Source organism: Pseudomonas sp. Irchel s3h14, assembly GCF_900187425.1.
Lineage (GTDB): Bacteria > Pseudomonadota > Gammaproteobacteria > Pseudomonadales > Pseudomonadaceae > Aquipseudomonas.
The window spans coordinates 1-56,359 of record NZ_FYDJ01000025.1 but is presented as its reverse complement, the minus strand read 5'-3'; the positions used below and the strand labels follow the sequence as shown (position 1 = coordinate 56,359).

The following is a 56,359-nucleotide window of genomic DNA, read 5'->3' as shown; positions in this document are numbered from 1 at the left end:
GGCTTGGGCAGCACCCATCTGACCCTTGGAAATCGACTGGACACCGGCCCGGACGATTTCGCAGAAGTACGCCGCTTCGAACATCATGAACGCCACGATGCAGGAGGCGAACGCGCCGATCGGGGTGTCTTCGCCAGTGATCCAGCGCAGTACGAACGGCACCGCCAGGTAGAACCAGGTGATCACCAGCAGCAGCGGAATCGAGCGGAAGTAGTTAACGTAGGCGCCGGCAATGTTCGACAACAGTTTGCTGTGTGACAGGCGCATCAGCGCCAGGATCGTGCCGAGGATGATCCCGCCGACGACGCCCAGCGCCATCAGTTGCAGGGTCATGACCATGCCGTTCCACAAACCCGGCAGGGACGGGATGATGCCCGAGAAGTCGAATTCCATCATTTACCCCCTACGGAGATCAGGCCCGGTACGGCGACTTTCTTCTCGACCATGCGCATCAGCAGCATCAGGCCCATGTTCAGCGTGAAGTAGATCAGCGTTGCCAGGGTGAAGGCTTCGAACAGGTTGGCGGAGAACTCGGCGGTCTGTTTGGTCTGCGCGAGCAACTCCATCAGGCCGATCAGCGACGCGACCGAAGAGTTCTTGAACACGTTCAGGAATTCCGAGGTGAGCGGCGGAATGATGATCCTGTAAGCCTGGGGCAGCAGCACGTTCCAGTAGATCTGCGGCAGCTTGAAGCCCATGGCGCGAGCGGCGGATTCCTGGCCGCGAGGCAGCGCCTGGATACCGGTACGCACTTGTTCACAAACGCGAGCAGCGGTGAACAGGCCAAGGCAGACGACAACGCTCAGGTACGCCGAGGTGGTCGGGTTCAGGTCCTGCTTGTACCACTCTTGCAGGTCCGCAGGCAGCAGATCGGGCACCAGGAAGTACCAGATGAACAGCTGAACCAGCAGCGGCACGTTACGGAAGAGTTCGACGTAACAGGTCGCGATGCCCGATACGATGCGGTTCGGTACGGTGCGCATGACACCCAGAATCGAGCCCAGCAGCAGGGCAATGATCCAGGCCACGACGGCGATGGCGATGGTCCAGCCCAAACCGGCGACGTACCAGTCGAGATACGTCTCGCTGCCCACGCCGGTGGACTTGAAGAACACGCCCCAGTCCCAGTTGTAATTCATTAGGGTCTCCCCTCAGATCGTTCGATGTACAAGTGCCCGCCTGGGGAAGCTCCGTTCCCGCCTGATCTTGACGATCAGGCACACACGAGCGGCTCGACAGCCACCGGTTCGAGTGTTTCCAAAAATGCCAGCAGGGAGTGACTATCCCCTGAAAGGGCCGTGGCCCTCTCAGGGGATAAGGTTAGTCAGAAATCAGGATTTCTTTTCGTCAGCCGCTTTATCGGTCGGATTGGCGATCAGGGCCTTGAGCTCGTCGCTCATCGGGAACATCAGGTTCAGGCCTTTTGGCGGGATTGGCGTCATGAACCATTTTTCGTAGATCTTGTTGATCTCGCCGGACTTGTAGGTCGCAACGATCGCGTCATCCACAGCCTTCTTGAACGGAGCGTCGCCCTTGCGGACCATGCAGCCGTAGATTTCGTAGGACTGTGCAGTACCGGTCACGGACCAATCGGTTGGCTTCTTGGCCTTGGCCATTTCACCGGCCAGCAAGGCGTCGTCCATCATGAAAGCCACGGCGCGGCCGCTTTCCAGCATGTTGAAGGACTCGCCGTGGTCTTTGGCGGAGATGACGTTCATGCCCATCTGCTTGTCGGCGTTCATCGACTTGAGGATGCGCTCGGACGTGGTGCCGGCGGTGGTCACGACGTTCTTGCCTTTCAGGTCCGGGAAGTCTTTGTATGGCGAATCTTTCTTGGCCAGCAGCTTGGTGCCGATTTCGAAGATGCCGACGGAGAAGTCAACTTGCTGCTGACGCTCGACGTTGTTGGTGGTGGAGCCGCACTCGACGTCCACGGTGCCGTTCTGCACCAGCGGGATACGGGTTTGCGAGGTCACCAGGTTGTATTTGACCTGGAGGTTCGGCATGTCCAGGTCTTTCTTGATGGCTTCAACGATTTTCAGCTGGATATCGTGGGAGTAGCCAACCGGTTTGCCGGAAGCGTCCGCGATATAGGAAAACGGAATGGAAGCGTCACGATGCCCGAGGGTGATAACGCCGGACTCTTTGATCTTCTTCAGGGTGCCGGTGAGTTCGGCGGCGAAAACTGGAGTGCTGATCAGAGCGGCAGCAATGGCTGCGCCCAGGAGATGGGGAACGATGCGCATCAAATTTTCCTCGACATTGTTTTTATATGGAGCCAGTTCATCGGCCCTTTTTGTGCTTTGAATGCTTGCCGGCTCCTGAAGGGTTGGCTCAGCGGACATTCGTCCAAGAGTGTAGAGCATGACTCGTGCCAGGCCAGGCTGAATAGATCAACTTATTGATTTATAAGGGGATTAAATATTTATGGCGAGGTTTTTGATGTTAGGGAAATCCGGTTAACCGAATCGACCGGCAGGTCGCGTTCGGAAAACCGAATGGTGTTTGCGGCCGCTAACGCCCTATTGGCCAGATAAGAGCCAGTAATCGTGCCGTTCATACGAGAATCAGCTTTCCTGGCTGAGCGGCGTCTCATGCAGGTAGGTCCATTGGGCGTTGTGGTGATGCATGCCAATGATCGCCACCGAAACCCGTGAGCTTTCGCGCTGGCCGAGGCGATGGGTTTCCTTGTAGCGAATCGCCACGCTGTTGCCTTCCTGCCATACCGTCTGCAGGTCGCTGATGACGATCTCCAGGCCTGGCTTGGCGCCGACTGCACCTTTGAACATCTGTTCGACCATCGCCCGGCTGACGATGGCGGCCGAAGTGGTAACCATGGTGAAGTGCTCGGCGAACTCAGACATCAGCGGCTCGAGAGCGGGCTGCCCCTTACCGTTTGCGTCGGTGAACAGGGTGTGGATCAACGCGTGCACGTGATGAATGCTGTGGTGCGCCTGTTCAACTATTTTGTTGTGCATGACAGTCCTTTTGAGTGTTCAACTGACTCAGTTGAAAGAGTGGGAACAGGCCCACCAGCGCGGCGATGGCAAAGGTCACGTGGTAGGCCTGGGTGGTATCGAAATGCTTCAAGAGCAGGTTGAAAACCATCAGGAAGAGGGCAGCGTCGATGCTGAATGACATCTGTCGGTTGATGTTCCAGATGACACTGGCCTTGTGGGTGTCATTGCCCTCGAAGTCCATCAGCGACGTGGTTTGTGCTGTGTTGGCACCGATGCCGCCGCCGATCCCCATCAAGCTGTAGGCGATGACAATCACCAGAAAGTCTGAGGGATCGTTCACCAGTACCAGGGTGGCGATGCCGGCGCTGTGCAAGAGCATGCCGAGGGCAAACAGCCGCTTCGCGCCCATCCGGTTATAGACCCGGCCACAGATCAGCATCGCGATGAACGCGCCGATGGCGTAGAGGATCATGAACATTCCTGTCAGTCGGGCGCTGAAGTGCAGGGTGTTTTGCAGGAAGAAGATGCTCATCAAGTTGACCCCCGTGAATACACCGGGAATCGCGTAATAGATAAAGATGGAGGTGCTGAGTTTTTTGCTTTTGAGCAGGCTCAGTTCAATGATCGGTTTTTTGCATGTGCGGTAGTGCAGCCCGTACAGCACGACGAAAGCGACGCCGGCCATGACGAAGAGGGCGGCCACCCATGCCGGAGCGTCGCCGCCATACAACGACATGCCCATCAGCAGGCTGCCGAGTGCCGCGCTGACCAGCAGCAAGCCCTTGATGTCGGGCCGGGGCAAACTCGTCGGCCGCGCTTCGTTGATCCAGAACCAGGACAGCAATGCCGCGATCAGCGAGAACGGGATGTTGCTGTAGAACACCCAGCGCCAGGAGCTGCTGTCGACGATGACACCGCCTATGGTTGGTGAAATGGCGGGCGCTATCAGGGCAACGGCCATGACCAATGTGGATATTTTCGCCCGCTGCTCGCCCTTGAACAGGTTGAACGTCAGCGCCTGGCCGACTGGAATCAAAAGGCCGCCGCCAATCCCCTGGACGAAGCGCCAGATCACCAGCTCGTTGAAACTGTTGGCCAGCCCGCACATCCACACGGAAGCGGTGAATACGATCATCGAGGCGGTGAGGATTTCCCGGCTGCCAAAACGACCGGCCAGCCAGGTGCTGACCGGGATGATCAGTGTCAGCCCCAGAATATAAGCGTTAGCCACCCAGGCAACGTCTGAAGTACTAACGTGCAGCGCCGTCGATATACTCGGTAATGCGACCGCCGACATAAAGATGTTAATGCAGTCTATAAAAAAGCCGATCAGGAATATTAGTGCAACTTTGTAGCGATAGGTCATGTTGTTTCCCCTTTGCCGCAAAGCATAGGGGCGGTGGACTTGAACTGTCGATACGACTATCCTTGAAACAATGTTTGACGGGATTTAACAGTGAGCCATATTGCTATGCACACTCATCTTAATCGGGTCCAGACATTCCTGGCCGTGGTCGATTTTGGTTCTTACACCAAGGCTGCCAATTACCTGAGTATCAGCAAAGCCATGGCCAGCCTGCATGTCAAGGCGCTGGAGGACGTGCTGTCAGCGACGTTGTTGATTCGGAATACCCGAAATATATCCCTCACCGAAATCGGTCAGGACTTTTATGAAGAATTCAAAGGTATTGTCGCGGATATCGATAACGCCTTCGATAATGTATTAAAAGGGCATAATCGGGTGTCCGGCAAGTTACGCTTCAGTTCCACCAGTGAATACGGCGAGGCCTATATTCTTCCGTTGATACCGCAATTTATAGAGCGCTATCCGGAAGTAAAAATCTGTTATAACTTCAACTCGTCACTCAATGATCTGGTGGCGGAAAAGTTAGACCTGGTCATCCGTTTAGGCAACTTGGCGGACTCGGCTTTCAAGAGTCGTAAACTGGCGGATTATGAAATTGTCCTGGTGGCTACCGAGACGTTTCTTGCACGTCACCCGGTGCAGAGTCCTCAGGACCTGAATTCGGTGCCATGGATCGCCAACAGCAACCTGCAGGCACCGACCCAGTGGGCGTTGCGCCATCCGCAATTGGGGGCTGTCGAGATCAACGGGATCAATCAGTTTGAATCCAATTCTTCCACGGCCATCCGCTCCATGACGTTGTCGTCGCTAGGCGTCTCGGTGCTGCCCGCGTGGGTGGTCAAGGACGACATCGCCAGCGAGCGGCTGATCCGGTTGTTGCCCGACTATTCGCTGCCCTCGCAGTCCGTCAACGTGGTGTTTCCCAACAGCCCGCATTTGCCCCACAAATCGAGGGTGTTCATTGATTTCCTGTTGCTGCATCTGGGGCAGTAAGCACCTACAAAAAAGCCCCTGAATCGTGAGATTCAGGGGCTTTACTTTAACCAGATTGCCGATCAGGCCGCTTCGATCTTGCTGCGGTTCTGCTCGACCTTGTTCAGGTAATCCTTGAGCTTGTCCTGTTCCGCCGGGGTGGTGAACAGCCCCAGCTTGCTGCGGCGCCACAGGATGTCGTGCGCGGTGGTCGCCCACTCTTCGCTGCACAGGTAATCGACTTCGCGGGTGTAGAGCCCGCCGCCGATGTGTTCGCCCATATCGCCGAGATTCTGTACGCCTTCCAGCATGCGCCAGGTGCGGCTGCCGTAGGTGGTGGCCCAGCGGCGGGCAATTTCGGTCGGCACCCAGTCGAATTTGTCACGGATCAAGGCGCACAAGGCTTGCGGGGTGGTCATGTCTTCACCGCCCGGCAGGGTGGCGCTGGCGGTCCAGCTTGGCTTGATGTCCTTGAAGTACGGAGCCAGTTGCGCCAGCGCCGACTCGGCCAGTTTGCGGTAGGTGGTCAGCTTGCCGCCGAACACCGATAACAGCGGCGCTTCTTCACCGGTGCCCGACAGCGCCAGGGTGTAGTCGCGGGTAACGGCCGACGGGTTGTCGGACTCGTCGTTGCACAGCGGACGAACGCCGGAATAGCTGTGCAGGATATCGTCGCGGCTGATGCGTTTCTTGAAATGGGAGTTGACCACTTTCAACAGGTAGTCGGTTTCGCCTTCAGTGATCGCAACTGCAGCCGGATCGCCGGTGTACTCGCGGTCGGTGGTGCCGATCAGGGTGAAGTGGTTCAGGTACGGAATGGTGAAAACGATGCGCTGATCTTCGTTTTGCAGAATGTGTGCGTGTTCGCCTTCGTACAGTTTCGGCACGATCAGGTGGCTGCCCTGGATCAGACGGATGCCGTACGGCGATTCCATCTTCAGGTCGTCACGAATGAACTTGGCGACCCAAGGGCCGGCGGCGTTTACCAGTGCCTTGGCGCGGATCGAAAACAGACTGCCATCGGCGCGTTCCAGATGCAGGTGCCACATTCCCTTGGTGCGGCGGGCGCTGACGCAACGGGTTTGGGTGTGAACGTGGGCGCCTTTTTCGCGGGCGGCCATGGCGTTCAGTACGACAAGACGGGCGTCATCGACCCAGCAATCGGAGTATTCGAAGCCTTTGGTGATTTCGCTTTTCAGCGGGCTGTCCGGGCCGAACTTCAGGCTTTTCGAGCCTTCGAGTTTTTCCCGTTTGCCGAGGTTGTCATAAAGGAACAGACCGGCGCGGATCATCCACGCCGGACGCAGGTGTGGGCGGTGCGGCAGCACGAAGCGCATCTGTTTGACGATGTGCGGGGCCTTGGCCAGCAGCACTTCGCGTTCGGCCAGGGCTTCGCGCACCAGACGGAATTCGTAATGTTCAAGGTAGCGCAGGCCACCGTGGATCAGCTTGCTGCTGGCCGACGAGGTGTGGCTGGCCAAGTCGTCCTTTTCGCAAAGAAACACCGAAAGACCGCGACCGGCGGCATCCGCTGCGATCCCCACGCCATTGATCCCGCCACCGATGACGGCGATATCGTAGATCTCAGCGAGAGGGGGCGTAGGCAAGGTAGAAGTGGGCATCGGCTAGCCTCGGGCTTTTATGATTTTCTGTATTGGAATTCGAACATTAATGTTCATTTGCGAAAATGGTAGCCCATAAAGTCGCCCACAGCCAGTTAACTTCGATTGAAAATACTGATCGAAGGGCCGTGAAAGGAAAATTTTCGAACATTGAAAGAATGAAGAGGGGAGATTTGCTGCGGCTTCTGTAGGAGCATGGCTTGCCCGCGATGGCGTACTCGAGGCCGCCATCGCCGGCAAGCCGTGCTCCTACAGGTTGTTTAACCGCTTCCGCGGTTAAACAACCTCCAACCGAATCTTGTGCTGACTCAGCAACTGCGCCAACGCCGGCACCGGCTGCTGATCGGTCACCAGGCAATCAATCAAGCTGATCGGCCCCAGACGAATCATGGCGTTGCGCCCGAATTTGCTGGAATCCGCTGCGAGGATGACCTGTCGGGCATTGGCGATGATCGCCTGGGACACCCGAACTTCCTGATAGTCGAAGTCCAGCAGACTGCCGTCTTCATCGATACCGCTGATGCCGACCAGGGCGAAATCAACTTTGAACTGGTTAATGAAGTCGACACTGGCCTGACCGACCACGCCACCGTCGCGCCGCACGTTGCCACCGGTCAGCAGGACATCGAAGTCGTCCTTGGCGCTGAGCATCGAAGCCACATGCAGGTTGTTGGTGATGATCTTCAGGTGATTGTGATTGAGCAACGCCCGGGCGATGGATTCGGTGGTGGTACCGATATTGATGAACAGCGAGGCGTGATCGGGGATTTGAGCCGCAATGGCTTCACCGATACGCTGCTTTTCATCACGCATCTGATCGGCACGCATGGCGTAGGCGGTGTTTTCGACGCTGGAATCGTAGGCTGCGCCGCCGTGGTAGCGACGCAACAAATTAGCTTCCGCGAGCTGATTGATATCGCGGCGGATGGTTTGCGGTGTAACGACGAACAGCGTAGCCATTTCCTCGATGCTGACATAGCCGCGTTCGCGGACCAGTTCGAGGATTTGCTGCTGACGGGGAGGCAGATTCATGGGGCTTCCTTTGGGCTGCCGTGCAAAATTTGCCCATGATGCCGCAGGAATCTGCTCCCTACCAGTTACATACCGATACGAATACTCAGCTCGGCTTATTCAGCGCCTTCATGCGGTTCCCAATCGCGGGTACGGCTGACGGCTTTTTTCCAGCCGGCGTAGAGTTTTTCTTTCGCGGTTTCATCCAGGGTCGGTTCGAATTCGCGCTCGATCACCGCCTTGCCGCGCAACTCATCCAGGCTGCTCCAGAAGCCACATGCCAGACCGGCCAGGTAAGCCGCGCCCAGTGCGGTGGTTTCGCGCATTTGCGGACGCTCGACCTGAGTGCCGAGGATGTCAGCCTGGAACTGCATCAGGAAGTTGTTCGCCACCGCACCGCCGTCGACACGCAGGGATTTCAAGCGTTCGCCGGAATCCTGTTGCATGGCGTCGAGAACATCGCGGGTCTGGTAGGCAATCGACTCAAGGGCTGCACGAATGATGTGATCCACGCGTACGCCGCGAGTCAGACCGAACAGCGCGCCACGGGCATACGGGTCCCAGTACGGAGCGCCCAGACCGGTGAAGGCGGGTACCAGGTACACGCCGTTGCTGTCCTTGACCTTGTTGGCGAAGTATTCGGTGTCGTGGGCGTCGTTGATGATTTTCAGTTCATCACGCAGCCATTGAACGGTGGAGCCACCGTTGAACACAGCACCTTCCAGTGCGTAAGCCACTTCGCCGCGCGGGCCGCAAGCGATGGTGGTGAGCATGCCGTGCTTGGATTTCACGGCTTTGTCGCCGGTGTTCATCAGCAGGAAGCAGCCGGTGCCGTAGGTGTTTTTCGCCTGGCCTGGCTCGACGCACATCTGGCCGAACAGGGCCGCTTGCTGGTCGCCCGCGATACCGCCGATGGCTATGCCGCTTTTGGTGTGGCCGTAGATTTCCGACGAGGATTTAACTTCTGGCAGCATCTCGCGCGGAATATCCAGCACCTCCAGCATCTTCGCATCCCACTCCAGCGTGTGGATGTTGAAGAGCATGGTGCGCGAGGCGTTGGTGTAGTCGGTGACGTGCACCTTGCCGCCGGTAAATTTCCAGATCAGCCAGCTGTCGATGGTGCCGAACAACAGTTCGCCTTTGCGCGCACGTTCGCGGCTGCCTTCGACGTTGTCGAGGATCCATTTGAGCTTGGTGCCGGAGAAGTACGGGTCGGTAACCAGGCCGGTGGTGTCGCTGATGTATTGCTCGTGACCGTCGCGCTTGAGTTGCTGGCAGATCTCGGTGCTGCGGCGGCACTGCCAGACGATCGCGTTGTAGATCGGGCGGCCGGTGGTCTTGTCCCAGACCACGGTGGTTTCGCGCTGGTTGGTGATGCCGATGGCAGCAACCTGGTCGTGATGCAGGCCAGCTTGAGCCAGGGCCTCGACCATCACGGCGCTTTGGGTGGCGAAGATTTCCATCGGGTCGTGTTCGACCCAACCGGCTTGCGGGTAATGCTGTGCGAATTCGCGCTGGGCGGTGCAGACCACGTTCGCGTCGCGGTCGAAAATGATCGCGCGGGAGCTGGTCGTACCCTGATCGAGGGCAATGATGTAGTTCTTATTCTGAGTGTCGGTCATGTCGATTGCCTTGGACGAAAAAAGGGAGAGAGGTCCGGCGCGTGATCTGATGGGCAGGATCACACGCCAACGGTATCAAGAAGTTCTTGGTTTGCCGTCAATGGCCGGTGCTGCGTCCTTTGTAGCAGGTAGGGCACTGGGCAGATGACGGGCAATCAGCCCGCGATACGCTGCAGCACCGAGGCAGGCACCGACAATCGGTGCAAAAACCGGAATCAGGAAATACGGGATATCGCGCCCACCGGTGAAGGAAATTTCACCCCAGCCAGCGAAGAAAGTCATCAGTTTAGGACCGAAGTCGCGCGCCGGGTTCATCGCAAAACCGGTCAGCGGACCCATCGAACTGCCAATCACGGCAATCAGCAGGCCGATCAGCAGCGGGGCGAGCGGACCCTTTGGCAATCCATTGTTGTCGTCGGTCAGGGACATGATCACGCCCATCAGGATGGCAGTGATGATCACCTCAACCAGGAAGGCTTGTGCCGTGGTCAAGGCCGGGTTGGGGAAGGTGGAGAACACCGACGCCAATTCGAGGCTGGCCTGAGTACCACGAACCATATGGTGAGTTTGTTCGTAATCGAAGAATAAATTGCTGTACAGCGTGTAAACCAACAACGCTCCACAGAAGGCACCAGCGATCTGGGCGAGAATATAGAACGGCAGTTTGCGCTTTTCGAAGTCAGCGAAAATGCTCAAGGCAATGCTGACGGCGGGATTGAGATGAGCCCCGGAAACGCCAGCAGTCAGGTAGATCGCCATGCTCACGCCGACCCCCCAGATGATACTGATTTCCCAGAGGCCGAAGCTGGCACCCCCGACCTTGAGCGCGGCAACGCAGCCTGTACCAAAAAAGATCAGCAGCGCAGTGCCCAGGAATTCGGCCATGCATTGGCTTGAGAGCGACGGTTGTTGTAAAGCAGTTGTCATTGAAAACCTCGTTTTTGTTGTTGTCTGGCGCTTTTTCATCATGGTCAAAGCGCGATTTTCACCGAGGCAGGATCCCCATCCTGTTCTCGGCCTACTGCTGGGTGCTGCGATAGGAGCATTCGTACAGTATTCAGATTCGAAAAAATATAGACAAGAAACGCTGCTGTCAAAGGTCGAAAATGAACCATCGGTCACAATCGAACTATTAGTCACGTGAATGACCGCATCGTTCACGCGGCAGGTCGAAGGTGGACGAACGGCATAAGGCGCCGCCAAGCCTTTGAAATAGTGCCGCAATAGAGCCTTTTACTGATCAATGACCTAGAATCCAGCGCAGTATTTTTCTACTGCCGCCCAGTCTGGAGCTGTCATGACCCCCGCATTGGATTTGTTGAAAAAAGTTCGTGCCGAACATCGCGTGCACAGTTACGAACATGATCCGAAGGCAGCGTCCTACGGGCTGGAGGCCGCGGAAAAGTTGGGATTGGACCCGACGCAGGTGTTCAAGACTTTGCTGGCGGCCAGCGAGAAAGGTGAATTGCTGGTGGCCGTGGTGCCGGTCGTCGGAAGTCTGGACTTGAAAGGCCTGGCTCATGCAGCGGGCGTGAAAAAAGTCGAAATGGCCGATCCTGCCGCTGCGCAACGATCCACCGGTTATCTCTTGGGTGGCATCAGCCCGCTGGGACAGAAAAAGCGCTTGCGCACCTTTATCGATAATTCAGCTCAACCTTTCGCTAGCATTTTTGTCAGCGCGGGGCGACGAGGGCTGGAAGTCGAATTGGCACCCGCGGTGCTGGCCGAACATACCCAGGCGACGTTCGCTGATATCGGCCGTGCCTGACGCGGACTATCAGCCCGGCGCTGTATGGTGGAAATTTACGGGCTCTGTCACTGGTGCCGGGTTGTCGGCGGCTTCATGCTCCGTGACCTGACAAAGGGAGAAGGTTATGCAGCTTGAGTTTCATCAGGTCGATGCGTTCAGTGATCGGCCGTTCAGTGGCAACCCGGCGATGGTCTATCGCCTCGATGCCTGGCTTGCCGATGAGTTGATGCAGAAGATCGCCGCCGAGCACAACCTCGCCGAAACCGCTTTCGTGGTGCGCGAAGGGCAGGGCTGGCACATCCGCTGGTTTACCCCGACCACCGAAGTGCCGTTGTGCGGTCATGCAACCCTGGCCAGTGCTTATGTTCTGTTTGAAATCTACAAAGAGCCGGTCGAGCGACTGGACTTCGTCTGCAAGTCCGGCCCGCTCAGTGTGAGTCGTGAGGGTGAGCGCTTGTGGCTGGATTTCCCGGCGCTCATTCCGTCGGAAGTGGGCGTGACCCTGGATGTCGAGCGCGCGCTCGGTGTGGAAGCGGTTGATGTGCTGGGGTCGAACGAGTTGTTCGTGGTGCTGGAATCCGAGCAGGCGGTACTCGAATGTCAGCCGGACATGGCGGCGCTGGCGAAGCTGCCCTGGCCGGGGGCAATTGTCACGGCCAGGGGCAGTAAGCATGATTTTGTTTCCCGCTACTTCGCGCCGGCGATCGGTATCAACGAAGACCCGGTGACCGGTTCCACCCATTGCAGCCTGATCCCGTACTGGTCGAAACGTTTGGGCAAGTCGAGCCTGACGGCTTGTCAGCGTTCGGCTCGAGGCGGGGAGTTGTTCTGTCGGTTGGAAGGGGATCGGGTGAAAATCGGCGGGAATGCGACGCTCGTTGCAAGCGGAACGCTGATGCTGGGTTGATGCTGATCTTTGTAGGAGCAAAGCTCGCTCGCGATGAACGATGACGCGCTGCATCAGCTAAATCGCGGCGATGCTATCGCGAGCAAGCTTTGCTCCTACAGATTCAGGTGTCAGTGGGCGCTGCTGTAGCGGCGCACACCGGATTCGACGGCCGGAATCTGCGCCGCCGTACTGCCCGACGCCTGAAACAGCACCAGGTGTTCAGCCGCGACACGAATGCCGACCTCTGAACCCACCTGATGATCGGCATGGCTCGGGAAAATCGACTCCAGCTGCGCGCCGGTCGGTAACTGCAAGCGATACAAGGTGGACGCACCCTGGAAAGACTTGCCGACAATCCGCGCCTTCAGCGTGCTGTCCGGTGCATACACGATATCGTCCGGACGCAGCAACACATCCACCGCACCGCCAACCGGCCAGGTGTAGGCACGATTACCGCGTAACTCACCCAGTTCGGTCTGCACCGACTCGGGGCTGCTCAGCTGACCGCGAATGAAATAACCCTGGCCGATGAAACTGGCCACAAACGGCGTCAGCGGTTCGTGATACAGGTTGTAAGGCGTGTCCCACTGCTCCAGGCGACCTTCTTTGAACACCCCCACATGATCGCTCACTGCGAAGGCCTCTTCCTGGTCGTGGGTCACCAGAATCGCGCTGGTACCACGAGCCTTTAGGATATCGCGCACCTCATGGCTGAGCTTGCGTCGCAGCTCGCCATCAAGGTTGGAAAAGGGTTCGTCGAGCAGCAGCAGTTGCGGTTCCGGCGCCAGGGCGCGGGCCAGTGCGACGCGCTGCTGTTGACCACCGGACAGCTCATGGGGGAAGCGTTTGCCGAGGTTTTTCAGGTTGACCAGTTCCAGCAACTCTTCGGTGACGCGATCCTTTTGCGGGTGCTTGCGGATCCCGAAGGCGATGTTCTCGGCCACGCTCAAATGCGGAAACAGTGCGTAATCCTGGAACACCATGCCGATCCGGCGTTTCTCCGGGGCGAGGGTGAAGCCGGCGCGGGAGATTGTCTCGCCCGCCAACTGGATTTCACCTTCGTGTACCGGTTCGAAACCGGCAATCGCCCGCAGGGTAGTGGTTTTACCGCAACCCGAAGAGCCCAGCAGGCAACCGATGTCGCCGGCATTCAAATGCAGGTTGAGGTTCTGCACGACGCGCTGGTCTTGATAGCCGCAGGCGAGGTTGCGCAGGTTCAGCAGTAATGGATGGCTCATGCGTGGTGATACGCCGGCTCGACGAGAAACTCGAGCAGGGCCTTTTGTGCGTGAAGACGGTTTTCGGCTTGATCCCACGCGACGGAGCGCTGGTCATCGAGCAGGTCGACGCTGATTTCCTCGCCACGGTGGGCCGGCAGGCAGTGCATGAACAGCACGTCCGGTGCGGCCAGGTCGAGCAGGGCGCGGTTGACCTGGAACGGCGCGAACAGCTTCAGGCGCTTGGCGGTTTCCTCTTCCTGGCCCATGGAGGTCCAGACGTCGGTGCTGACCAGGTGGGCGCCGCGTACGGCATCCTTCGGATCGCGGACGATGGTGACCCGATCACCGGCCTTGGCCACGAACTCAGGGTTGGGTTCAAAGCCTTCCGGGCAAGCGACGCGCAACTGGAAGTCGAACTGGATCGCCGCTTCTATATAGCTGTTGCACATATTGTTGCCGTCACCGATCCAGGCCACGGTTTTGCCCTGGATCGAACCGCGGTGTTCGAGGAACGTCTGCATGTCGGCCAGCAGCTGGCACGGATGCAGGTCATCGGACAGGCCGTTGATCACGGGCACGCGGGAGTTGGCGGCGAATTCGGTCAGGGTGCTGTGGGCAAAGGTACGGATCATCACGGCGTCGAGCATGCTCGACATGACGATCGCGCAGTCGCCGATCGGCTCGCCACGACCCAGCTGGGTGTCGCGTGGCGACAGGAAAATCGCCTGGCCACCGAGCTGGATCATGCCGGCTTCGAACGAAATTCGGGTGCGGGTCGAGGATTTCTCGAAAATCATCCCGAGCACGCGGTTTTTCAGAGGCTCGAACAGTACGCCGCGGTTACGCAGGTCTTTGAGCTCAACGCCTCGACGGATCACGCTGACCAGCTCTTCGGGCGTGCAATCCATCAGGGAGAGAAAGTGCCTTGCGCTCATCATTGACTACCTTTTTGCAACAGACCGCAGATACTCAAAGCCTTGTTTAACTGAAAAACGGGCGAGACCTGCGGCGTAAGCCGCACGGGGCGACGAAATAGGGGAAGGCGCGATCTTATAATTAAATGTCGCGTCTTACCAATAGGGCTACGGTTTTTAGGGGATTTCAGAGGGGCTACGGGATGACCGCAGTAGCGCTTTTGAAGCCTGTTTCCTGACAGCAGCCCGTCATTTGTACACCGGGGTCACGGGGCTTTGCAATCAAACGGGGCGGGGAAGGCATAGCAACGGTCGGTTTCTGACCTGTCATTCGAAACATTTGTACTCAGGATTGAGGGATGTGTCTGGTCTGAAACATTTGCTAATGCAAAGTGGCGGGTTATAACTAACGCACGAACGACGCAGGAAGCCTTCGGAATGGAATCGAAAGAACGACAGTTAATGGAATTACTCGGCCTCACGGCTCGCTCGCTGACCCACCTCACCGCGTCCATGACTTCGATGTCCTTCGAGTTGATGCGCAGTGAAGACGAAGTGACCAAGGCTGCCGGCCGACGGATGATCGACCGCATGGCAACCATCAGCACCGGGCTCGACGAGCACTGGCGGCTGATCGGCGAACTCACCGGTGTTCATCTCGCTCAAGAGCAGATCGAAACTGTCCAGGAGATCCAGTTGCAGACGCCGCCGAGGCTGCCGCCGAACTGATCCCCAGCGGTCATCGGCTGGCCTGATGGCCGCCGATTCACAAGACGAACGTCGCTGGCGCAGCAGTGGATCTGGCGCCATAGTTTTGTTCCCGCGGCCGATATTGCCCGCCCAGAACAAGACAGAGACTGGCCATGACCAAGACTCTCCATCACCGTGCGTGCCACTTGTGTGAAGCCATCTGCGGCCTGACCATCGAAACCACCGAGGTCGAAGGCGCGGTGCAGATCACTTCGATCAAGGGTGACGCTCAGGATACATTCAGCCGCGGGCACATCTGCCCCAAGGCCGTCGCCCTGCAAGATATTCAGAACGATCCGGATCGTCTGCGTCAGCCGATGCTGCGTGTCGGCAGTGAATGGCAACCCATTGAGTGGGAAGACGCCTTCAGCCTTGTAGCCGAACGTCTGGCGGCGATTCAGGAGCGTCATGGGCAAAACGCGGTGGCGGTGTATCAAGGCAACCCCAGCGTGCACAACTATGGGTTGATGACTCACAGCAATTACTTTCTCGGCCTGTTGAAAACCCGCAACCGGTTTTCCGCGACCTCAGTCGACCAATTGCCCCATCACCTGACCAGCCATTTGATGTACGGCCACGGTTTGCTGTTGCCGATCCCGGACATCGATCACACCGATTTCATGCTGATCCTCGGCGGCAATCCGATGGCCTCCAACGGCAGCATCATGACCGTGCCGGATGTTGAGAAGCGCTTGAAGGCCATTCAGGCCCGCGGCGGCAAAGTGGTGGTGGTCGATCCGCGCCGCAGCGAAACGGCGGCGATTGCCGACCAGCATCTATTCGTGCGCCCCGGTGGCGATGCGGCGTTGTTGTTCGGACTGCTCAACACGTTGTTCGCTGAAGGCCTGACCCGCGACAGTCATTTGCCGGTGGACGGTCTGGATGAGGTGCGGGAGGCGGTCGCGAATTTCACCGCCGAGGCCATGAGCCCACTGTGCGCGGTGCCCGCCGAACAGATCCGCCAACTGGCGCGGGACTTTGCGGCGGCGCCGACGGCGGTCTGCTACGGCCGCATGGGCGTCTCGACCCAGGCGTTCGGCACCTTGTGTCATTGGGTTGTGCAGTTGATCAATCTGGTCACCGGTAATCTCGATCGCGTAGGAGGTGCGTTGTGCACCGAACCGGCGGTGGATTTGGTGGCGTCCACCTCAGGTGGGCATTTCAATCTGTGGCAGAGCCGGGTTTCCGGGCGTCCTGAATATGGTGGAGAACTGCCGGTGTCGGCGCTGGCCGAAGAGATGCTCACCGAAGGGGAAGGGCAGGTCCGCGCGCTGATTACCGTGGCGGGTAATCCGGTGCTGTCGACGCCCAATGGCCGACAGCTGGAACAGGCGCTGGACGGTTTGGAGTTCATGGTCAGCATCGACCTGTACATCAATGAAACCACGCGTTATGCCGACCTGATTCTGCCGTCCACCTCGGCCCTGGAAAACGATCATTACGACACGACTTTCAATATGTTTGCGGTGCGTAACGTCAGTCGATTCAACCGCGCTATCCTGGCCAAGCCCGAAGGTGCGTTGCATGACTGGGAGATTTTCGTGGGGCTGGCCAAGGCCTTTGCTGCGAAGACTGGCATGGAACTGAAACCGACGGTCCCGCCAGCGCAGATGATCGACCGTGGCTTGCGGATGGGGCTTTATGGCGACGCTTCGGAGCACAAGCTATCGCTGGCGACGTTGTTTGATCACCCTCACGGTGTCGATCTTGGGGCATTGAAATCCAATCTGGCTCCACGTCTGAAAACGGCTAATCAGCGAGTCCAGGCCGCGCCTGCCGCGATCCTTGCGGACCTCGTGCGCTTTGCGGCATTGAAAGCGCCGGCTTTTGATGAGTTGCTGATGATTGGCCGCCGTCATGTGCGCAGCAACAACTCGTGGATGCACAACTATCACCGCCTGGTGAAGGGCAAGCCGCGCCATCAATTGCTGATGCACCCGGATGACCTGGCCAGCCGTGGGCTTAACGACGGGCAGCGAGTGCGGGTCAGTTCGCGGGTCGGTGAGATCGAAGTTGAAGTGCTCGGCAGTCTGGATATGATGAAAGGCGTGGTTAGCCTTCCGCACGGTTGGGGCCATGCGCGGCCGGGTGTGCAGATGACCATTGCCAGCGGTCAGCCGGGCTCCAGCGCCAATGACTTGACCGACGAGTGTCAGCTCGATGAGTTGTCGGGCAATGCGGCGTTGAACGGTGTGCCAGTGACCGTGGCGGCGGCTTGATCAAGTCTGTCGGGGAGACCGAGCAGGGTGCTCGGGTTTCCGTTACAATGCGCCACCGTGCCGACCCCTGAGTCGGAAAGTTCAGCCGAGGTGTTCCATGGATATCATCGAAACGATTAAAGAGCAGATTGCTAACAACACCATTCTGCTTTACATGAAAGGCTCGCCGAATGCCCCGCAGTGTGGCTTCTCCGCGAAAGCCGCGCAGGCCGTGATGGCGTGTGGTGAAAAATTTGCTTACGTGGACATCCTGCAGAACCCGGAAATCCGCGCCAACCTGCCAAAATACGCCAACTGGCCAACCTTCCCGCAACTGTGGGTTGGCGGTGAGCTGGTCGGCGGTAGCGACATCATGACTGAGATGGCTGCAGACGGTTCGCTGCAAACCACCATCAAGGCTGCTGTCGAAGCTGCTGCTGCAAACAAGACCGAAGCCTGATCCGCTCTTTGTAGGAGCCGAGCTTGCTCGCGATGCGGGCGCCGCGGTTTAGCAAGAACACCGCGTCATCGTTCATCGCTGGCAAGCCATGCTCCTACAAGAGCAGGCATAAAAAAGCCCCGCCTCTTTAAAAGAGCGCGGGGCTTTTTATTGTCTCGAGTTTAGCGGGCGCTAACTTACTCTTCGCCCATCTGCGATTGCAGATAGTTCTCAAGACCGACTTTATCGATCAGACCCAGTTGGGTTTCCAGCCAGTCGATATGTTCTTCTTCGGATTCAAGAATATCTTCAAGCAGTTCACGGCTACCAAAGTCGCCAACGGTTTCGCAATGAGCGATAGCCACTTTGAGATCCGCATGACCAGTGCGTTCGATACGCAGGTCGCACTCAAGCATTTCCTTGGTGTGTTCGCCGATCTGCAGCTTGCCCAGGTCCTGGACGTTCGGCAGCCCTTCAAGGAACAGAATGCGCTTGATCAGCTTGTCCGCGTGCTTCATCTCGTCGATGGATTCGTGGTATTCGTGCTTGCCGAGCTTGTTCAGGCCCCAATCTTCGTACATGCGTGCATGCAGGAAGTATTGATTGATCGCGACCAGCTCATTGGCAAGGATTTTGTTGAGATGCTGGATGACTGTAACGTCGCCTTTCATGATGGGGTCCTGCCCTAAGTAGCTGTCTATAAGGCAGAGTTTGAGCCGCGTAATTAAGAGTGTCAAACCTAAGTTATTGAAACTTAAGTGAAAATTAATCGGAATAAGAATGTTTGTGTTCCGCGTCTAGAGCGTAAGCGATTGATTTTCAGACATAAAAAAACCGGACATCAAGTCCGGTTCTTTGAAATACGTTATTTACGCGGCAGTAAATTCTACAGGGTAGGGAATCGCGGCCTGGGCCGATTGCAATTTGGTCAGGGTTTCGCGGACCACTTCCTTGGCAAGGCAGGCACATTTGCCGCATTGGCTAGCTACGCCGGTGGCCTGACGGACTTCCTTATAGCTGCAGCAACCTTCATAGATCGCTTCGCGGATTTGACCGTCGGTGACGCCAGTGCAGAGGCAAACATACATAAGTGAAAACCGTCGCTGGTTGTGACTCAATTGCGATGGATCTTAATGTTAACGAGAATGATTGTCAAAGTGGTTTCTGAAAGCTTTGCTCAGGGCTGACGAACGGTTTCCCCTCAGCGTCGATCACGAGGAAAACCTGTCGATAGCATTTCCCCTGACAAAAAAACCGTTAAGGACAGGGCAAAAACGCAGTGTATGATTGCCGGTCCTTATGAAGCGGGTTCGTGTCACAGGGCTGTCGCCTGAAGGTGGCAGGCTGGCGCAAACCCGGAACTTCACGTTTTTACACCAGGAGATATCCAATGAGCGTACTCGTAGGCAAACAAGCCCCAGACTTCACCGTACCGGCCGTACTCGGCAATGGCGAAATCGTAGACAGCTTCACCCTGTCGTCGGCCATCAAAGGCAAATACGGCCTGGTGTTCTTCTACCCACTGGACTTCACCTTCGTTTGCCCGTCCGAGCTGATCGCTCTGGACAACCGCATGTCTGACTTCAAGGCACGCAACGTTGAAGTGATCGCCGTTTCGATCGACTCGCACTTCACCCACAACGCCTGGCGCAACACCCCGGTCAACAATGGTGGTATCGGCGAAGTTCGCTACACCATGGCTGCCGACCTGAAGCACGAAATCGCCAAGGCCTACGACGTTGAGTCCGAAGGCGGCGTGGCTTTCCGTGGCGCGTTCCTGATCGACGACAAAGGCGTTGTCCGTTCGCAGATCATCAACGACCTGCCGCTGGGCCGTAACATTGAAGAGCTGATCCGTCTGGTCGACGCTCTGCAATTCCACGAAGAGCACGGCGAAGTTTGCCCTGCCAACTGGAAAAAAGGCGACAAAGGCATGACCGCTTCGACCGAAGGCGTCGCGGCTTACCTGACCGAGAACGCTGCCGCGCTGTAAGGCACGTTTGAGGCATAAAAAAACCGGCCGTTGAGGCCGGTTTTTTTATGGGTGGGATAAACCCAACGATCAGTCGTTGTAGTCTTCCCAGCCGCCCATTTGTTTCCAGCGATTGACGATGCCGCAGAACAGCTCGGCCGTCTTCTCGGTGTCGTAGCGAGCCGAGTGGGCCTCACGACCGTCGAAGTCGATGTCGGCTGCCGAACAGGCCTTGGCCAGTACGGTTTGGCCGTAAGCCAGACCGGCCAGGGTCGCGGTATCGAAGCTCGAAAACGGATGAAACGGGTTACGTTTCATGTCCAGGCGTGCAACAGCGGCGTTGAGGAAACCCAGATCGAAGCTGCTGTTGTGCCCGACCAGAATCGCCCGTTTGCAACCGTTGGCTTTCAGAGCCTTGCGGATGCCGCGGAAGATGTCGGTCAGCGCTGCTTCTTCACTCACTGCCATGCGCAGCGGGTGATCGAGTTTGATTCCGGTAAATTCCAGAGCGGCTGCTTCGATGTTCGCGCCTTCAAAAGGCTCTACGCGAAAGAAGTAGGTGTGGTCGGGGTACACAAACCCTTTTTCGTCCATGCCGATGGTGGTTGCGGCAATTTCCAGCAAGGCGTCAGTGGCAGAGTTGAAACCACCGGTTTCAACGTCGACAACGACTGGCAGGTATCCACGGAAGCGCTCAGCCATCGGGTGGCGCGAACCACCTCCGCCGCCTTGACCGTCCTGTTCGTCGTCGAAATGGTCTTCACTCACGCGTGTTCCTCCAGCAGGCGCCAGCGCAGTTTTTCACCGGCGCGCAGCGGGATTACGGTCAGCTCGCCAAATGGCAGGCTGGTTGGGGCGGTCCACTCTTCGCGGACCAGGGTGATGCGATCGGTGTTCACCGGCAGGCCGTAGAAACGAGGGCCGTTCAGGCTGGCGAAGGCTTCGAGCTTGTCCAGCGCGTTGCGCTGTTCGAAGGCTTCGGCATACATCTCGATCGCTGCATAAGCGGTGTAGCAACCGGCACAACCGCAAGCGGCTTCTTTGGCGTGCTGGGCATGGGGCGCCGAGTCGGTGCCGAGGAAGAACTTGTCGCTGCCGCTGGTGGCGGCGTCGAGCAGGGCTTCCTGATGGGTGTTGCGCTTGAGGATCGGCAGGCAATAGAAGTGCGGCCGAATCCCGCCCACCAGCATGTGGTTGCGGTTGTACAGCAGGTGATGCGCGGTGATGGTCGCGCCAACATTGGCCGAAGCCTCGTTGACGAACTGCACGGCGTCGGCGGTAGTGATGTGTTCGAACACCACTTTGAGGCTCGGGAAGCGCTCGACCACACGACGCATGTGCTCATCGATGAAGAATTTTTCGCGATCGAACACGTCGACATCGCCACGGGTGACTTCGCCGTGAACCAGCAAGGGCATTCCGACTTCGGCCATGGCCTCAAGTGCAGGGAAAATCTTGTCGATGCTGGTGACACCGGAGTCCGAGTTGGTGGTCGCGCCGGCCGGGTACAGCTTGGCGGCGTGAATGAAGCCGCTGGCCTTGGCCTCGCGAATTTCTTCAGGCTGGGTGCGATCGGTCAGGTACAGCACCATCAACGGTTCGAAGCGGCTGCCGGCCGGGCGTGCAGCGAGAATCCGCTGGCGATAGCCGTCGGCTTCAGCGGTGTTACGCACCGGAGGTACCAGGTTGGGCATGATGATGGCGCGACCAAAGGTGCGCGCGACATCCGCGACTGTATTGGGCAACACAGCACCATCGCGAAGATGAATATGCCAGTCGTCGGGACGCAGCAGGGTCAGGCGGTCGGACATGAGGGGATTCCAGGCGGGTCAAACTGAGGGGAATGCTACCGGAAAAGACTCTTGCAGGCACTCGCTATCAAGTTTTGCTGGAAGCTTCCGATATCCAACAGGTATGCCGTAAACATCTGTGTGTCGGTCTTTTTGTTGTAGAAGCCAGTGGAGCCTCCCGTGCGCCAGCGTTATTTAGCCTTGCTCAGCGTGTTTGCCAGCCTTCCTGCGATGGCGCTCACTTTCCAGACCCGTCTGGAGAGCATCGAGTGGACGGTGGAAGGAGACAAGTTCGAGTGCCGCCTGACTCAGCCGATCACCGATTTCGGTTCGGGTGAGTTCGTGCGCCGCGCTGGCGAGCAAGCGACGTTTCGACTGAAGGCCTATAACTCGATGATCGGCGGCGGTTCGGCGACCTTGCTGGCGGCCGCAGCGCCTTGGCAGCCGGGGCGTGGCGACATCAACCTCGGTTCTGTGCGAATCGGCAGCGGCAATGTGTTGTTCAACAGTTCGCAAGTTCAGGCCGGCCGCTTGATCAGTGGTCTGATGGATGGTCGCAGTCCGGTCGTTCGGCATTACTCGGGCGATGGCCGGGTGTCGGAAGTGCGTCTGTTACCAGTCAAGTTCAGCAAGGCGTTTAACGATTATCAGGGCTGTGTGGCGAAGCTGCTGCCGAAGAATTTCGAGCAGGTTAAACAATCGAAGATCGGCTTCCCCGGCGAGGGCATCGATCTCGACGCGCAGGCCAAGGCTCAATTGCAAGTGATGCTGGAGTTCATGAAGGCCGACCCGACGGTCAACCACATCGAACTCGATGGCCACTCCGACAACAGCGGCAACCGCCTGACCAACCGTGACCTGTCGCGGCGTCGGGCCCTGGCCGTCATGGAGTTCTTCAAGGCCAACGGCGTTCAGGAATCGCAGATCACCGTGCGCTTTCACGGCGAGCGTTATCCATTGGCGCCCAATATCAATTCCGCCAACCGGGCGAAGAACCGTCGGGTCAATGTGCACCTCGCGCGTGTTGCGCCCACCGAAAAGCCGGCCTCTCAGGCCACTGCATCGGCGAGCGCCGCGTCGACCTCCTGAACCCGCTGTAATCGTCGCTCACTCGACATAATCTGTCGCTTCGTCGTCATAAGCTGTCGCGCCTCTGTAAATTATCCTGCATGAGCGGTAGACTTGACGGCTTTCCGTAGAACCCCGTGGAGTGATGGCATGGCGGACGTAAACAAGGTCGTTCTGGCGTATTCCGGCGGCCTGGACACTTCGGTGATCCTCAAGTGGCTGCAGGATACTTATAACTGTGAAGTCGTGACCTTCACCGCTGACCTGGGTCAGGGCGAAGAGGTCGAACCTGCACGCGCCAAGGCACAGGCCATGGGCGTGAAAGAGATCTACATCGACGACTTGCGCGAAGAATTCGTGCGCGATTTCGTTTTCCCGATGTTCCGCGCCAACACCGTTTACGAAGGCGAGTACCTGCTGGGTACTTCCATCGCTCGTCCGTTGATCGCCAAGCGCTTGATCGAAATCGCCAACGAAACCGGCGCTGACGCCATTTCCCACGGCGCTACCGGCAAGGGCAACGACCAGGTTCGTTTCGAACTGGGCGCCTACGCGTTGAAGCCAGGCGTGAAAGTGATTGCTCCGTGGCGTGAATGGGACCTGCTCTCCCGTGAAAAGCTGATGGATTATGCTGAAAAGCACAACATCCCGATCGAGCGTCACGGCAAGAAAAAATCCCCGTACTCGATGGATGCCAACCTGCTGCACATCTCCTATGAAGGCGGCGTGCTGGAAGACACCTGGACCGAGCACGAAGAAGACATGTGGAAATGGACCGTCTCCCCGGAGAAGGCTCCAGATAAAGCGCAATACCTGGAACTGACCTACCGCAACGGCGACATCGTTGCACTGGACGGCGTCGAAATGACCCCGGCTACCGTGCTGGCGACCCTGAACCGTATCGGTGGCGAACACGGTATCGGCCGTCTCGACATCGTTGAGAACCGTTACGTGGGCATGAAGTCCCGCGGCTGCTACGAAACCCCTGGCGGCACCATCATGCTGCGCGCTCACCGTGCGATCGAATCGATCACCCTGGACCGCGAAGTGGCTCACCTCAAAGACGAGCTGATGCCTAAATACGCCAGCCTGATCTACACCGGTTACTGGTGGAGCCCTGAGCGTCTGATGCTGCAACAGATGATCGATGCGTCCCAGGCCCACGTGAACGGCGTTGTGCGCCTGAAGCTGTACAAGGGCAATGTGATCGTCACCGGTCGCAAGTCCGACGAATCGTTGTTCGATGCCAACATCGCGACCTTCGAAGAAGATGGCGGCGCCTACAACCAGGCCGACGCGGCGGGCTTCATCAAGCTCAACGCCTTGCGCATGCGTATTGCTGCGAACAAAGGCCGGAAGCTTTTCTGAGATCTTTGAAACCGTAGTGGAACGACCGTAGTGGAACGACGTTAATAGAGTTGTGGCCTTGTCGGTGACAAGGCCACAATTTCTGAATAGGGGGGAGTTTTCCTGCCGGACATCGTGTTATCAGCGCTCTTTTTGTATCTGTAATACCTTCCTTCTGTTTCCTCTCTCTGAATGCTCTTCAGGCGTTACCTGCTGCGTGTCAGGTAAAAAGAGTGATCAAGAATCGTCAGACCGCGTGAATTCAAATTGTAAGCAATGCAGAGCGTTGGGTTGTTGCGATTCTTTGCCTGTTTTGATTGCTTGCTTGCACTTTCCTTCAGTAGTGCCTCCGAATCGATACAGGTGAGAAATACAATCACTTGTGCAGGGCTTCCCTGTGGGTGCCGGTTTTTTTCAATCCATGCACCGAATTCCATTTTCTTGTTTAGCCACCGCGCATCGACGATGTGCAGGTTTTTTAGCTGCTCGGCCATGCAAATGTGCTGTAGAGCCGAGAGGCCCGTCTGAATATCGATCCGGGCAGGAGGGTCCTTCAGGTTATCGGGTCGCTGACCGCGTTCAGCGTTGTCCATCACTTTTATAAAATGCTTTCCCTTGCCGTAATCGGATGGCGCGTACAGCGACCGATAGTTGAAGTTGAGTGTGGCGAAGAAAAGAAAAAGCAAATAAAAAGGGAAACTGATCAGGAACCAGATATAGAACTCCCGTTCCTTATTGTCGAGAAAGGGCAGTGATACGGCGGCCGATGTTTCAGAAATAGCGGCAAATATTGCAATAACTGTCATGGGGTTGATGATTTTCTTCTTTGATTTGATCATGTTTTTTGCTCGTTGGAATATTGTTTTTTCTCGGTTGATTAATGGTTTTGGTTTTCGTTTTGCTAACTAGGTGGTCGGTGTTTGTATTTGTAAGGTACTCCTTTTAAGTTTTAGATTTCGAAGGTTTGATAGTAGCGGTGTTGAATGTGCGGCGGGTACCTCTGTTGTTGGGTTTTAGACGTTGTAGGGTTGAGTTTGTTGTTGAAGTGTTGCCTGATGTGATTTTTTATTACATTCTTGATGTGCGGTGTTTGTGGTATGGGGTTTCAAGTGGTAAATATCAGTTACTTTTAAGGGTAGCTCAATAGTCAGTATTTGTTGGATCTCTTGCTGCAAACCCTGTTACTTGGTTTTCTGGTTGTAAACAGAAACAAAAAACTGCGGATAATCGAAATGTTTTCAGGTTGATAAAACGTTTGCCCCCGCAGTATTTTTGGGAATTTTGTAAGATTATTCTTTAATGTCTGTAGGGAATGTCTCTCGGTGTGGGTGGCCGAGGGGGGCGGCATGCCATGGGTGAAACGACTAGGCTATCGTGCGGGCTCTAAAAATTCGAACAGCGAAAATTGGACTTGCCCATGAATAAAGTGCTGATCGTGGATGATCACCCCGTCATTCGTCTTGCGGTACGTATGCTAATGGAACGTCACGGCTACGAAGTTATTGCAGAGACAGATAATGGCGTGGATGCGTTGCAACTTGCCCGTGAGCATATGCCGGATATTGTCATCCTGGATATTGGAATACCGAAACTGGATGGGCTGGAAGTCATTGCGCGTCTGACATCGACAGCGATGCCCATGAAAGTGCTGATATTAACTTCCCAGGCGCCTGGGCATTTTTCCATGCGTTGCATGCAATCCGGTGCCGCAGGGTATGTCTGCAAACAACAGGATCTCACTGAGTTGCTCAGTGCAATAAAGGCAGTATTGTCGGGCTACAGTTACTTTCCGAATCAAGCCTTGCATACCGTACGTTCCAGTTTGGGGAACGCCAGTGAAGCCGATATGGTGGATCGACTGTCGGGACGGGAGATGATGGTCTTGCAACAATTGGCCCGAGGCAAGACCAACAAGGAGATCGCCGATGGAATGTTCCTCAGCAATAAAACCGTTAGTACTTACAAGACTCGTCTGTTGTTGAAGCTCAATGCTCGCTCCTTGGTCGACCTGATCGAATTGGCTCAACGCAACGGTCTGGTGTGACTGTCTCAGCGTTTGACAAGGCGCGATGAGCGGGGGGTATCAGGGGTCGGCACTTAGTAAAAAGCCTCCGTTTCGGGAGGCTTTTAGGTGTCATAGGTCAAAATCGTAATCGGCCAATTGCTTTTGCAGTCGGCGCTCCTCCAGCAGGTTATCGATGGTACGGCGTTTGCTCAGGTTGGTCTTCGCCACTTCAACCACCGGTTCAGCATCATCAGCCTCAACAGGGGTGAAGTCGTCTTCTACGTCCAATTGCTCTTTGCCAGTGCTCATAGTGTTACTCCAGGCTAAGACTGCCTTTGGCGCTCCTTATATCGATAAACTCCCGGCGGGTAAAAAAGATTTTTTCAATCGATAAATCGAAAAACCTAATAGCGCCTCAATCGTCGGATGTCTTGTGCTTGTATTCGCACAAGTCTTCGATCCGGCAACTGCCGCAGCGAGGCTTGCGAGCAAGGCAAACGTAGCGTCCGTGGAGGATCAGCCAGTGATGGGAGTCGAGCAGATATTCTTTCGGCACGAACTTCATGAGTTTTTGCTCAACCTCGACCACATTTTTGCCTGGAGCTATGCCGGTACGATTGCTGACCCGGAAAATATGCGTGTCCACGGCCATGGTCAGCTGACGGAATGCGGTATTGAGCACCACGTTGGCAGTCTTGCGGCCGACGCCGGGTAACGCTTCCAGCTCTTCACGGGTTTGCGGCACTTCGCCTCCATGACGCTCCATCAGCAAGCGACAGGTCTCGATCACGTTTTTCGCTTTGCTGTTGAACAGGCCGATGGTCTTGATGTATTCCGACAAGCCTTCGACACCCAGGGCATAGATCGCCGCCGGTGTATTGGCCACCGGGTAGAGCTTGGCGGTGGCCTTGTTGACGCCGACATCGGTCGACTGCGCCGAGAGAATCACGGATATCAGCAATTCGAACGGCGAGGAGTAGGCCAGTTCGGTCTTCGGTTCCGGGTTGTCTTCGTGAAATCGGCGAAAAATTTCCAGACGTTTTGCGGCATTCATGGGCAGTGCGTTTCCTCGAAGGCGGTCAGTGAGAGGGCGTCGAGCGGGTCCAGGCCTGACGTGCGGCGATCAGCAGTCCCAGCAGAATGAATCCACCAGGGGCCAGGGTGGCCAGGTGCAAACCACCGTCGGCGGTCAGTACCCAGCCTTGCCAGTCCACTTGCGCAGTGCCGGCCAACCATGGCAGATGGCTACCGAATGTTCCGTTGCCGATGAATTCGCGCAGCACGCCAAGGCCCGCCATCAACGCGCCGAACAGGCCACATAGGCGCAGGCGATCACGCCAGGCGCTCTGGAGAAAACCGGTGTGTTCCAGCACAACGCATTGCAAGGCAATCAATCCTGCATAGAACCCTACAAGTTGGTGCCATTGCAGCGACCAGACTTGCGCGGCGAGTTCCGCGCAGCTGGTCAGCGTGGCCGCCAGCATGACGCTGGCAAGCAAACGTGTCTGCGGGACAAGTCGGGATCGCAACGCGCCCATGCTCACTCCAAAGGCACTGATCACCACGATGAACATCAGCCACAAGCCCAGAGCGGACACCAATGAATCCGAGGCACCGATCAGCGGTGCAAGCATCAGTGAATTCTGCAGCGTCGATGACTTATTCATGTGCGCTGCTCCCGATCAACTGTTGCTGATGTTCGTCGAAGTAGCGCAACGCGTCATGGATGGCGTTGATGACCGCTCTCGACGTAATGGTCGCGCCCACCATTTGATCGAATTGTCCCTGATCCTTTTTCAAGGCCCAGCCATTGTCGGCAGGGTCGGTTCGGGACTTTCCGGAAAAAACCTGAAGCCAGGCATTGGGCCAGTCGGCGAGTCGACCGCCCAGCCCCGGAGTTTCCGATTGCTTGAGCGTTTTGACGCCCAGCACCTTGCCGCTTGCGCCGATGGCGATCAGCAATTCGATGGAACCCTCGTAGCCCAGGGTTTGGCTGCGCAGCAACACGGCGCTGGGCTGGCCTGTCTTGGTCGCCAGGTAGCCACCCAGCAGCGTGCTGTTGGCCAACCCAGTGTTTTCCAGGATGAGCGACTGTTCCAGCGGCTGATTGTCGTAGCTTTCAGCAGGGAGCAAGTCCAGCAGGTTACGACTGTCGATCAGGCGCTGTTCGGCCGCAATGCGCGGCGCGCTGGTGTGCTGCACGAGGTAAGTCGCGCCAATCCCCAGGCCTGCCAACAACACCAGGATCACAACGCTCGACGCTCGGCTCATGGCGCACCCCGTTCCAGTCTGGAGGCGGCAAACCGCTCCAGCGCCGGCACACAGAGGTTCATCAACAGCACGGCAAAGGCTACGCCGTCCGGATAACCACCCCAGGTACGAATCAGGTACGTCAGTAGCCCGACGCCCGCGCCGAACAGTAGTCGCGCGCCGGGGCTTTTTGCGCCGGACACCGGTTCCGTGACGATGAAGAATGCACCCAGCATGCTCGCGCCAGTGAGCAGATGAAACAACGGCGAGCCATGGGAGTCGGAGCCCGAGCCGTTCCAGCACAGCAGGCTGATGATGAACAGGCTGGCGAGCATGCCGACTGGCGCATGCCAGCTGAACACCCGTCGTTGCAGCAGAAACGCACCGCCCGCCAGAAAGGTCAGGTTGACCCATTCCATGCCTCGGCCGCCGAAATGACCGAACGCCGGGTTAGCGGCAAATAGTTCATCCATGGTCAGGCTATTGTTGATCCGCAGGCTGTCCAGCGCTGTGGCCTGAACCCACGCATCTGGCGTCTGCCCGAGGCTGAACCCGAACACCTGCTGCAAGCCGCCGATCAGGTCCAGCCCATGGGATGACGGCCAGTGGGTCATCTGTTGGGGAAAGGTCACCAGCACCAGGGCGAAGCCCAGCATTGCCGGGTTGAACGGGTTCTTGCCAACGCCGCCATACAGGTGTTTGCCGAACACCATCGCGAACGCCGCGGCACAGACCGTCAGCCACCACGGGCAGTAAGGCGGCAAGGCCAGAGCCAACAGCGTCGCGCTGACCAGCGCACTGCCGTCGCTCAAGGTCGGCTTGAGCGGTTGCTTGCGCAAGCGCAACACGGTCGCTTCAACGGCCAGTGCGGTAACACCCGTCAGAATCAGGTTGATCAACACGCCCCAGCCATACAGCCAGAAAAACACCAGCATCCCCGGCACGGTGGCCAGCAATACCAGCTTCATGGCCTGCTGAAGGCGCTCGTCGACTGACTCAAGGGGCTGCATAGGCATCTACCTGACGCTCGGCTTCATTCACCGCGAGTTCCAGGGCTTCGATCTGCTCAGCCGACGCTTCGCTGGCTTGGGCTTTCTTGAGTTCGGTGCGGCGCATGGCTAACTGGATCTTTGCCCGATTCAGCTGTGCATTTTTCGCCGGAGCGACAGGCGTCGGGGCTGGCGGTGCGGTACTTTCCAGTTTCGCCAACGCCTGTTCGGCAATCTCGAATTGCTGTTGCAGGACGATCAATTGCGACTGCTGTTCGAAAGTCGGCGGATGCCCGAACGCCTTGAGGGACTTGTTCAGTTGCGCCCGACTCATCGCCAGATCGATCTTGGCCTTTTTCAGCGCGGCATCCGCATTCGCTGCCTTCTGTGCGCGGACTCGCTCAAGAGCGGCCTGAACCGGATCGAGTGTCGCTACTTCGTTGTGCTGGATGGCGCGTTGGGCTCGGGCCTGACGTTCGGCGATTTTCTGTTCTTCTTCACGACGCAGGCGAGCGTTGCGCTGTTCGAATCGGCGCCGCGCGTGATCGCGCTTGGCCTTCCGGGCGCGTTGTTCCTCAAGGCTGAACGCCAGACCGCCGACAATCGGTAGCACCGTGGCCAGCGGCAACGGTCGCATCTCGATGCAGTCCACCGGGCAGGGCGCCACGCACAGGTCGCAACCGGTGCATTCATCGACGATCACCGTGTGCATCAATTTCGCCGCGCCGACAATGGCATCCACCGGGCAGGCCTGGATGCACTTGGTGCAACCAATACACTCCGCCTCACGAATGTAGGCGATCTGCGCAGGGGCCGAACCGCGACTGACGTCCAGTTCCAGCACCGGCACTTTCAACAGCTCGGCCAGGGCGGCGATGGTTTCGCTGCCGCCCGGCGGACATTTGTTGATCGGTTCGCCGCTGGCAATGCCTTCGGCGTACGGCTTGCATCCGGGATGGCCGCACTTGCCGCATTGGGTCTGCGGCAAGAGGGCGTCGATGCGTTGAATCAGACTCATGTTTTGATCAGTCCGCTGAATCCGAGAAAGGCCACTGCAATCAGTCCGGCGCCGATCAGGTCGATCGGCAGGCCGCGAAAGGGCAGGGGGATATCATTTTCGATGGTGCGTTGGCGCAGGTCGCTGAACAGGCTCAGTACCAGCCAGAAGCCCAGGCCGGCACCCAGGCTCAGGGCCATGGCGTGGAAGAAGCCTTTGTCGTCCTGAGCGTTGAGCAGTGTCAGGCCGAGTATGCCGGCGTTGCCCAGCAGCAGGGGCCAGAGGCCATCGAACGCAAGCTTTGGAAGTGGCCGGGAAAGCACTTTCAGCAGCGGGCCAATCAGTAGAACGCTTAATGGCAGGAACACGAAAAGGCGCAGCGACGTCAGCTCCATTGGGACCAGCAACCAACGGTAGGCCGAGTAGGCCACCGTGCCGACGATCAGCATCAAACATGCCGTCGCAAGGCCCAGCGCGTGGACTTGTCGGTGTTCGTTGCCCAGCAGTGGATCGACGCCCAGCGGCCAGTGCAACACGAGGTTGTTGATCAGGGCAGTGCTGATAAGCGTAAGAACAATTTCGGTCATGATCGTGCCGGCAAGAACGGGGCTTTTTAACGGAGCGGTCTAAAAAGCTTAGGCATTATCCGGCAAGGACGGAGGGTGGGCCAGACATGAAAATCCCACAGTCGCGCCAGGCACGACTGTGGGATCGATTTACAGCAGAGCCTTACTTGATGCGCTGACCTGGCTTGGCGCCGCTGTCAGGGCTGAGCAGGTAGATTTCTTCACCGCCAGGGCCGGCCGCCATCACCATGCCTTCGGAGATGCCGAACTTCATTTTCCGTGGCTTGAGGTTGGCGATCATCATGGTCAGACGACCATTGAGCTTGGACGGATCCGGATAAGCGCTCTTGATCCCGGAGAACACGTTGCGTTGCTCGTCACCGATGTCGAGGGTCAGGCGCAGCAGTTTGTCGGCACCTTCCACGTGTTCGGCCTTGAGAATCAGGGCGACGCGCAGGTCGACAGCGGCAAAGGCATCGAACTCGATTTCCGGCGACAGCGGATCCTTGGCCAGTTCGCCATTGCCGGCAGGCGCAGCGTCGCCGGTGTCGGTAGCGCTGGCGGTCAGGTCTTCTTTCGAGGCGTCGCTCATGGCTTGCACTTTTACCGGGTCGATACGGGTCATCAACGGTTTGAACTCGTTCAGCTGATGGTTGCTGAGCAAGGTGGCGTGGTCGTTCCAGGTCAGCGGCGCGACGTTCAGGAACGCCTCGGCATCGGCGGCCAGCAGCGGCAGCACCGGCTTGAGGAAGATCACCAACTGGCGGAACAGGTTGACGCCCAGGGCGCAGATGGCCTGGACTTCGTCTTGCTTGCCTTCCTGTTTGTTCAGCGACCAAGGCGCCTTGTCGGCGATCCAGGCATTGGCACGGTCGGCCAGGCCCATGATTTCGCGCATGGCACGGGCGAAATCGCGAGCCTCGTAGGCTTCGGCGATGCTCGGCGCTGCGGCGAGGAAGGCTTCGGTCAGTTCCGGTGCGGCATTACCCGCCACCAATACACCAGCGTTGCCTTTGTGGATGAAGCCGGCGCAACGGCTGGCAATGTTGACGACTTTGCCGACCAGGTCGGAGTTGACCTTCTGCACGAAGTCTTCGAGGTTCAGGTCCAGGTCGTCGACGCCACGGCTCAGCTTCGCCGCGTAGTAGTAACGCAGGTATTCCGGCGACAGGTGGTCCAGATAGGTCCGGGCCTTGATGAAGGTGCCGCGGGATTTGGACATTTTCTGACCGTTGACGGTCAGGTAACCGTGCACGTTGATGCCGGTCGGTTTACGGAAACCGGCGCCTTCGAGCATGGCTGGCCAGAACAGGGCGTGGAAGTTGACGATGTCCTTGCCGATGAAATGGTATAGCTCGGCGGTGGAATCCTTGCCCCAGAACGCGTCGAAATCAAGAGTAGGCGTGCGGTCGCAGAGGTTCTTGAAGCTGGCCATGTAGCCGATCGGCGCGTCCAGCCAGACGTAGAAGTATTTGCCTGGCTCGTCGGGGATTTCAAAACCGAAGTACGGCGCATCGCGGGAGATGTCCCACTGTTGCAGGCCGGCGTCCAGCCATTCGGCGATCTTGTTCGCCACGGCCTCTTGCAGGGTGCCGCTGCGGGTCCAGGCTTGCAGCATTTCCTGGAAGTCCGGCAGTTTGAAGAAGAAGTGCTGGGAATCCTTGAGCACCGGGGTGGCGCCGGAGATCGCCGACTTCGGATCCTTCAGGTCGGTCGGCGCGTAGGTCGCGCCGCATTTTTCGCAGTTGTCGCCGTACTGGTCTTCGGTGCCGCATTTCGGGCAGGTGCCCTTGATGAAGCGGTCGGCCAGGAACATTTTCTTTTCCGGGTCGAAGTACTGAGTGATTGAACGCGTGGCAATGTGCCCGGCGTCGCGCAGCTTCAGGTAGATCTGGCTCGACAGCTCACGGTTTTCTTCGGCGTGAGTGGAGTGGAAGTTGTCGAAGTCCACCAGGAACTCGGCAAAGTCGGCGCTGTGTTCAGCCTGGACGTTGGCGATCAGTTGTTCCGGGGTGATGCCTTCCTTTTCCGCGCGCAGCATGATGGCCGAACCGTGGGCGTCGTCGGCGCAGACATAAATGCATTGATTGCCGCGGTGCTTCTGGAAGCGCACCCACATATCGGTCTGGATGTATTCCAGCATGTGGCCAAGATGGATCGAACCATTGGCATAGGGCAGGGCGCTGGTGACGAGGATCTTGCGTGGCTCGGACATGGGGCTCGGCTACTTGATGAAACGGAGGTCGGCCACTATAAAGCGCCGGCGCATATTTTTCACCCCCAAGGCCAGCCTCCGCGGACCTTTGTAGCAGCTGGCGAAGCCTGCGTTCGGCGGCGAAGCCGTCGTGAATCCGGGCAACTCGGACTACCTGAAACACCGCGGTGTCTGGTTTTACGACTGCTGCGCAGCCGAACGCAGGCTTCGCCAGCTGCTACAGGTAGCATTCGACCATGGGTTATTTGTCACATCCTGAAAGCATGCCGTCCGGACTATAGAACAGGTACGATACCCGCCTGATTTTCCAGTCTTGCTATCGGAGTTGCCCATGAGCGCCGTCAATCGCGCAGCGGTGGAAGCCGTCCTTCGCCAATACACCGACCCTTATTTGAACCAGGACCCGGTCAGCGCCGGGTGCGTACGCGGCATCGACATTCAGGGTGATCGCGTCAGCGTCCAGCTGGAGCTGGGTTACGCCGCCGGCCTGTTCAAGAGTGGCTGGGCGCAGTTGCTGCAAATGGCCATTGAAGGGCTGGACGGCGTGACCATCGCCCGCGTCGAGATCACCAGTGTCATTGCCGCGCACAAGGCTCAAGCGCAGATCCCGGGGCTGGCCAACGTCAAGAACGTGGTGGCCGTGGCGTCCGGCAAGGGCGGTGTGGGCAAATCAACCACCGCCGCCAACCTGGCCCTGGCCCTGGCCCGCGAAGGCGCCAAGGTCGGGATCCTCGACGCGGACATTTACGGACCGAGCCAGGGCATCATGTTCGGTATCCCCGAAGGCACCCGACCCAAGGTCAAGGATCAGAAGTGGTTTATTCCGATCGAATCCCACGGTGTCGAAGTCATGTCCATGGCATTCCTGACCGACGACAACACGCCGATGGTCTGGCGCGGGCCGATGGTTTCCGGCGCCTTGTTACAACTCGTCACTCAGACCGCCTGGGGCGACCTCGATTACCTGGTCATCGACATGCCGCCAGGCACCGGCGACATCCAGCTGACCCTGGCGCAGAAAGTCCCGGTGGCCGGCGCGGTGATCGTTACCACGCCGCAAGATCTGGCATTGCTGGACGCGCGCAAGGGTGTGGAAATGTTCCGCAAGGTCAACATTCCGGTGCTGGGCGTGGTGGAAAACATGGCCGTGCACATCTGCTCCAACTGCGGGCATGCCGAGCATCTGTTCGGTGAGGGCGGTGGTGTGAAGCTGGCCAACCAGTACGGCGTCGAGCTGCTGGCGTCGTTGCCGCTGGCGATGGCCATCCGCGAACAGGCCGATGGCGGCAAGCCAACGGTGATCGCCGAGCCTGACAGCCCGATTGCGATGGTTTACCAGGAACTGGCCCGCCATGTCGGCGCGCGGATCGTGTTGCAGGAAGCGGCGACACCGGCCATGCCGAACATCACAATCAGCGACGATTGATTCACTGAAGAAATGCGATCCATTGTGGGAGCGGGCTTGCTCGCGAAAGCGGTGTGTCATTCAGCATTAATGTTGACTGATACACCGCTTTCGCGAGCAAGTCGAATCGTCGCACCGCCGCTCCCACATTTGTTTTGTGTTGACCCTAGATCCGCAACCCGCCATCCAGCTCCATAATCCGACCGTTGTAGTAGTCGTTTTCGAAAATGTAGGCCGCTGAATGGGCGATCTCTTCAGGCGTGCCCATGCGCTTGAGTGGAATCACGGACGTTATCTTCTCCAGCGCCTCAGGCTTCATGCTCAGCGTCATTTCGGTTTCGATAAAGCCCGGTGCAATGGCTGCCACACGAACACCGTAGCGTGCCAATTCCTTGGCCCAGGTCACAGTCGCCGCGGCGACACCGGCCTTGGCGGCGGAGTAGTTGGTCTGGCCGGCGTTGCCAGCGCGGGAGATCGACGAGATATTAATGATCGCGCCGCTGTTGTTCAGCTCGATCATTTTGGCCGCGACTTCACGGGTGCACAGGAATACGCCGGTGAGGTTGACGTCGATGACCGACTGCCACTGGGCCAGGCTCATCTTGGTCATCTCGCCGTCCTTGACCTTGATAAGCAAGCCATCGCGCAGGATCCCTGCGTTGTTGATCAGGCCATGGATCGCGCCGAAGTCTTCGGCCACCTGGGCGACCATGTGCGTCACTTGCTCTTCATTGGCGACATTGCACAGGTAAGCGCGAGCCTCGACGCCTTTAGCCGTGCAAGCGGCGACGGCGTCGTCGAGCTTTTCCTGGTTCAGGTCCACCAGCGCCAGCTTCGCCCCTTTACCGGCGAAATACTCGGCCATGGAACGGCCTAAACCCTGGCAACCGCCGGTGATAATGATTACTTTGTCAGTGAGTTTCATTCGCATGCCCCGATAGCAGGTCAGAGGAGTGGTTTCCTTTCAGAGAGTAGCCTCTCGATCTGCACCTGACGGCCTGGCTGCACATGAGAACTGCCCGATGGCGTACTGGAACTTATCCCCAGGCGCCTGTCCGTTTTTTTGACGGATTCTAATAAGGAGTCATAAATTGAGCGTTGAAGCGGCCAAGAATGCCCGAGAATTGCTTCTCAAGGAATACCGTGGAGTGCTCTCGACGCACTCCAAGGCGATGCCCGGTTTCCCGTTTGGTTCCGTGGTTCCGTACTGTCTGGATGAACAGGGCCGGCCGCTGATCCTTATCAGCCGCATCGCCCAGCACACGCATAACCTGCAGAAGGATCCAAAATGCTCACTGTTTGTGGGTGAGCGCGGGGCCGAAGACGTGCAAGCCGTTGGTCGGCTGACCTACCTCGCCGAAGCGGAAAAGCTCGAGGACGAGGCCGCTATCGAAGCGGCAGCTGAGCGTTACTATCGCTATTTCCCGGATTCGCAGAGCTACCACAAGGCCCACGATTTCGATTTCTGGGTGCTCAAACCAGTACGTCACCGTTACATCGGCGGCTTCGGTGCGATTCACTGGGTCGATCAGTTAACGCTGGCCAACCCGTTCGCCGGAAAAGCCGAAGCGAGCATGGTCGAGCACATGAATGCCGATCACGCCAAAGCCATCGCCCACTACGTCGAACTGGCGGGCCTGCCGAAAACCGAACCGGCGCAACTGGCGGGTATCGACACCGAAGGCATGCACCTGCGCATCGGTCAGGGGCTCTACTGGCTGCCGTTTCAAGCGTCGTGTAATACGCCGACACAAGTACGCGAAGCCTTGGTTTTCCTGGCTCACGCCGAACATTGGCCGAAAAATGAAGTGGCCGACGCTTGAATTCACGAAACGGCGACGTCATCTAGGGAAGACTGGCAAGGCATTCTTGCGTTGAGGAACCATTTGATGCGCCCTTTTTTATTGCTCTTTGTACTGTTTCCGGTGTTGGAGCTGTTCGTATTCGTCAAGGTCAGCGGGGCGATCGGGTTTTTCCCGGCCCTGCTGCTGGTCATTCTCGGCTCGATGCTCGGCGTGTTCGTGCTGCGTATCGCTGGTCTGGCAACCGCATTGCGTGCTCGTGAAAGCCTGAACCGCGGCGAGCTGCCGGCCCAGACCATGCTCGAAGGTTTGATGCTGGCACTGGCGGGTGGTCTGTTGATCCTGCCGGGCTTCGTCACTGACGTGCTGGGTCTGATCATGTTGCTGCCGATCTCTCGTCGACTGTTGGCCAATAAAATGCGCCAGCGTGCCGAAGAGGCGGCCATCCGTCAGCGTGCGTTCGCCGACGACCTTCAGCCACGTGGCGGTCCTGCTCCGCAGCAGCCGCTGGGGCGTGAGCCCAATGTGATCGAAGGCGAGTTTGAACACCGCGACTCCAAGTAAATCGTTTCACCTGCACGGCACCTTCGGGTGCCGTGTTCGTTTGCGGGTCATCGATGTAAAAAATTTCGATCCCCGCCCTTGTAATAAGCTTATGCGCCCTTATGTAACGGTCACCGCAAGGTTTCTGGCGATTACGCCAGACAGACTTCCGCGGTTCGCTCGACGAACCGCACCCGGCACCGCCGGATTTGTTAAACCCGCCGGGAATACACCGGCCGATGAAAACCACAATTAGGAGAGATCGACAATGAAGCTTCGTCCTCTGCATGACCGCGTCGTCATCCGTCGCAGCGAAGAAGAAAAGAAAACCGCTGGCGGTATCGTCCTGCCAGGTTCGGCTGCTGAAAAAGCCAACAGCGGCGAGATCCTCGCTGTCGGTACCGGCCGCGTACTGGACAACGGTGAAGTGCGTGCACTGGCCGTTAAAGTGGGTGACAAGGTTGTGTTCGGCCCGTACTCCGGCAGCAACACCGTGAAAGTCGACGGCGAAGACCTGTTGGTAATGGCTGAGAACGAGATTCTCGCTGTTATCGAAGGCTGATTCCCCGCTCATTTTCCCGCTACTACAAAGTATTTAAGGAATATCGATCATGGCTGCTAAAGAAGTTAAATTCGGCGATTCCGCCCGCAAGAAAATGCTCGCCGGTGTCAACGTCCTGGCTGACGCAGTAAAAGCGACCCTGGGCCCTAAAGGCCGTAACGTGATCATCGAGAAGAGCTTCGGCGCTCCGACCATCACCAAGGACGGCGTGTCCGTTGCCAAAGAAATCGAGCTGAAAGATCGCTTCGAAAACATGGGCGCGCAGCTGGTCAAAGACGTTGCCTCCCGTGCCAACGATGACGCAGGCGACGGCACCACCACCGCTACCGTTCTGGCTCAATCGATCGTCAACGAAGGCCTGAAAGCCGTCGCTGCCGGCATGAACCCGATGGACCTGAAGCGCGGTATCGACAAAGCGACCATCGCTATCGTCAAAGAGCTGAAAGCCCTGTCCAAGCCTTGCGCTGACACCAAGGCCATCGCTCAGGTCGGCACCATCTCGGCCAACTCCGACAGCTCCATCGGCGACATCATTGCCGAAGCCATGGAAAAAGTCGGCAAAGAAGGCGTGATCACCGTTGAAGAAGGCTCGGGCCTGGAAAACGAACTGTCGGTTGTTGAAGGCATGCAGTTCGACCGTGGCTACCTGTCCCCGTACTTCGTCAACAAGCCAGAGACCATGACTGCCGAGCTGGACGGTCCGCTGATCCTGCTGGTCGACAAAAAGATCTCGAACATCCGCGAAATGCTGCCAGTACTGGAAGCCGTTGCCAAAGCTGGCCGTCCACTGCTGATCGTGGCCGAAGACGTTGAAGGCGAAGCCCTGGCGACTCTGGTTGTGAACAACATGCGTGGCATCGTTAAAGTCGCAGCCGTCAAGGCTCCAGGCTTCGGCGACCGTCGCAAGGCCATGCTGCAGGACATCGCTGTTCTGACTGGCGGTACCGTTATCTCCGAAGAGATCGGTCTGAGCCTGGAAAGCACTACCCTGGAACACCTGGGTAATGCCAAGCGCGTGATCCTGTCCAAAGAAAACACCACCGTGATCGACGGTGCCGGCGTTGAGGCTGACATCCAGGCTCGCGTTCTGCAGATCCGTCAGCAAGTGGCTGACACTTCGTCCGACTACGACCGTGAAAAACTGCAAGAGCGTCTGGCCAAACTGTCCGGCGGCGTTGCAGTGATCAAGGTTGGCGCTGGTTCCGAAGTTGAAATGAAAGAGAAGAAAGCCCGCGTTGAAGACGCCCTGCACGCTACCCGTGCAGCCGTTGAAGAAGGCGTGGTACCTGGCGGCGGCGTGGCACTGGTTCGCGCTCTGCAGGCAATCTCCGAGCTGAAAGGCGACAACGATGACCAGAACGTTGGCATCCAGTTGCTGCGTCGCGCTGTTGAAGCGCCACTGCGCCAGATCGTTGCCAACTCCGGTGACGAGCCAAGCGTAGTGGTCGACAAGGTCAAGCAGGGTTCGGGTAACTACGGTTACAACGCTGCTACCGGCGAATACGGCGACATGATCGAAATGGGTATCCTGGACCCGGCTAAAGTGACTCGTTCGGCTCTGCAAGCGGCTTCGTCGATTGCCAGCCTGATGATCACCACCGAAGCCATGATCGCTGAGATCAAGGAAGACGGTCCAGCTGGCGGCGGCATGCCAGACATGGGCGGTATGGGCGGTATGGGCGGCATGATGTAAGCCAGCCTTACCCCTATAAAAAAGCCCCGCCTGCGATAAGCAGGCGGGGCTTTTTATTGCCCGGAGTTTTGATAGTCACATCAGTCAAATGTGGGAGCGGGCTTGCTCGCGAAAGCGGTGTTTCATTCAACGCATAAGTTGACTGATCTACCGCCTTCGCGAGCAAGCCCGCTCCCACATTTGAACTGTGTTTCAGGCGCTGACCGGTTCCGCCTTGGTCGCTCGCTCATCCTTCGGCGCCGGCCGATAAAGGATGTAGTAATACGCCCCCAGACAAATCAGCCAGCAGAAAATCGCCGTCCACACATTGTGCGAAAAGAAGTGCGCCCCCTGCATCATCCGGCTGATGGAAAACACCGTGCCCAGCGCGAAAGCGAACACAAACGCCTTGCGCGCCAGACGCGGACGACGGTCGCGCAGGACAAAGAACAGTGCAAACAGTGTGAAACCGGTTGCCGCATGACCGCCGGGCCAGCAACGGCCCGGTTTATCGGTGTGCGGGCGAGGGCTGAGCAGTTCGCTATAGGTTTCGTGACCGCCGAATTGCTCCAGGCTCCACGGGCATTGAACGGCCGTCACCGCTTTGACTGGCGTGACGAAGGAGGTCGCCAGCGCCAGAGACAGCACCAGACAGCCCAGTTCCCGTTTGATCGGTTTGAGCCTGTCCATGAAAAAGGAGGCGATGAAACCGAAGATGGCCAACACCGAGAAGGCGATGACCACCTGCTTGGCGCGGTCATGCAGGATCTCTTCCAGGAAGTAACTGTGCCGCCCGATGAAATCCCCCGCGACCGGGTCATAGAACAGCTTGGCAAGGTCCATGTCCAGGGACGTCAGTTCGAGCAGCACCAGAACGATCGCCGCGATGGCGGGAACGCCCAGGCACACCCAGAAATTCAGCGGGCGGGAGGCGGGGCGGACAGCAGTCGAAACCATGGCAGTTCCTTGGTCGGTGAAATGTTCTGAAAACGCAGCCGCGCGGAGTTTGAGCCTGATTCTGTCGTCGGCGTGTGAATCGATAGTGAAAAAGTCGTTAAAGCCATCCCGGGTTTTTGGGGTGGATTTACAACTGCACGCAGTCCTAGCCCTCAGCCACACTTGGCCTTAAGCTGCGCGGGCCAAGACGGCCGTTACTGTGTACGCAGGAGACACCCATGCGAATTCTATTGGTTGAAGACAACCGCGATATCCTGGCCAATCTGGCCGATTACCTGGGGCTCAAAGGTTATACCGTGGATTGCGCGCAGGACGGCTTGTCAGGCTTGCACCTGGCGGCTACCGAGCATTACGACTTGATCGTACTCGACATCATGTTGCCAGGTATCGACGGTTACACCCTGTGCAAACGCCTGCGCGAAGACGCGCGCCGCGACACGCCGGTGATCATGCTCACCGCTCGCGATCAATTGGATGACCGGCTGCAAGGCTTCAAATCCGGTGCCGATGACTACCTGATCAAACCCTTTGCGCTGTCTGAATTGGCGGCGCGCATCGAGGCGGTCATGCGTCGTGCCCAAGGTGGCGGTCGCCGCACCCTGCAGGTCGGCGATCTGATCTACGACCTCGATACTCTGGAAGTCACCCGCGAAGGGCGACTGCTGAAGCTCAACCCGGTGGGCCTGAAGTTACTGGCCGTGTTGATGCAAAAAAGCCCGCACGTATTGCGCCGCGAAATTCTCGAAGAGGCGCTGTGGGGTGATGACTGCCCGGACAGCGACAGCCTGCGCAGCCACGTCCATCAATTGCGCCAGGTAATCGACAAGCCGTTCGCCAAACCGTTGCTGCAAACCGTGCACGGTGTGGGTTATCGCTTGGCCGAGGGCCGAGATGGAGTTTAAACAGAGCCTTGCTCAACGGATCATCATCGCCTTTGCGCTGATGAGCGCATTGGTGGCAGGGGCCTTCGCCATGGGCATTGTGGCGACCGTGCACCTGGTCGAAGAAAAACTGATTTCGGCAGGTCTGGGCGGTGATTTGCAACGTCTGTTGCTGATGGACAGCGTGTCGGACTGGAGCCACCGTCCCGAGCCGGACCAGCTGTTCTATTTCAGCGGAGGGCCGGGGGATTTCGAGCTGCCCAAGGACCTGCGGCACCTGGCCCCGGGTTTTCACGAAGTGTTTCGCGAACAGCTGTCGTATCACGCGATGGTCGAAGTCGTCGACGGTCGGCATTATGTGCTGTTGCAGGATCAGAGCGATTTCGAAGAGCGTGAACGGGTGCTGTTTGCCGTGGTGCTGGTGGGCTTCGTCCTGAGTCTGGCATTGGCGGTGTTTCTTGGCTGGGTACTGGCGCGCAAAGTGATGGCGCCCGTGGTGCGACTGGCCCGTCAGGTCCGTCACCGTGATCAATTATTAGGTCTTGCGCCACCGCTGGCGCCGGATTACGCCGCTGATGAGGTGGGCGAGTTGGCCGTGGCCTTCGACGCCACTCTCGGTCGCTTGCGCCAGGCGTTGACCCGCGAACGGTTATTCACCAGTGACGTCAGCCACGAGCTGCGCACGCCATTGATGGTGCTCGCCAGTTCCTGCGAGCTGCTGCTGGAAAACCCCGGCATCGATCAGCGTGGACGTGCACAGGTCCAGCGAATCGCCCGTGCTTGTGAGGAGATGCGCGAGCTGGTGCAAACCTTCCTGATGTTGGCCCGCGCACAACGTGAAGACGCCAGCATGTCGCCCCAGCAGACCCTGAGCCAGGTCGCCGATGGACTGCTCAATTTGTGGCGCGAGCCGATCGAGGCCAAGGGGCTGGCGCTGATCTTTGAGCCGGGCAATCCGGCCAACACTTGCTACAACGCAACGCTTCTGCACGCGGTCATGGGCAACCTGCTGCGTAACGCGCTGCATTACACCGAGCGCGGGTTCATCCGCCTGACCCTGACGGCCACGGGTTTCATGGTCGAGGACAGTGGCGTGGGCATTCCCGAGGAAAAACGCGTGGCGATGTTCGAGCCGTTCGTGCGGGGTAACGAGAAACGCGGTGAGGGCTTGGGGCTTGGGCTGTCGCTGGTGCAGCGGATCTGTGAGAACCAGGGTTGGAACGTCAGCCTGACGAACATGGAGCCCAATGGCTGTCGTTTTGAGGTGGAGTTGTGTTCGTCGGATGTGAGCTGATCGGGCGCAACGGCCTAGAGCCATCATTGCCGCCCTGCAAAACCTCGAAATAATTTGGTGTTTTACATGACGTTTTTTTCACAAAGGAATGACCTGTCGCTGACACGGCGCTACCTATCGTAGGTGCCATCAGCAGCTCAGGAGACCTTGGTGATGGCTGGCCCGATCAAACTGGATTTTTCCGAAAAATATGATGATCAGCACGCCCAACGATACCTGCGCAAGCATAAGGATGGCCTTGGCCGCCGCCTGTCTCACTGGCGTGACGAGCAACTGGCACGCAAGGCGCTGGCACTGGTCGGTGAGCCGGGGCTGATCCTCGATTTGCCCTGTGGTGCGGGACGTTTCTGGCCATTGCTGGCGGAAAAAACCAATCGAGTGATCATTGGCGCCGACAACTCCGAATCCATGCTGAAGATTGCCATGCAGGCGCAACCTGCCGAGGTGGTGAAACGGGTACAACCCTTGCACACTTCTGCATTCGACATTGCCTTGCCTGATAACGCCGTCGACAGCATTTTCTGCATGCGTTTGCTCCATCACATCGGTGAAGCCGAGCATCGACTGGCTATTTTGCGTGAATTCGAGCGCGTCACGCGTGATAGCGTGATCCTTTCTCTGTGGGTGGACGGCAATTTCAAGGCGTGGAAACGCAAGCGCCTCGAGAAAACCCGTGAGCAGGAAGGTTACCAAAATCGATTTGTGTTACCGGCTGCTACGGTTGAAAAGGAATTTGAGCAGGCGGGTTTTCGTATACAGGAACAACTGGACTTTTTACCGCTCTATGCCATGTGGCGGGTCTACGTTTTACGCAAGAGGTAACAGAATGGCAGTGCAATATGCAGCAGAAACGGACGTCGCTCCTCAGGACCGCTTCGACTATTTCTGGAATCAGCGCGGTGAATGGGTAGAAGAACCCAACGTTCGTCGCGGTGGAGAAAGCGGTGTGCAGCGCGTAGTGAGCGGCGATGGACAGCTGCTGTACGTTAAACGTCAATCCGGGCATATCCATCGCAGCTTGCTGCACCCGTTCGGTCGACCGACGGTGTTGCGCGAGCGCGATGCGCTCATCGGCCTGAACCTGCTCGACGTTTGCGTTCCGGAAATCGTTTTCTGCGGTGCACAGCGCGATCCGGTGCATAAATGGCGCGCATTGCTGATCACCAAGGCGCTGGACGGCTTCGAGGAAATCGATCACTGGTACGCTGGCGGCGGTCGCGAGCATCACGGTGAGGCTGTGCATGATCGAGTGTTGAAGGAGCTGGCCGAGAACCTGGCCCGGATGCACAAGGGCCGCTGGCAGCACAGCTGCCTTTATGCCAAGCACGTATTCGTGCGCGTCACCGGCGAAGGCGAGGCTGCCAAAGTTGAAGTGGCCTTGATCGATCTGGAGAAATGTCGGCAGCGTTTGACCGCCCGGCAAGCGGCTACTCATGACATGAAGCAACTGCGTCGCCACTCGTCGTTCAGCACGACGGACTGGCAGAAACTCGTCTATTTTTATAGGACGGCGTTTGGCAGCGCTATCAAGGGCTTATAGCAATGAAACTCGAAATTGCACGAGGTGTATTTTTAATAGGAGCCTTGGCAGTTGCTTCACTGGCGGTGGCGGCATGGGAGCAGCCCCGCCCGCAGGTCCTCAGTTCAGTGAGCGGCGACGCGCATTGTCCAATGCCACGAGTTGCGAAGGCATCCGTGGCACCCCGCCCCGATCATGATTTGTTGCTGTTCATGTTCGGACTTTCTCAAGGACTGAGGCCGCAAAGTTGAACAGATTGAAGCCCAAATAAAAGGCCTCGCTAATGCGAGGCCTTTTTTATTCCCGCCTTTCAGCAACGACATCGACCAAATGTGGGAGCGGGCTTGCTCGCGAATGCGGTGTGTCATTCAGCATTGATGTGACAGGTACACCGCATTCGCGAGCAAGCCCGCTCCCACAAGGTTATGTGTGTTCTTTAGACTTATCGGGTTTAGCCAGCAACGTGTACACGCACGGCAGCACAAACAACGTAAACAACGTCCCGATCGACATCCCCGTAGCGATCACCATGCCGATGTCGAACCGGCTGACGGCGCCCGCCCCGGTGGCGATGATCAACGGCACCATGCCGAACACCATCGCCGCCGTGGTCATCAACACCGGACGCAGACGAATGGCCGCCGCTTCCTCCACGGCCTCGCGCGGCGTCAGGCCTTTGTCCTTGCGTAACTGGTTGGCAAATTCAACGATCAGGATTCCGTGTTTGCTGATCAGCCCGATCAACGTCACCAGGCCGACCTGGGTGTAGATGTTCATGCTCGACCAGCCCAGGAACAGCGGGATCAGCGCACCACAGATCGACAAAGGTACGGTCACCAGAATCACCAGCGGATCGCGGAAGCTTTCGAACTGGGCGGCCAGTACCAGGAAAATGATCGCCAGCGCCAGGGCGAAGGTGACCCACAGCGCACTGCCTTCCTGGACGTATTGCCGTGATGCGCCGGCATAATCGAAGGCATAACCCACCGGGGCCTCTTCCCGAGCGATCTGGCGCACGGTGTCGATGGCTTCACCCATGCTGACCAGCGGCACCCCGGACAGGATGGCCGAGTTGAGTTGCTGGAACTGGTTCAACTGCCGTGGACGCGCCCGGTCGGTCACGGTGATCAGGGTCGACAGGGCCAGCAGTTCGCCTTGGGTGTTCTTGACGTAATAATTGTTCAGCCAGTCGGGGTTATCCCGGAAGGGCCGTTCGACCTGCGCGATGACTTTGTAGCTGCGACCTTCAATGGTGAAACGGTTGATCTCCGCCTCACCCAGCAATGTCGCGAGCGTTCCGCCCAGGTCCTGCATGGAAACACCCATCTGCGCGGCCTTGGCGCGATCGATATCCACCACCACTTCAGGTTTGTCGAACGCCAGGTCAACGTCGACGAAGGCGAACTTGCCGGACTCCATTGCCCGCTTTTTCACCCGGTCGGTCACTTGCAGCAGCGACTCGTAATCCTTGGCGGAGTTGATGACGAACTGAAACGGCAGCCCCTCGCCGGTACCGGGCAGGGAAGGCAGGTTGAAGCCGAAGATCTGCAGTCCGGAAATGCTCTCCAGTTTGGCCTGTACCTCGGGCAGGATTTGCATCTGAGTGCGGCTGCGTTCGTTCCACGGTTTGAGCAGGAAGCCACCGATGCCCGATTGCACGCCGTTGAAGCCATTGATCTGGAACGACGAGTAATACTCGGGAAACGTCTTGAAGATCGTGACGAACTCGTCGGTGTAGGTACTCAGGTAGTCGAGGTTGGCCGGTTGCGGGGCGTTGGCCATCATGAAAATGATGCCCTGGTCCTCGTCCGGCGCGAGTTCCGACTTGGTGAACGTGAGCAGTACCGGAATCAGGCACAGCACGATCACCGCGAACACCAGCACCACCGGCCGGGTGTTGAGAGTGCCGTGGAGCATGCTTTGGTAACGGCGCTTGAGGCCTTCGAAAATCAGGTCCAGGCGATGGGCCAGACCGCTGGGATTTTCGTCGTGACGCAGCAGGAAGGCGCACATCATTGGCGACAGGGTCAGGGCGACGATGCCCGAAATCACCACCGCGCCGGCCAAGGTCAGGGCGAACTCCTTGAACAGCGCCCCCGTGAGCCCCGTCAGGAAGCCGATCGGCGCATAGACCGCCGCCAGGGTGATGGTCATCGAGACCACCGGCATGGCGATTTCCCGGGCGCCTTCGATGGCCGCATCCAGCGGCGTCTTGCCTTCTTCGATGTGCCGGTGGATGTTTTCCACCACCACAATGGCGTCGTCCACCACCAGACCGATGGCCAATACCATCGCTAGCAACGTCAGCAGGTTGATCGAGTAGCCCATCATCTGCATGAAGAACATCACGCCGATCATCGACAGCGGGATGGTGACTACGGGGATCACCACCGACCGCAGCGCGCCGAGGAACAGGAACACCACCACGATCACGATCAGCACCGCTTCGAACAGGGTTTTCACCACTTCGTCGATCGAGGCCTGGATGAACAGCGTGGCGTCGTAGGCGATTTCACCTTTGAGGTTCGGCGGCAGCTGGGCTTCCAGGTCCGGCATGATCTTGCGCACTTCCTTGATCACGTCCAGCGGGTTGGCGCCGGGTGTGGCCTTGATGCCGATGTACACCGAGGGGGTGCCGCCGAAGGAGCTGATCGAGTCGTAGTTTTCCGCACCCATTTCAACCCGCGCCACATCGCTGAGCAGCACGCGACTGTCGCCCTCGACCTTGAGCGGAATCGCGGCAAAGGCTTCGGCGGATTTGAGTTCGGTATTGGCGTTGATGCTGGTGACGACATACTCGCCTTTCACTTCGCCGGCGGCGGAGAGGAAGTTGTACTTGCGCACTGCATCGGTCACGTCGCTGGCACTCAGGCCGAAACCGGCGAGCTTGACCGGGTCCAGCCATAGACGCATGGCAAATACCTGGTTGCCGAGAATCTCGGCTTCAGCCATGCCCGGCAGGGTCGCCAGTTTCGGCTGGATGACCCGCGACAGGTAGTCGGTAATCTGCGGGTTGCTCAGTTCCTTGCTGAAGAAGCTGATGTACATCAGTGCCGAGGCGTCGGCGGCTTCCTTGCTCAGTACCGGGTCTTCGGCGTCCTGAGGCAGCTGGTTCTTCACCTCGTTGGCTTTGGCCAGCAGTTCGGTGAACAAGCGGTCGCTGTTGGCGCCGATGCGCGCATAGATCGAGATCACCGAGAAGTTCTGGCGACTGACCGAGGTCATGTAATCGATGCCTTCGGCACTGGCCAGACTTTGTTGCATCGGTTGGGTGATGTAGCCCTGAATGGTTTCGGCGTTGGCCCCGGGATAAGCGGTGGTCACCGTGATCAGGGCGTTTTCCATTTGTGGATATTGGCGCAGCGGCAACTTGCTCCAGGCCTGGAAGCCCAGCAGCACAATCAACAGGCTGACCACGGTGGCGAGCACCGGGCGGCGGATGAACGGGTCGGTAAAAGCCATGGGGATTCCTTGATCAGTCCGCGCGCGGCGGGCTGTTCTTCTCGGCTAAGGTCTTGTCGTCGCTAATCGCAATGTGTGCGCCGTTGTCCAGTTTGATCTGGCCGGCCGTGACCACTTTTTCGCCGTTCTGCACACCTTTGGTGATCATCACTTGCCCATCGCGGCGCTCGCCGGTTTCGATGAAACGCCGTTCGGCGATCAGGATCGGTTGGCCCTTGTCGTCTTTTTCCAGGCTGCCGTCTTCGGCTTTTTTCTGCGCGACGACATAGAGCGAGTTGCCGTACAGCGTGTAGGTGATCGCGCTTTCCGGCACGACGATGCGCGGCTGCGGGTCGGGCAACAACACTTGCAGGCTGGCGAACATCCCCGGCAGCAGTTTGCCGTCGGGATTGGCCAGGGTCGCGCGGACCTGGACGTTGCGCGTGCTGTTTTCGACTTTCGGGTTGATCGCGCTGATGGTGCCGGGGAAGGTTTGTGTCGGGTAGGCCGCGACAACGATCTGTACCGGTTGGCCGAGAGCAATCTTCGGTATCGACTGCTCGGGCACGAAGAAGTCTACATAGAGGCTGCTGAGGTCTTGCAGGGTGGCAATCATGGTGCCACTGGCGAGATAGTCACCGATGTCCACCTGACGAATGCCGATGGTCCCGCTGAACGGTGCGAGCAAGCGTTTTTTAGCCAGTGCCGCGTTGAGCTGATTGACCGTGGCCCGGCTCTTTTTCAGCACTGCAGAGAGCCGGTCGAACTCGCCTTTGGAAATGGCCTGGCTGCCCACCAATTGACTGCCGCGACCGTAATCGAGCTGCGCCAGACCCAGGTCAGCCTGAGCGGTTTCGAGCAGGGCGGTTTCTACCACGCTATCAAGCAGAAGCAGCGGTTGGCCGACCTTGACCTTCTGACCTGACTCGAACTGCAAATCGATGACGGTGCCGTCGGTCTCCAGGCTCAGGTCCACGCCTTGCAGCGCCTTGAGCGTGCCGACGGTGGGCAGGCGGGCTTGCCATGGCCGTTCGGTGGCCGTGGCCACGGCGACACTGATCGCTGGTTTCGGCACAGCAAAGCCCTGAATCATCGTATAGATGGAGAAGGCTTTGTAACCGGCCAGCACCAGCACGATCAGCAAAACAACACCCAACATGATCAGCATGCGGCGACGCAGCATATTTCCACTTCCTTGGAGAAAATCAGGTGAGACAGTCGGGCACATTACTCCGAGTGTGCCGGGGATTCCAACTGCCACTTTTTACAGGCAAGCGCAAAACCTGTAGGAGCCGAGCTTGCTCGCGATAGCGGTGTGTCAGTTACCGCGATGTAGGATGTGCCGCCGCCATCGCGAGCAAGCTCGGCTCCTACAAAGGACCGTGTTTAGATGAGGTGAAGGTGGTTGTCCCAGAGCCCTGCGGGTAGATCGAGGGGTTTTGAAACAAGGCTTGTCTGGCGGCAGTCGTAGAAGCGGCAGCGTCCTTGACCCGAGGTCACGACAAAGCCATCAGCTACCGCGCCGACCCCGGCGCAATCGGGAAGCGGCGCGTCCAGGCGCACTTCACCGCTGTCCAGGTCCCAGATGAAAAAGCGATTGCCCCGGGGCGCGGTCAACGCGACCTGGCGCAGTTCGCTGTGTACCGCGACGCTGGCGGTGTAATGCCCCATGGCCTGCAACTGATGCTCAGGCACCGGGAAGGCCACGAACGGCTGGCCGGGCCGCTTGATCGCCAGCAGCTCCGACGACTCATGGGACGGCCCCATGAACTGCTGACCGGCGACGATGGTGCCGTCGCTGGCAATCCCCAAATGCCGCACGCTGTTCATCTGCTGGGCGAGGGTTTCCTTGCTCAGCAGGGTGCCGTCCCGTTGCATCAGGACCAGGCTCGGTTCCATGGCGTTGAGGTTCATCTCGACGCGGCTTTCGGCCTCGGTGCGAATGCCGCCGTTGGCCACCACCAGGGTTTCGCCATCGGGCATCCACGACACCTGATGCGGACCAACACCGTGGGTGGGGATCTCGCCGCTGTGGATAAGTCGCTCACCTTCAAACTTATACACACCGAGCAAGCCGCGACCCGGATCGGAGGTGTCGTTCTCGGTGGCGTACAGCCAGTCGCCGCTCTTGTGAATCACCGCGTGACCGTAGAAGTGCCGGTTCGGCAGCGAGGTCACGGTTTGCAGCAGCGTGCCGTCGCGCAGGTCGATCAGGTAACTCTCGGTGCCAGGACGACGGGCGACGAACAGCGCAATCGGCAGCGTCGGGTGGTTGATGATGTCGTGGCAACGCTGGCCGACCTGGGTGGCAAACACCCGGGTGCCGTCCAGCCGGTAACCGACGGCGTAGTGCTTGCCGTCGGTATCGTCCCGCGCCGAGAGCAGCAGCGGGCTTTTGTCCTTCTGCTTGAACAGCGTCCAGCCGCCCAGTGTCACCGCACCCAGCAGTAAACTACCTAACGTCAGAGCCTGGCGTCGCAGCATGGAACTTGCCCTCATCAGTCACCGTCGTTGGCGTTGAAGCCCAGTTGGATGCCCAGCGCCTTGGCCAGTTCGCCTTCATGCAGGCGATGGACGACGTTGAGGCTGTCGTAGATGTCGTTGAGTTGCTGGCGACCGGCATCGTCGTTGAGCATTTCAGTCAGCGAACGCTGGTTGCTGGCGAACAGTTTCAGGGACGCGGCGTAAGCGGCGTCGATCTTGTCGGCCAAAGGTTTTTGCTCGCTCGGCAACAGGCCGCGCAGGCCTTTGTTGTCGACGCCTTCCCACACCGTTTTGGCGGCGGCGAGGCTGGCTTCGAGACCGGTCAGGGACGACTGGCTGCGCCATGCATCGGCCTGGAACGGTTGTGGCACACCCTTCGTTTGACGGCCCATCGGCGTGCCGAGTTTTTTCTTCAGGCTGTCGAGGGCGGTGACTTGCACGCGCAACAGATCGGCGATGGCTTCGTGGGAATCGGCGTAGCGCTGGTTCGGGAATTTGCTCATCTGCGCGAGCATGCCGTCGGTGTTGTTCCAGCTTTTCAGAATTTCTTCGGCCAGTTGTTTCTGACGCTCACCAATCGCGATCAGCAGCGGGCAGTACTTGGCTTTCTGTTCAGCGTTGGCCACATCAGGCTTGCTGTCGAACAGGATGTATTCGTAGGCGGAAAGGCCTTGAACCACAACGCTGGACTTGGCCAGGGCAGCGGCATCGATCTGCGGCTGTGCGGTGACCAGTTGCTCGACCTGACGGCCGACGAGGTTTTTCTTGTCCGGCCAGAACTGCACCTGCCAGGCGCGATTGCCCTCGGCCAGCGGCCCGATCAGCAGCGGTTGCAGCTCGGCCCAGGCTTTCTGCGCGTGCAGGAAGTCGGCGCGGGCGGTGTCGAGGTTTTCCTTGCCTTCGCAGTAGGCCAACGCACTGACGGCCAGTTGGCGATCGGCTTCAACCCAGCGCGTGTAGGTCGGCAGGATCACCGATTTGGCGATGGCTGCTGACGTGACGGCCTGCGGATCCTGCGGCGAACAGGCGCCCAAGGCTAGCGCGGCAAGGCTGGTGAACAACAATTTGGGACGGAACATGTCGGGCTCCCGCTATGGAATACGTATTAAAGGGAATTCAAGAACGCCAGCAACGCAGCGCGCTGCTCGGCATTGAAAGACAAAACCTGTTGCTGCGCCGCTGTGGCTTCGCCGCCATGCCAGAGCACGGCTTCGAGCAGATTGCGGGCGCGACCATCGTGCAAAAACTGGGTGTGCCCACTGACCGCCTGCGTCAGGCCGATGCCCCACAACGGCGGGGTGCGCCAGTCGCGGCCACTGGCCTGGAATTCGGTACGGTTGTCGGCCAGACCGTCGCCCATGTCATGCAGCAGCAGATCGCTGTAAGGGCGAATCACTTGATTGGCCAGTTCAGGTTCTGCGGCGTTGGCGGCGGTGGTGTATTTCGGGGTGTGGCAGGACTGGCATCCGGCCTGGAAAAACAGATTCTTGCCGGCCAGCACCTCGGGGGCGCTGACATCGCGGCGGGCCGGTACGGCGAGGTTACGGCTGTAGAACAGCACCAGGCGCAGGATGTTGTCGCTGACTTCCGGCTCGCCATCCGGGCCATTGCCATTCGGTGCCTGTTTGCAGGCGGTTTGCGCGTCGGTGCAGTCGTCGACGGGCCTCAGGCTCGTGGTGAGGCCCATGTCACCGGAAAACGCGTGAACATTCTGTTGATTGAGGTTCGGTTGTCCGGCCTTCCAGCCAAATCGCCCGAGGACGGTTTTTTGCTGCGCGTCATCCCAGACCCGGTTCGGGCGTCCGGCGATACCGTTTTTGTCTTTTGCCTGAGCCTCGGCATTGGCCAGGATCGCCTCGTCGGGGATCGCTTCGAGCAGGCCCAGGCCAATCATTGGCGGTGCAACCCTGGCCGAGAAACGCGTGTCAGGGTGCATCGGGCCGTAGCCCAACTGGGTGATCTGCAACGTCGGCTTGCGCAACTCGACTTCGGTGCCGTCCTTGAAGCGAATCGGAACGGGCGTGTAATCGACGCGCACTTTGCCTTCCGGCACGACACCCGGCACGGACATGTCCTGGAATTGTCCGCCGTAGACCGGCTCCGGGACGACACCGAGTTGCTCGATGACCTTGGCATAGGCCGGCGTATCGGGAATCGACAGGCGCACCAGCATCGACACGGCGTTCTGCGCATCAGGCGTGGGCGGATGACCGCGGCCGTCCTTGATGTGGCAGCCCTGACAGGCGTTGGTATTGAACAACGGGCCGAGACCATCCCTGGCGGTGGTGGTCGACGGAGCGATCACCCAGGGGTTGCGGAAGAAACTGTTGCCAACGCTGAAATCCACCCGCCGTGACGGCGACAGGTTGGCGGACGGCAAAGAAAATGAGTTCTGATCGGTCTTGCGCACGGTCGCGCTGCCACCGGACCGGGCTTCACCGGGTTCGGCCTGGGTAAAACGCGGGGCGTCATCGCAGGCACTCAGGCCCAGGGCCAGCAACAGTGCGGACAAGCGAAGAGGCAGCGAGGGCATCAGACATCCTGCTAGACGAGCAAAACAAGGGGCGCAAAGTCTAACAGGGCATGGGAGATTGAATAAGAGGAATTATCGTTTGGTTGATGTAGCGCAACTGATCGTCACTGATCGTTCCCACGCTCTGCGTGGGAATGCAGCCCGTGACGCTCCGCGTCACATCCAGAGCCGAACGCGGAGCGTCCGTTGAGGCATTCCCACGCAGAGCGTGGGAACGATCGGCGTGAGGCGAGGGGCATGAAAAAGGCGACCCGAAGGTCGCCTTTTTATTCAGCCAGCGTTGATCAGAATTCGTGATCAGCGTTGTCCGGGTTCAGGTCACTGATGCCCAGTTTGCCAGCGGCGGCTTCGATCGAACCGGTCTGCTTGACCAGGGAAGCGATAGCGTCACGAACGATCTGGTTACCAGCGGTGTTGCCGGCGGCGATCAGTTGGTCGTAGTGCTCACCTTTGTTGGCGTGATCGACGATGACCTGCATCTTGGCTTCGGTCGCAGCCAGGTCGGCTTTCAGCGCGGTGTCGGCAGCCGGGTCAGCCTTGGCCACCAGGGACGACAGGCTGGCACCGGTCATTTTGGTGCCGTCGACGCGGGTGTATTCGCCCAGGTACACGTTACGAATGCCTTTGGCATCGTAGAACTGCGAATTGTGGGTGTTGTCGCTGAAGCAGTCGTGTTCGTCTTCCGGGGAGTTGGCTTCCAGGGAAACCTTCATGCGCTCGCCCGCCAGTTCGCCCAGGGACAGGCTGCCCATGCCGAACAGCATTTTGCGCAGGCCGGATTCAGCTGGCTCGGCTTCCAGGGTGGCGCGGTAGTTGTCGGCCACGTTCGGCTTCCAGTTACCGACCATTTCTTCCAGGTCGCTGACCAGCAGTTGGGTCACGGACTTCAGGTAAGCGCGACGACGATCGTTATGACCGCCGGTTGCGCCTTTGCCTTCCAGATAGTCGGAAGCTGGACGGTTGCCGGCGCCAGGGCCGGTGCCGTTCAAGTCCTGGCCCCAGAGCAGGAATTCGATGGCGTGGTAGCCGGTGGCAACGTTGGCCTCGGAACCACCCAGCTCGTTCAGGCTGGCGAGTTTGGCCGGGGTGATGTCTTTCACGTCGATCTTGTCTTCGCCGACCTGAACCTGGGTGTTGGCGATGATGTTGGCCGTGGCGCCCGGGTTACCCAGTGCGTGCTCGTAGGATTTGTCGACGTAGTCGATCAGGCCTTCGTCCAGTGGCCAGGCGTTCACCTGACCTTCCCAGTCGTCGATGATGGTGTTGCCGAAGCGGAACACTTCGCTCTGCAGGTAAGGAACGCGGGCAGCGATCCAGGCAGCCTTGGCAGCTTTCAGGGTGTCGGCGTTCGGCTTGGCGAGGAAGGCGTCGACGGCGGTTTGCAGGCTCTTCGCGGTGGATTCGGCATCGCTGTAAACGGCGAAGACGATGTCGGCGTAATGCGCGACAACGGCTTTGGCGGCGGCTTCGTCGACTTTACTGACAGCGGCAGGCGCAGCAGCCGGGGCCGTGGTGCTGGCGGCCGGCGTCGGTGCTTGCGCAGCGACAGCTTTGTCTTTGCCTTCGCCACAACCGGCGAGGGAAATAGCGATGGCCAACAGACTGGCGGTAGCCAGAGGCATACGAATCATGGCGAACATCCTGCTTCGAGAGGGGGTGGAATGGCGCAGCAAGCGCGCAAAACTGCGACATAATGCAAATCTTTCGCATTATGTGTAAAGGGTTGTGCTTGTAAATATTTCTTATTCAGGGGGGAGTTGTGTCGTGGATCAAGAGAACGCAGCCTCGTTTCACTCGACAGCTGCTACAGAGTGAAATGAGGCTGCGATTTTCGGATCTCTACAAAATAGCGGCGTTACTGCGCTGAGCCTGTTTCAGATACGCGCTCAATTCACGCGCCGGCAGCGGCTTGCTGTAGAGATAGCCCTGACCTTCGTGACAGCCCTCGGAGATGATGTAGGCCTCTTGCTCGGTGGTTTCCACGCCTTCGGCAATCACCTGCATGCCCAGGCTCTTGCCCAACTGGATGATGGCCCGAACGATGGTCGCATCGTCGTCGTCATCGAGCAGGTCCTGAACGAAGCTCTTGTCGATCTTGATCTTGTCCAGCGGCAGGCTTTTCAGATAGCTCAATGACGAGTAACCGGTGCCGAAGTCGTCGATCGCGATCAGCGCACCGGAGCGACGCAGGCTCAGCAGGTGCTGGGCGGCCGTGCTGATGTCTTCCATCAGGCCGGTTTCGGTGACTTCCAGCTCCAGGCTGCGCGGTGGCAGGCGATACATCTGCAGTAAATTGTTGACCACCCGTGGCAACTCGGCGTGGTGCAGCTGCACCGTGGACAGATTCACCGCCATGCGCAGGTCGACGAAACCCAGGTCATGCCAGTCGCGCAATTGCTTGCACGCCTGATCCAGCACCCATTCGCCGATGGCGATGATGGTGCCGTTCTGCTCGGCCAGGGGGATGAACAAGTCCGGCGGAACCAGTCCGTGCTCGGGATGCTGCCAGCGAATCAGCGCCTCGACACCCACCACCCGGTGATCGCGATAGCTGATCTGTGGCTGGTAGACGAGGTAGAACTGGCCACGGGTCAAGGCGTCGCGCAGGTCTTTTTCAAGCTCGCGACGGCGGCGCATCTCGGTGTCGACGCTGGCGATATAGAACTGATAACGGTTGCGCGAGCGAGTCTTGGCCAGGGTCATGGTCTGCTCGGCTTTTTGCAGCAGTTTCTCGGTGCTGTCACCGTCTTCGGGGAACAGGGTGATGCCGATGGTCGCACGCAGGCGAATCTCTTGATGATCGAGGGCAAAGGCCGCTTCCAGGTCATCGAGAATACTTTGGGCCAGTTCGGCCGCTTCGTAGGGTTGTTCGATGTCGGCTTGAACCAGGGCGAACTGGTCGCCGCCGAGGCGGGCGAGGGCGCCAAGGCGTCCGCTGTGAGCTCGCAGGCGATCGGCCAGGGCCAGCAGCAGTTGGTCGCCGGTCTGGTAGCTGAATTGTTCGTTGATGCCCTTGAAGTCGTCCAGGCCGACCACCAATACCGCGACCCGACGTTGCAACCTGCCGGCGTCGACCAGGATTTTGTCCAGTTGCTGCTGCAATTGCTGGCGGTTCGGCAGGCCGGTGAGGAAGTCGTACTGGGCCATGCGAAGCAGGCTGTTTTCCGCTTCGTGGCGCAAATGGGTATTGCGTTCGATGGACTCGAGCAACTGGTTGGCGGTGTTGATCCAGATCCCCAATTCGTTCTTTTCATGCCCTTTGAGCAGCGGGATTTTGTGTTCGCTGGGGCGATCCGGATTGATTTCCGTGAGGTGTTCGATGATCCGTGACAGCGGCTTGGTCAACAGCCAGTGATAGACCAGGTACAGCACCAGCCCCATGGCCATCGCACGCAATACGCCGGAGATGAAGATGATCACCGAGCTGACGATGAAACCCTGGCCATAGGTGGCAGTGTCGAGGGTGATGCTCAAGTCGCCGTAATACTCGCTGTAAGGGCCGCGCCCCACCAGTTGGGTGGTGAAGGTGCGTTCCTTGCCGAGGATCAGGTCGGTCAGCCAGCGACTGTCGGAATGCTGCAGCTCGCGAGACTTTTGCGCGAGCATGGCTTCGTTGGGATGGCCAATGGAGGCCTTGCGCACAGCGTCGTCCTGAAACAGGCCTTCGATCACCTGCATACCCATTTCCCGGTCCAGGCTGTAGACGGCCTGGGTCGAGGGGTCGCGGAACATGTCGAGGATGCGTTGGGCATCGCTGGCCACGGCCTGGCGTGTTTTATAGGCATCGAAAACGATCTGCGCGCAGCTCAAGACTACGCCGACGATCAATGCCGACAGGAGCACGACCCGAAGCAACTTCACCGACAAGCTGTTCTTGAGTTCCAGCTTCAAAGAGTCATTCCTTGTTCCGTGCGGGTAGCGTCAAGTTGCCATGAGTATTGGCAATCCGGTGATGGCAGTCAAAGGGACAATCAATCACATGGGGTTTTGCCTGTAGCTTGGCCGAAATGCTGTTGTTTGGAGTATTTGTACTGGTTGTACTGTGTCGGTTGTTGGGGCCTTCAACTTGAGGGGGGATTGGGACATATTTTCCGTTTGGTTGATGTTAGACGGCTGTGGCGTTGGGGCAAGGGTTCGCTGTGGGGATTTGGTCTGGTGTGTATATCCATTTCTGCGGTAACGGCTGCTAATGGTTTCGCCCTTACGGCGAGTCCCTTTTGGCAAACGCGGTACGTGTCAAGGTACCTGTCGCCTTGCTCCTACAGTTGTTAGCCCGTTGCGCCCCTAATTTCAGGGCGTTCCGGGTTTAAATACACCGCATCTGCGAGCTTCCAGTTCCGTGTCCGAGTACTCC

At 58.3% G+C, this 56,359-nt stretch carries 53 protein-coding genes (1 of these 53 cut by a window edge); 20 read left to right on the top strand and 33 right to left on the bottom strand.

Annotation, left to right across the window (positions count from 1 at the left end; translation table 11 throughout):
* From CKW16_RS28335 to CKW16_RS28315, 5 genes are all read right to left on the bottom strand, one after another.
* Positions 1–393: the 5' portion of an amino acid ABC transporter permease gene (locus tag CKW16_RS28335; RefSeq protein WP_095132566.1), read on the bottom strand. It extends 279 nt beyond the left edge of the window; the window shows 393 of its 672 coding nt (coding positions 1–393); it begins with the start codon at positions 391–393; the stop codon falls past the left edge of the window.
* Positions 393–1,139 (bottom strand): amino acid ABC transporter permease, encoded by a 747-nt coding sequence (locus CKW16_RS28330; RefSeq protein ID WP_095132564.1) that lies wholly within the window; start codon positions 1,137–1,139, stop codon positions 393–395. The genes CKW16_RS28335 and CKW16_RS28330 overlap by 1 nt, the downstream gene beginning before the upstream one ends.
* Before the next feature lie 192 nt (positions 1,140–1,331).
* Positions 1,332–2,246, bottom strand: coding sequence for a glutamate/aspartate ABC transporter substrate-binding protein (locus CKW16_RS28325; protein ID WP_095132578.1), 915 nt, complete (start codon positions 2,244–2,246; stop codon positions 1,332–1,334).
* A gap of 321 nt (positions 2,247–2,567) precedes the next feature.
* Positions 2,568–2,978 carry a DUF4440 domain-containing protein gene (locus CKW16_RS28320; RefSeq protein ID WP_095132561.1) on the bottom strand — a complete coding sequence of 137 codons (411 nt, stop codon included), beginning with the start codon at positions 2,976–2,978 and terminating at the stop codon, positions 2,568–2,570.
* Positions 2,959–4,326, bottom strand: coding sequence for an MFS transporter (locus CKW16_RS28315; protein WP_095132559.1), 1,368 nt, complete (start codon positions 4,324–4,326; stop codon positions 2,959–2,961). Before CKW16_RS28315 ends, CKW16_RS28320 begins: the two co-directional genes overlap by 20 nt.
* A 105-nt stretch (positions 4,327–4,431) precedes the next feature.
* Here CKW16_RS28315 and CKW16_RS28310 point away from each other — a divergent pair, with 105 nt between their 5' ends.
* Positions 4,432–5,319: a LysR family transcriptional regulator gene (locus CKW16_RS28310; RefSeq protein ID WP_095132557.1), complete on the top strand. Its 888-nt coding sequence runs from the start codon at positions 4,432–4,434 to the stop codon at positions 5,317–5,319.
* 62 nt (positions 5,320–5,381) lie between these two features.
* Here CKW16_RS28310 and glpD read toward each other — a convergent pair whose 3' ends face one another.
* The 4 genes from glpD to CKW16_RS28290 all read right to left on the bottom strand — a co-directional run bounded on the left by glpD (position 5,382) and on the right by CKW16_RS28290 (position 10,480).
* Positions 5,382–6,920 (bottom strand): glycerol-3-phosphate dehydrogenase, encoded by a 1,539-nt coding sequence (gene glpD, locus CKW16_RS28305; RefSeq protein WP_095132555.1) that lies wholly within the window; start codon positions 6,918–6,920, stop codon positions 5,382–5,384.
* 276 nt (positions 6,921–7,196) lie between these two features.
* The gene (locus CKW16_RS28300; RefSeq protein ID WP_007916700.1) at positions 7,197–7,952 is read right to left on the bottom strand and encodes a DeoR/GlpR family transcriptional regulator; all 756 of its coding nucleotides are present in this window, start codon (positions 7,950–7,952) and stop codon (positions 7,197–7,199) included.
* A gap of 95 nt (positions 7,953–8,047) precedes the next feature.
* Positions 8,048–9,553, bottom strand: a complete 1,506-nt coding sequence (glpK, locus tag CKW16_RS28295; protein WP_095132553.1) for a glycerol kinase GlpK — start codon at positions 9,551–9,553, stop codon at positions 8,048–8,050.
* Between the two features lie 75 nt (positions 9,554–9,628).
* Complete coding sequence (locus CKW16_RS28290; protein ID WP_095132551.1) at positions 9,629–10,480, bottom strand: MIP/aquaporin family protein; 852 nt, start codon at positions 10,478–10,480, stop codon at positions 9,629–9,631.
* A gap of 370 nt (positions 10,481–10,850) precedes the next feature.
* On the opposite strand from CKW16_RS28290, the gene ybaK reads away from it, so the two are divergent.
* Together ybaK and CKW16_RS28280 are read left to right on the top strand one after the other, a co-directional pair.
* Positions 10,851–11,321: a Cys-tRNA(Pro) deacylase gene (gene ybaK / locus CKW16_RS28285; protein WP_095132549.1), complete on the top strand. Its 471-nt coding sequence runs from the start codon at positions 10,851–10,853 to the stop codon at positions 11,319–11,321.
* Between the two features lie 106 nt (positions 11,322–11,427).
* Positions 11,428–12,210, top strand: coding sequence for a PhzF family phenazine biosynthesis protein (locus CKW16_RS28280; protein WP_095132547.1), 783 nt, complete (start codon positions 11,428–11,430; stop codon positions 12,208–12,210).
* A 110-nt stretch (positions 12,211–12,320) separates the two neighbouring features.
* Here CKW16_RS28280 and CKW16_RS28275 read toward each other — a convergent pair whose 3' ends face one another.
* Together CKW16_RS28275 and argF are read right to left on the bottom strand one after the other, a co-directional pair.
* On the bottom strand, positions 12,321–13,430 hold the full coding sequence (locus CKW16_RS28275) for an ABC transporter ATP-binding protein (RefSeq protein ID WP_095132544.1): 1,110 nt from the start codon (positions 13,428–13,430) through the stop codon (positions 12,321–12,323).
* Positions 13,427–14,347, bottom strand: coding sequence for an ornithine carbamoyltransferase (gene argF, locus CKW16_RS28270; protein ID WP_033053690.1), 921 nt, complete (start codon positions 14,345–14,347; stop codon positions 13,427–13,429). Before argF ends, CKW16_RS28275 begins: the two co-directional genes overlap by 4 nt.
* Before the next feature lie 417 nt (positions 14,348–14,764).
* Between argF and CKW16_RS28265 the strand changes: the two genes are divergently transcribed.
* The 3 genes from CKW16_RS28265 (at position 14,765) to grxD (ending at position 17,734) form a co-directional block, all read left to right on the top strand.
* Entirely contained in the window at positions 14,765–15,055 is a 291-nt protein-coding gene (locus CKW16_RS28265; RefSeq protein WP_095132541.1) for a hypothetical protein, read from the top strand.
* Between the two features lie 134 nt (positions 15,056–15,189).
* Positions 15,190–17,295: a molybdopterin oxidoreductase family protein gene (locus CKW16_RS28260; RefSeq protein WP_095132538.1), complete on the top strand. Its 2,106-nt coding sequence runs from the start codon at positions 15,190–15,192 to the stop codon at positions 17,293–17,295.
* Positions 17,296–17,392: 97 nt separating this feature from the next.
* Positions 17,393–17,734, top strand: a complete 342-nt coding sequence (gene grxD / locus CKW16_RS28255; RefSeq protein WP_007943565.1) for a Grx4 family monothiol glutaredoxin — start codon at positions 17,393–17,395, stop codon at positions 17,732–17,734.
* A 176-nt stretch (positions 17,735–17,910) separates the two neighbouring features.
* Here grxD and bfr read toward each other — a convergent pair whose 3' ends face one another.
* On the bottom strand, positions 17,911–18,384 hold the full coding sequence (gene bfr / locus CKW16_RS28250; RefSeq protein WP_056742015.1) for a bacterioferritin: 474 nt from the start codon (positions 18,382–18,384) through the stop codon (positions 17,911–17,913).
* A gap of 198 nt (positions 18,385–18,582) precedes the next feature.
* Positions 18,583–18,801 (bottom strand): bacterioferritin-associated ferredoxin, encoded by a 219-nt coding sequence (locus tag CKW16_RS28245; RefSeq protein WP_008155585.1) that lies wholly within the window; start codon positions 18,799–18,801, stop codon positions 18,583–18,585.
* A gap of 302 nt (positions 18,802–19,103) precedes the next feature.
* Between CKW16_RS28245 and CKW16_RS28240 the strand changes: the two genes are divergently transcribed.
* Positions 19,104–19,706 (top strand): peroxiredoxin, encoded by a 603-nt coding sequence (locus tag CKW16_RS28240; RefSeq protein WP_064679479.1) that lies wholly within the window; start codon positions 19,104–19,106, stop codon positions 19,704–19,706.
* 69 nt (positions 19,707–19,775) lie between these two features.
* Here the strand turns inward: CKW16_RS28240 and rnt are convergent, their stop codons facing one another.
* Both rnt and pyrC read right to left on the bottom strand, forming a co-directional pair.
* Positions 19,776–20,453, bottom strand: a complete 678-nt coding sequence (gene rnt, locus CKW16_RS28235) for a ribonuclease T (RefSeq protein ID WP_046047091.1) — start codon at positions 20,451–20,453, stop codon at positions 19,776–19,778.
* Positions 20,450–21,496 carry a dihydroorotase gene (pyrC, locus tag CKW16_RS28230; protein WP_056742014.1) on the bottom strand — a complete coding sequence of 349 codons (1,047 nt, stop codon included), beginning with the start codon at positions 21,494–21,496 and terminating at the stop codon, positions 20,450–20,452. The genes rnt and pyrC overlap by 4 nt, the downstream gene beginning before the upstream one ends.
* A 159-nt stretch (positions 21,497–21,655) precedes the next feature.
* Between pyrC and CKW16_RS28225 the strand changes: the two genes are divergently transcribed.
* Both CKW16_RS28225 and CKW16_RS28220 read left to right on the top strand, forming a co-directional pair.
* Positions 21,656–22,564, top strand: a complete 909-nt coding sequence (locus CKW16_RS28225) for an OmpA family protein (protein ID WP_095132535.1) — start codon at positions 21,656–21,658, stop codon at positions 22,562–22,564.
* Between the two features lie 129 nt (positions 22,565–22,693).
* On the top strand, positions 22,694–23,911 hold the full coding sequence (locus tag CKW16_RS28220) for an argininosuccinate synthase (protein ID WP_007898502.1): 1,218 nt from the start codon (positions 22,694–22,696) through the stop codon (positions 23,909–23,911).
* 185 nt (positions 23,912–24,096) lie between these two features.
* Here CKW16_RS28220 and CKW16_RS28215 read toward each other — a convergent pair whose 3' ends face one another.
* The gene (locus tag CKW16_RS28215; protein ID WP_095132533.1) at positions 24,097–24,729 is read right to left on the bottom strand and encodes a hypothetical protein; all 633 of its coding nucleotides are present in this window, start codon (positions 24,727–24,729) and stop codon (positions 24,097–24,099) included.
* Positions 24,730–25,307: 578 nt separating this feature from the next.
* Here CKW16_RS28215 and CKW16_RS28210 point away from each other — a divergent pair.
* Complete coding sequence (locus CKW16_RS28210; protein WP_008155570.1) at positions 25,308–25,934, top strand: response regulator transcription factor; 627 nt, start codon at positions 25,308–25,310, stop codon at positions 25,932–25,934.
* A 90-nt stretch (positions 25,935–26,024) separates the two neighbouring features.
* Here the strand turns inward: CKW16_RS28210 and CKW16_RS28205 are convergent, their stop codons facing one another.
* The 8 genes from CKW16_RS28205 to metG form a co-directional block, all read right to left on the bottom strand.
* Positions 26,025–26,204: a PA3496 family putative envelope integrity protein gene (locus tag CKW16_RS28205; RefSeq protein WP_007898493.1), complete on the bottom strand. Its 180-nt coding sequence runs from the start codon at positions 26,202–26,204 to the stop codon at positions 26,025–26,027.
* A 106-nt stretch (positions 26,205–26,310) separates the two neighbouring features.
* Positions 26,311–26,949 carry an endonuclease III gene (gene nth / locus CKW16_RS28200; protein WP_033057477.1) on the bottom strand — a complete coding sequence of 213 codons (639 nt, stop codon included), beginning with the start codon at positions 26,947–26,949 and terminating at the stop codon, positions 26,311–26,313.
* 25 nt (positions 26,950–26,974) lie between these two features.
* Positions 26,975–27,562 (bottom strand): Rnf-Nqr domain containing protein, encoded by a 588-nt coding sequence (locus CKW16_RS28195; protein WP_095132531.1) that lies wholly within the window; start codon positions 27,560–27,562, stop codon positions 26,975–26,977.
* On the bottom strand, positions 27,555–28,166 hold the full coding sequence (locus CKW16_RS28190; protein ID WP_095132529.1) for an RnfABCDGE type electron transport complex subunit G: 612 nt from the start codon (positions 28,164–28,166) through the stop codon (positions 27,555–27,557). Before CKW16_RS28190 ends, CKW16_RS28195 begins: the two co-directional genes overlap by 8 nt.
* On the bottom strand, positions 28,163–29,155 hold the full coding sequence (locus CKW16_RS28185) for an RnfABCDGE type electron transport complex subunit D (protein ID WP_095132528.1): 993 nt from the start codon (positions 29,153–29,155) through the stop codon (positions 28,163–28,165). The genes CKW16_RS28190 and CKW16_RS28185 overlap by 4 nt, the downstream gene beginning before the upstream one ends.
* Positions 29,142–30,152 (bottom strand): electron transport complex subunit RsxB, encoded by a 1,011-nt coding sequence (gene rsxB / locus CKW16_RS28180; RefSeq protein ID WP_095132526.1) that lies wholly within the window; start codon positions 30,150–30,152, stop codon positions 29,142–29,144. The genes CKW16_RS28185 and rsxB overlap by 14 nt, the downstream gene beginning before the upstream one ends.
* On the bottom strand, positions 30,149–30,718 hold the full coding sequence (locus CKW16_RS28175; RefSeq protein WP_095132523.1) for an electron transport complex protein RnfA: 570 nt from the start codon (positions 30,716–30,718) through the stop codon (positions 30,149–30,151). Before CKW16_RS28175 ends, rsxB begins: the two co-directional genes overlap by 4 nt.
* 142 nt (positions 30,719–30,860) lie before the next feature.
* On the bottom strand, positions 30,861–32,912 hold the full coding sequence (gene metG, locus CKW16_RS28170; protein ID WP_095132521.1) for a methionine--tRNA ligase: 2,052 nt from the start codon (positions 32,910–32,912) through the stop codon (positions 30,861–30,863).
* Between the two features lie 331 nt (positions 32,913–33,243).
* Here metG and apbC point away from each other — a divergent pair, with 331 nt between their 5' ends.
* Positions 33,244–34,338, top strand: coding sequence for an iron-sulfur cluster carrier protein ApbC (gene apbC, locus CKW16_RS28165; protein ID WP_046047101.1), 1,095 nt, complete (start codon positions 33,244–33,246; stop codon positions 34,336–34,338).
* Between the two features lie 145 nt (positions 34,339–34,483).
* Here the strand turns inward: apbC and CKW16_RS28160 are convergent, their stop codons facing one another.
* A complete protein-coding gene (locus tag CKW16_RS28160; RefSeq protein WP_095132519.1) occupies positions 34,484–35,242 on the bottom strand; it encodes an SDR family oxidoreductase in 759 nt (252 codons plus the stop codon).
* 166 nt (positions 35,243–35,408) lie between these two features.
* On the opposite strand from CKW16_RS28160, the gene CKW16_RS28155 reads away from it, so the two are divergent.
* The 4 genes from CKW16_RS28155 (at position 35,409) to groL (ending at position 38,917) form a co-directional block, all read left to right on the top strand.
* On the top strand, positions 35,409–36,140 hold the full coding sequence (locus CKW16_RS28155) for a HugZ family protein (RefSeq protein ID WP_095132517.1): 732 nt from the start codon (positions 35,409–35,411) through the stop codon (positions 36,138–36,140).
* A 66-nt stretch (positions 36,141–36,206) separates the two neighbouring features.
* Positions 36,207–36,683, top strand: coding sequence for an FxsA family protein (locus CKW16_RS28150; RefSeq protein WP_017340554.1), 477 nt, complete (start codon positions 36,207–36,209; stop codon positions 36,681–36,683).
* 247 nt (positions 36,684–36,930) lie between these two features.
* Positions 36,931–37,224 (top strand): co-chaperone GroES, encoded by a 294-nt coding sequence (locus CKW16_RS28145; RefSeq protein ID WP_019827816.1) that lies wholly within the window; start codon positions 36,931–36,933, stop codon positions 37,222–37,224.
* A gap of 49 nt (positions 37,225–37,273) precedes the next feature.
* On the top strand, positions 37,274–38,917 hold the full coding sequence (gene groL, locus CKW16_RS28140) for a chaperonin GroEL (protein ID WP_008155543.1): 1,644 nt from the start codon (positions 37,274–37,276) through the stop codon (positions 38,915–38,917).
* Positions 38,918–39,109: 192 nt separating this feature from the next.
* On the opposite strand, the gene CKW16_RS28135 is transcribed toward groL, so the two are convergent.
* Positions 39,110–39,853 (bottom strand): phosphatase PAP2 family protein, encoded by a 744-nt coding sequence (locus tag CKW16_RS28135; protein WP_095132514.1) that lies wholly within the window; start codon positions 39,851–39,853, stop codon positions 39,110–39,112.
* A gap of 218 nt (positions 39,854–40,071) precedes the next feature.
* On the opposite strand from CKW16_RS28135, the gene colR reads away from it, so the two are divergent.
* The 5 genes from colR (at position 40,072) to CKW16_RS28110 (ending at position 43,798) form a co-directional block, all read left to right on the top strand.
* Entirely contained in the window at positions 40,072–40,755 is a 684-nt protein-coding gene (colR, locus tag CKW16_RS28130; RefSeq protein ID WP_095132512.1) for a two-component system response regulator ColR, read from the top strand.
* A complete protein-coding gene (locus CKW16_RS28125; protein ID WP_095132510.1) occupies positions 40,745–42,028 on the top strand; it encodes a HAMP domain-containing sensor histidine kinase in 1,284 nt (427 codons plus the stop codon). Before colR ends, CKW16_RS28125 begins: the two co-directional genes overlap by 11 nt.
* A gap of 153 nt (positions 42,029–42,181) precedes the next feature.
* A complete protein-coding gene (locus CKW16_RS28120; protein ID WP_095132508.1) occupies positions 42,182–42,850 on the top strand; it encodes a class I SAM-dependent methyltransferase in 669 nt (222 codons plus the stop codon).
* 4 nt (positions 42,851–42,854) lie between these two features.
* Positions 42,855–43,568, top strand: a complete 714-nt coding sequence (locus CKW16_RS28115) for a lipopolysaccharide kinase InaA family protein (protein WP_095132506.1) — start codon at positions 42,855–42,857, stop codon at positions 43,566–43,568.
* Positions 43,569–43,570: 2 nt separating this feature from the next.
* Positions 43,571–43,798: a hypothetical protein gene (locus tag CKW16_RS28110; RefSeq protein ID WP_095132504.1), complete on the top strand. Its 228-nt coding sequence runs from the start codon at positions 43,571–43,573 to the stop codon at positions 43,796–43,798.
* Positions 43,799–43,970: 172 nt separating this feature from the next.
* Here CKW16_RS28110 and CKW16_RS28105 read toward each other — a convergent pair whose 3' ends face one another.
* The 7 genes from CKW16_RS28105 to CKW16_RS28075 all read right to left on the bottom strand — a co-directional run bounded on the left by CKW16_RS28105 (position 43,971) and on the right by CKW16_RS28075 (position 55,896).
* Positions 43,971–47,009 (bottom strand): multidrug efflux RND transporter permease subunit, encoded by a 3,039-nt coding sequence (locus CKW16_RS28105; RefSeq protein WP_095132502.1) that lies wholly within the window; start codon positions 47,007–47,009, stop codon positions 43,971–43,973.
* Positions 47,010–47,022: 13 nt separating this feature from the next.
* The gene (locus tag CKW16_RS28100; RefSeq protein ID WP_095132500.1) at positions 47,023–48,171 is read right to left on the bottom strand and encodes an efflux RND transporter periplasmic adaptor subunit; all 1,149 of its coding nucleotides are present in this window, start codon (positions 48,169–48,171) and stop codon (positions 47,023–47,025) included.
* A 203-nt stretch (positions 48,172–48,374) separates the two neighbouring features.
* Positions 48,375–49,472, bottom strand: coding sequence for a DUF1513 domain-containing protein (locus CKW16_RS28095; protein WP_095132498.1), 1,098 nt, complete (start codon positions 49,470–49,472; stop codon positions 48,375–48,377).
* 14 nt (positions 49,473–49,486) lie between these two features.
* Positions 49,487–50,551, bottom strand: coding sequence for an imelysin family protein (locus CKW16_RS28090; RefSeq protein WP_095132496.1), 1,065 nt, complete (start codon positions 50,549–50,551; stop codon positions 49,487–49,489).
* Positions 50,552–50,577: 26 nt separating this feature from the next.
* The gene (locus tag CKW16_RS28085; protein WP_095132494.1) at positions 50,578–52,005 is read right to left on the bottom strand and encodes a di-heme oxidoredictase family protein; all 1,428 of its coding nucleotides are present in this window, start codon (positions 52,003–52,005) and stop codon (positions 50,578–50,580) included.
* Positions 52,006–52,289: 284 nt separating this feature from the next.
* On the bottom strand, positions 52,290–53,636 hold the full coding sequence (locus tag CKW16_RS28080; RefSeq protein WP_095132492.1) for an imelysin family protein: 1,347 nt from the start codon (positions 53,634–53,636) through the stop codon (positions 52,290–52,292).
* A 208-nt stretch (positions 53,637–53,844) separates the two neighbouring features.
* A complete protein-coding gene (locus CKW16_RS28075; RefSeq protein WP_095132490.1) occupies positions 53,845–55,896 on the bottom strand; it encodes a bifunctional diguanylate cyclase/phosphodiesterase in 2,052 nt (683 codons plus the stop codon).
* Positions 55,897–56,359 lie beyond the last annotated feature (463 nt).

What these genes read in the sequence shown, in the direction of transcription:
- glpK (WP_095132553.1), bottom strand. Translation starts at nt 9,553, where the DNA reads ATGACCGACACTCAGAATAAGAACTACATCATTGCCCTCGATCAGGGT.
- CKW16_RS28190 (WP_095132529.1), bottom strand. Translation starts at nt 28,166, where the DNA reads ATGAGCCGAGCGTCGAGCGTTGTGATCCTGGTGTTGTTGGCAGGCCTG.
- CKW16_RS28245 (WP_008155585.1), bottom strand. Translation starts at nt 18,801, where the DNA reads ATGTATGTTTGCCTCTGCACTGGCGTCACCGACGGTCAAATCCGCGAA.
- nth (WP_033057477.1), bottom strand. Translation starts at nt 26,949, where the DNA reads ATGAATGCCGCAAAACGTCTGGAAATTTTTCGCCGATTTCACGAAGAC.
- groL (WP_008155543.1), top strand. Translation starts at nt 37,274, where the DNA reads ATGGCTGCTAAAGAAGTTAAATTCGGCGATTCCGCCCGCAAGAAAATG.
- CKW16_RS28240 (WP_064679479.1), top strand. Translation starts at nt 19,104, where the DNA reads ATGAGCGTACTCGTAGGCAAACAAGCCCCAGACTTCACCGTACCGGCC.
- CKW16_RS28120 (WP_095132508.1), top strand. Translation starts at nt 42,182, where the DNA reads ATGGCTGGCCCGATCAAACTGGATTTTTCCGAAAAATATGATGATCAG.
- CKW16_RS28330 (WP_095132564.1), bottom strand. Translation starts at nt 1,139, where the DNA reads ATGAATTACAACTGGGACTGGGGCGTGTTCTTCAAGTCCACCGGCGTG.
- CKW16_RS28220 (WP_007898502.1), top strand. Translation starts at nt 22,694, where the DNA reads ATGGCGGACGTAAACAAGGTCGTTCTGGCGTATTCCGGCGGCCTGGAC.
- pyrC (WP_056742014.1), bottom strand. Translation starts at nt 21,496, where the DNA reads ATGTCCGACCGCCTGACCCTGCTGCGTCCCGACGACTGGCATATTCAT.
- colR (WP_095132512.1), top strand. Translation starts at nt 40,072, where the DNA reads ATGCGAATTCTATTGGTTGAAGACAACCGCGATATCCTGGCCAATCTG.
- CKW16_RS28100 (WP_095132500.1), bottom strand. Translation starts at nt 48,171, where the DNA reads ATGCTGCGTCGCCGCATGCTGATCATGTTGGGTGTTGTTTTGCTGATC.
- CKW16_RS28135 (WP_095132514.1), bottom strand. Translation starts at nt 39,853, where the DNA reads ATGGTTTCGACTGCTGTCCGCCCCGCCTCCCGCCCGCTGAATTTCTGG.
- CKW16_RS28315 (WP_095132559.1), bottom strand. Translation starts at nt 4,326, where the DNA reads ATGACCTATCGCTACAAAGTTGCACTAATATTCCTGATCGGCTTTTTT.
- bfr (WP_056742015.1), bottom strand. Translation starts at nt 18,384, where the DNA reads ATGAAAGGCGACGTTACAGTCATCCAGCATCTCAACAAAATCCTTGCC.
- glpD (WP_095132555.1), bottom strand. Translation starts at nt 6,920, where the DNA reads ATGCCCACTTCTACCTTGCCTACGCCCCCTCTCGCTGAGATCTACGAT.
- CKW16_RS28185 (WP_095132528.1), bottom strand. Translation starts at nt 29,155, where the DNA reads ATGCAGCCCCTTGAGTCAGTCGACGAGCGCCTTCAGCAGGCCATGAAG.
- ybaK (WP_095132549.1), top strand. Translation starts at nt 10,851, where the DNA reads ATGACCCCCGCATTGGATTTGTTGAAAAAAGTTCGTGCCGAACATCGC.
- CKW16_RS28160 (WP_095132519.1), bottom strand. Translation starts at nt 35,242, where the DNA reads ATGAAACTCACTGACAAAGTAATCATTATCACCGGCGGTTGCCAGGGT.
- CKW16_RS28205 (WP_007898493.1), bottom strand. Translation starts at nt 26,204, where the DNA reads ATGAGCACTGGCAAAGAGCAATTGGACGTAGAAGACGACTTCACCCCT.
- CKW16_RS28125 (WP_095132510.1), top strand. Translation starts at nt 40,745, where the DNA reads ATGGAGTTTAAACAGAGCCTTGCTCAACGGATCATCATCGCCTTTGCG.
- CKW16_RS28310 (WP_095132557.1), top strand. Translation starts at nt 4,432, where the DNA reads ATGCACACTCATCTTAATCGGGTCCAGACATTCCTGGCCGTGGTCGAT.
- CKW16_RS28210 (WP_008155570.1), top strand. Translation starts at nt 25,308, where the DNA reads ATGAATAAAGTGCTGATCGTGGATGATCACCCCGTCATTCGTCTTGCG.
- CKW16_RS28115 (WP_095132506.1), top strand. Translation starts at nt 42,855, where the DNA reads ATGGCAGTGCAATATGCAGCAGAAACGGACGTCGCTCCTCAGGACCGC.
- rsxB (WP_095132526.1), bottom strand. Translation starts at nt 30,152, where the DNA reads ATGAGTCTGATTCAACGCATCGACGCCCTCTTGCCGCAGACCCAATGC.
- CKW16_RS28150 (WP_017340554.1), top strand. Translation starts at nt 36,207, where the DNA reads ATGCGCCCTTTTTTATTGCTCTTTGTACTGTTTCCGGTGTTGGAGCTG.
- apbC (WP_046047101.1), top strand. Translation starts at nt 33,244, where the DNA reads ATGAGCGCCGTCAATCGCGCAGCGGTGGAAGCCGTCCTTCGCCAATAC.
- CKW16_RS28265 (WP_095132541.1), top strand. Translation starts at nt 14,765, where the DNA reads ATGGAATCGAAAGAACGACAGTTAATGGAATTACTCGGCCTCACGGCT.
- CKW16_RS28290 (WP_095132551.1), bottom strand. Translation starts at nt 10,480, where the DNA reads ATGACAACTGCTTTACAACAACCGTCGCTCTCAAGCCAATGCATGGCC.
- CKW16_RS28195 (WP_095132531.1), bottom strand. Translation starts at nt 27,562, where the DNA reads ATGAATAAGTCATCGACGCTGCAGAATTCACTGATGCTTGCACCGCTG.
- CKW16_RS28145 (WP_019827816.1), top strand. Translation starts at nt 36,931, where the DNA reads ATGAAGCTTCGTCCTCTGCATGACCGCGTCGTCATCCGTCGCAGCGAA.
- CKW16_RS28325 (WP_095132578.1), bottom strand. Translation starts at nt 2,246, where the DNA reads ATGCGCATCGTTCCCCATCTCCTGGGCGCAGCCATTGCTGCCGCTCTG.
- CKW16_RS28105 (WP_095132502.1), bottom strand. Translation starts at nt 47,009, where the DNA reads ATGGCTTTTACCGACCCGTTCATCCGCCGCCCGGTGCTCGCCACCGTG.
- CKW16_RS28320 (WP_095132561.1), bottom strand. Translation starts at nt 2,978, where the DNA reads ATGCACAACAAAATAGTTGAACAGGCGCACCACAGCATTCATCACGTG.
- CKW16_RS28175 (WP_095132523.1), bottom strand. Translation starts at nt 30,718, where the DNA reads ATGACCGAAATTGTTCTTACGCTTATCAGCACTGCCCTGATCAACAAC.
- CKW16_RS28095 (WP_095132498.1), bottom strand. Translation starts at nt 49,472, where the DNA reads ATGCTGCGACGCCAGGCTCTGACGTTAGGTAGTTTACTGCTGGGTGCG.
- CKW16_RS28085 (WP_095132494.1), bottom strand. Translation starts at nt 52,005, where the DNA reads ATGCCCTCGCTGCCTCTTCGCTTGTCCGCACTGTTGCTGGCCCTGGGC.
- CKW16_RS28080 (WP_095132492.1), bottom strand. Translation starts at nt 53,636, where the DNA reads ATGATTCGTATGCCTCTGGCTACCGCCAGTCTGTTGGCCATCGCTATT.
- CKW16_RS28280 (WP_095132547.1), top strand. Translation starts at nt 11,428, where the DNA reads ATGCAGCTTGAGTTTCATCAGGTCGATGCGTTCAGTGATCGGCCGTTC.
- argF (WP_033053690.1), bottom strand. Translation starts at nt 14,347, where the DNA reads ATGAGCGCAAGGCACTTTCTCTCCCTGATGGATTGCACGCCCGAAGAG.
- CKW16_RS28300 (WP_007916700.1), bottom strand. Translation starts at nt 7,952, where the DNA reads ATGAATCTGCCTCCCCGTCAGCAGCAAATCCTCGAACTGGTCCGCGAA.
- CKW16_RS28260 (WP_095132538.1), top strand. Translation starts at nt 15,190, where the DNA reads ATGACCAAGACTCTCCATCACCGTGCGTGCCACTTGTGTGAAGCCATC.
- metG (WP_095132521.1), bottom strand. Translation starts at nt 32,912, where the DNA reads ATGTCCGAGCCACGCAAGATCCTCGTCACCAGCGCCCTGCCCTATGCC.
- CKW16_RS28215 (WP_095132533.1), bottom strand. Translation starts at nt 24,729, where the DNA reads ATGATCAAATCAAAGAAGAAAATCATCAACCCCATGACAGTTATTGCA.
- CKW16_RS28275 (WP_095132544.1), bottom strand. Translation starts at nt 13,430, where the DNA reads ATGAGCCATCCATTACTGCTGAACCTGCGCAACCTCGCCTGCGGCTAT.
- CKW16_RS28090 (WP_095132496.1), bottom strand. Translation starts at nt 50,551, where the DNA reads ATGTTCCGTCCCAAATTGTTGTTCACCAGCCTTGCCGCGCTAGCCTTG.
- grxD (WP_007943565.1), top strand. Translation starts at nt 17,393, where the DNA reads ATGGATATCATCGAAACGATTAAAGAGCAGATTGCTAACAACACCATT.
- CKW16_RS28110 (WP_095132504.1), top strand. Translation starts at nt 43,571, where the DNA reads ATGAAACTCGAAATTGCACGAGGTGTATTTTTAATAGGAGCCTTGGCA.